The sequence below is a fragment of the Herbiconiux dendrobii genome, assembly GCF_052048175.1.
In the GTDB taxonomy this organism is placed as follows: Bacteria; Actinomycetota; Actinomycetes; order Actinomycetales; family Microbacteriaceae; genus Herbiconiux.
Window position 1 is genome coordinate 169,183 of sequence record NZ_JBLZQV010000006.1, and the last position, 46,065, is coordinate 215,247.

Sequence of the window (46,065 nt, forward strand, 5' to 3'; positions counted from 1 at the left end):
GAGGGTGAGGACGGACAGCGACAGCAGCAGCGCCCAGAGGATGCGGCGCACGCTCCACGGCACGCGGGAGGCGGCATCCGTCCCCGTGCTCGCCAGGTGCCGCATGGCGGGCGCCACCATCACGGTGGCCGGCACGATCAGCGCGGCGACACCGAGGAACACCCAGCGCCAGCCGACGGTCTGCCCGAGCACCCCGGCGATCAGCGGGCCGACCAGGGCAGGAACGACCCAGGCCGCGGAGAACAGGCCGAACACCTTCGGGCGCAGCGTCGCGGGGTAGACCCGGGCGACGATCACGTAGAGGGCCACGGTGGTGCCGCCCGATCCGAGGCCCTGGATCAGCCGCCCGATCACGATCTGCTCCATCGAGAACGCGCTGCCGGCCACGACGAGGCCCGCCAGGAAGAACGCGACCGAGACCGCCAGGGGAGTGCGAGGGCCGCGGCTGTCGCACCAGTTGCCGGCGATCACCATTCCGAGAACGGATGCCGCCAGCGGGGCCGAGAAGGCGACCGCGTAGAGCGCCTCGCCCCCCAGCTCGGCACTGATCACGGGCATCACCGTGGTCACTGCGAGGTTCTCGAACGCCGCCACGAAGACCAGCACGATCGAGCCGATCGTGATCAGCCGGAAGCGCGGGCTCAGCGGTGTCTCGGCAGCGGCCGTGCGCAGGTTCTCGGGTGCACTCACACCCTCGACCGTAGAACCTCGACCCCGGTTCAGGTCAATTCCGGCCCGATCGGGGTCAGGCGAAGAGGGTCTCTCCGACGAAGCCGCCTTTGGCGGACGCGGCGGGCGGGACCGCGAAGATGCCCGAGCCGACGTGGCGGAGGTACTCGTTCATGGCGTCGTTCTTGGCCAGGTTCATCTGGATCGGGATGAATTGCGTGCGCGGGTCGCGCTGGAAGCAGATGAAGAACAGGCCCGCGTTCAACCGCCCGAGGTCGTCGTTGCCGTCGACGAAGTTGTAGCCGCGGCGCAGCAGCTGGGCGCCCGCGTTCTGCTCGGGGTGGGCGAGTCGCACGTGCGAGTCCGCGGCGATGAGGGGAGCGCCGCCCTGGCCGGTCGCTGCGAAGTCGGGCTCGCTGAACTCGGTGCCGCCGGAGAAGGGTGCCCCCTCACCCTTGGTGCGGCCGACGATCTTCTCCTGTTCGCGCAGCGACGTGCGGTCCCAGGTCTCGATCGTCATCCTGATCTTGCGCGCCACCAGGTACGAGCCGCCGGCCATCCAGGCGGCACCGTCGTCGGCCGAAGCCCACACCTGCTCGTTCACGACATCCGTCTGCTCGGATTTGATGTTGGCCGTGCCGTCCTTGAAGCCGAACAGGTTGCGGGGCGTGGCCTGCGCCGTGGTGGTGGAGCTGGTGCGGCCGAAACCGAGCTGCGACCAGCGGATGCTCGCGCGGCCGAAGGCGATCCGGGACAGATTGCGGATGGCGTGCACCGCGACCTGCGGGTCGTCGCTGCAGGCCTGGATGCAGAGGTCGCCTCCCGTGAGCCCCTCGGTGAGGGCGTCGGCGGGGAAGTGCGGCAGGTCGACGAGCGCCTCGGGGCGCCGGGCGGCGATGCCGAACCGGTCGGTGCCGGTGCTGTCGGTGAACAGCGTGGGACCGAAGCCGATGGTGATGGTGAGTCCGGATGCCGGCAGGCCGAGCGCTTCTCCGGTGTCGTCGGGGGGAGCGTCGTAGGGGCCGTTGACCGCGCCGTAGACGCCGACCGGGTCACCGGCCGTCATCAGGGCGGAGGCGTCGCTCCAGTCCTGCAGCAGACCGATCAGTTCGTCGCGGGTGAGACCGGTGGCGACGTCGTAGCTGGCGAAGTGCAGCCGGTCCTGGGCGGGCGAGGTGATGCCGGACTGGTTGGTGCCGTAGAAGGGGTAGACCGCGGCGTTCTCCTGGGCCGAGGCGGAGGAGGGGAGCACGAAGCGGTCGAGCGCCGCGCCGAGACCCGCCCCCACGACGCCCGCCCCGGCGAGCCCGAACAGCCCCCGGCGGGAGATGCCGGAGCGCGCCGGAGCGGGATCGGTGGAGCGGGCGTCCGTCGGAGCGGGGGCCGAGTCGGCGGAGCCGTCGCGGTTCCCCGAGGCGGGGGCCTCGGGGACATCCGGTTGGGTCATGACTCAACCCTAGATCGCGGCGGCTGGACGTCAGCCGACGAGCGTGGCGGTGAGCTGGCTGAGCGGCTCGCCCAGGGCGCTGACGCCGTCGGCGAGTTCCTTGACCTGCTCGGGGGTCAGCTCGGTGTAGTAGGTGAAGCCGCTGTCGAGCGTGCCGTAGGCGCTGAGGGTGTCCTGCAGGGTGGCGAAGCGCTCGTCCAGCGTGGTCACCAGCTCGGGATCCTTGGCCTCGACGATGTCGCGAACTCCCTCGTAGGCCACCTTGGCGCCCTCGAGGTTGGCCTGGAAGTCCCAGAGGTCGGTGTGCGACCAGATCTCCTCCTCGCCGGTGATCTTGCCGGAGGCGACCTCTTCCATCAGGCCGATCGCACCGTTGGAGATGGCGTCGATCGTGACGGTGTAGCCGGGGTCGTTCACGGCGTCGTAGAGCAGCTGGGTGTCGGCGACGAGCTTGTCGCCGTAGTAGGTGCGCTCATCCGGGGTCAGCGGCACGTACTCGGTGCCGCCGTTGTCGGCCGCGGTCGGCGGGAAGAGGTCTTTCTCGATGCGGTGCCAGCCGGTCCACTCGTCTTCGGGGGCGACATCCGCCTCCCGGAAGTCGATGGCGGGGTCGAGGTCGCCGAACGACTCGGCCACGGGCTCGATCCGCTCGTAGTTGGCGCGGGTGGTGGCGTACAGCTCGCGGGCCTTCTCGTCGTCGCCGGCCACGTAGGCGTCGACGAAGGCCTGCGTGCCGGGAACGAGCTGGCCGACCTGGTCTTTGATGTAGGCCACGTAGTTGACGGCGGCGGCGTCGACCTGCTCCTGCAGGTCTCCGGCCAGCTCGACCTTGTCGCCGGAGACGGTGAAGGCCGACTTGCCGATGCCGTCGCCCACCATGCCGGGCTTGCAGACGGTGAAGTAGTCACCGGGCTGCGCCTGCACCACGAGGTCGCGGCTGATGCCGGGGCCGACGTTCTCGACCTCGCCGACGATCCGCAGGCCGTCTTCGGCCAGCAGGTAGAACTCGGTCACCTGGTCGCCGGAGTTGGTGACCGAGAAGGTGAGCGTGCCGCTGGTGGCGGTGCTCGCGCTGACCGAGCAGTCGTCGGCCGAGCTGTCGACGGTGATCGCGCCGGCGCTGTCGGCGCTGCTGTTCGCGACGCAGCCGGTGAGGGCGAGCAGGGAGATCGCCGCGGTGGCGGTGATCAGGAGGGGCTTGGTCTTCACGGATGCTCCTAGCTGTGGGCAGGGGTGGTGGTCGGGACGGCGGGTGCGGGGGTTCTCGCCGATCGAGACGGGCCTCGCCGCACGGCGAGGAGGAAGAGGGTCATGGTGGGGATGAAGTAGGCCAGCCACACCGTCATCTCCAGCCACGTGGTGGCGGGAGAGAAGTTGACCGTGCCCTTCAGCAGGGTGCCGTACCAGCTGTCGGGCGGCACGATCGCACTCACGTCGAACGCGAGGCTGTTGAGGCCGGGGAGGATTCCGGCCTCCTGCAGGTCGTGCACACCGTAGGAGAGCACGCCGGCGGCGACCAGGATGAGGAAGCCGCCCGACCAGGCGAAGAACTTCGACAGGTTGATGCGCAGCATCCCGCGGTAGATCAGCCAACCGAGCACGACGGCCGTCACGATGCCGAGCGCGGCACCGATCAAGGGGAGCGTGGTCTCGCCGGTGGCCTGCACGGCGGCCCAGATGAACAGCGCGGTCTCGATGCCCTCGCGGCCCACCGAGAGGAAGGCGACCAGCACGAGCCCCCAGCCGGCGCCCACCAGCGCCTTGTCGACGTCGCTCTGCAGCGTGCCTTTCAGGTCTCGGGAGGTCTTCAGCATCCAGAACACCATCCAGGTGACGAAGCCGGTGGCGATGATGGAGAGCGAGCCGCCGATGGCCTCCTGGGCCTCGAAGGTGAGACCGTAGGTGCCGAACGTGAGCACGGCGCCGAGGGTGAGGGCCACCAGCACGGCGAGACCGACGCCGATCCAGAGGCGGGCCAGCACGTCTTTGCGGCCGATGCGGCGCACGTAGGCGATGAGGATGCCGACCACGAGCGCGGCTTCGAGGCCTTCGCGCAGGCCGATCAGGTAGTTCGCGAGCACGGGAACCCTTTTCGGGGGAGAGAAAGAAGGATGCAGTGCGCCCGGAGGTGTGGACTGCCTTACTTGGGTAAGCCTAGCCTTACCAGTCTTGTAGCGTAATCGGTCGCGGGACTTTTTGTCCATCCCGGTGCCGCCGCGCTGTCGTGGGGCCGTCCTATGCTGTGGCCATGAGCGATGACGCGGTTCTGAAGGCCCAGGCGGAGGCGGCCGCGGCCGTCGAGGCGGCGCGGCAGGCGCAAGCCGCTGCGGAGGCCGCCGTACAGCGGGCGCAGGAGGCGGCAGCTGCGGCGCGGGCCCAAGCGGATGCCGCGGCGGCGGCACCGGCGCCGGCACCGGATGCCGCGGCCGAAGCATCCGGAACCGCACCGGCGTCGGGCCCCCTCACGGCCGAGCAGGTCGACGTCATCCGCGCCGGCTACGCCTTCGAGGAGGCGTCGCTGGACATCGGCGCTCTCGTGAACGGCGAGGCGCTCGCCGACGTGCAGGTGCGCATCCCGCTGGCCATGACGAACCGGCACGGCCTGGTCGCCGGCGCGACCGGCACCGGCAAGACCCGCACGCTGCAGACCCTGGCCGAGCAGCTCGCCGCCGCCGGCGTGCCCGTGTTCGCCGCCGACATGAAGGGCGACCTCTCGGGCGTCGCCACGCCCGGCGAGTCGAGCCCGAAGCTGCTCGCGCGCACGGAGGGCATCGGGCAGTCGTGGGAGCCGCGGGCTTCGACGGTCGAGTACTTCAGCCTCGGCGGCATCGGCAAGGGGGTGCCGATCCGGGCCACGCTCTCGGGGTTCGGGCCGCTGCTGCTGAGCAAGGTGCTCGGCCTCAACGACACCCAGGAGTCGAGTCTCGGGCTCGTCTTCCACTACGCCGAGCAGGCCGGCCTGCCCCTGCTGGACCTCAGCGACCTGCGCGCCGTGCTCACCTACCTCACCAGCGACGAGGGCAAGGTCGAGCTGAAGAACATGGGCGGGCTGTCGAACCAGACGGTCGGGGTCATCCTGCGCGAGCTGATCGCCTTCTCGGCCCAGGGCGCGGAGGCGTTCTTCGGCGAGCCCGAGATCGACACCTCGCTGTTCCTGCGCCGGGCCGCCGACGGCAGCGGCGTGATCAGCCTGCTCGAGCTGCCGCGCGTCGCCGACAAGCCGGCGCTGTTCTCCACCTTCCTGATGTGGCTGCTGGCCGATCTCTACAACGACCTGCCCGAGGTGGGCGACCTCGACAAACCCAAGCTGGTGTTCTTCTTCGACGAGGCGCACCTGCTGTTCACCGGTGCCTCGAAGGACTTCCTGCAGTCGATCACGCAGACCGTGCGGCTCATCCGCTCGAAGGGCGTCGGCATCTTCTTCGTGACGCAGACGCCGAAGGACGTTCCGGGGGATGTGCTGGCCCAGCTCGGCTCGCGGGTGCAGCACGCGCTGCGCGCCTTCACCCCGGACGACGCCAAGGCGCTGCGGGCGACGGTCTCGACCTATCCGAAGTCGGCCTACGACCTCGAGCAGGTGCTGCAGGGGCTCGGCACGGGCGAGGCGGTCGTGACGGTGATGAACGAGAAGGGCGCGCCGTCGCCCGTGGCCTGGACGCGGGTGCGGGCGCCGCAGGGCTCGATGGCGCCGACTCCGGATGCCGCCATCGATGCCGCAGTGGCCGCCTCGCCGCTCACTCCGCAGTACGGCACGCCGATCGACCGCGAGTCGGCTCGGGAGATGCTGACGGTGAAGATGAACGCGGCGGCTGCCGCCGCGGCGGCAGCGGAGGCGCAGGAGGAGTACACGCGGCAGGCGGAGGAGTTCCGCAAGCAGGCCGAGAAGGAGGCCAGGGCGCAGGCGCAGCGCGAGGCGCGCGAGTCGCGCAGCACCTCGAGCTCGTCGTCCCGGCCGCGCAGCCGCACCACGAAGCCCGACCCGAACGTCCTGAACGACGTGCTGGGCTCCAAGACCACGCAGACCATCCTCAAGGGCGTGCTCGACGGCATCTTCGGCACGCGCCGCCGCCGCTGACGCGGGCCGCTGACGCGGGCCGGTCCGGCGGGCGCACCCGCCGTGCGGGCCGCCGACTCCCAGGCTGCACGCCGTAGGGTGGGAGGGTGACTGACGAACCGCGGTACGGAGAGCGCACGCCCGATGGGCGCAGTGCCCTTCCCGCGCAGCAGCCGGGCTTCCTGCCGGCCGGCTTCGACGAGCCCGGGCGCGCGGGCGCCGCCGCATCCGCCCCCGTCGGCACCTCGCTCACCACGCGGATCATCGCCTACGTGCTGGCCTTCGCCCTCGGCGGCCTGTTCGGCATCCTGGGCACGATCGTGCACCAGATCAGCGTGAGCGTGTTCGGGCTGTTCGACCTTCCGCTCGGCCTCGTGGTGGCACTGCCCGCCGTGGCGCTGCTGCTCGTGGGGCTGCGGCTGATCGCTCCCACCAGGCTCGCCGCGCTGCTGGCCGCCGTCGCGCTGGTGGGCGTGGTGGCGTTGCTCGCACTGCCGAGCCCCGGAGGTTCGGTGCTCATCCCCGACAGCACGGCCGGGATGGTGTGGCTGGTCGGCTCGACGCTGGTCGCGGTGGTGGTGCTCTGCTGGCCCCGCCTCGGCAGCCAGGGTGCCGCTCGCCGATCCGCTCGGGGCGCCACCGAACCGCAAGCACCCTCGGCGACGAAGTAGACTTGACCCTCTGGGTTATCGAAGGGACCTGAACCACTGTGACCTATGTCATCGCTCTCCCCTGCGTGGACGTCAAAGACCGCGCGTGCATCGACGAGTGCCCTGTCGACTGCATCTACGAAGGCGAGCGCTCGCTCTACATCCACCCCGACGAGTGCGTCGACTGCGGAGCCTGCGAGCCCGTGTGCCCCGTCGAGGCCATCTACTACGAAGACGACCTGCCCGAAGAGTGGGCCGACTACTACAAGGCGAACGTCGAGTTCTTCGACGAGATCGGGTCGCCCGGCGGAGCTGCGAAGGTCGGCGTGATCAAGAGCGACCACGCTCTGATCGCCGCACTGCCGCCGCAGGGCGAGCACTGATCGGCCGCCCCGGTGGCCCTCGGCGCGCTTCCTGACTACCCCTGGGACCAGATGGTCCCGTACGCCTCCCGGGCGAGGCAGCACGCCGACGGCATCGTCGACCTCTCGATCGGATCGCCGGTCGATCCGACGCCGCCGCTGATCCGCGAGGCGCTCGCCGCCGCGACGGATGCGCACTCGTACCCCACCGCAGCCGGCACGCCCGCTCTGCGCGAGGCGATCGCGGACTGGTTCGCACGCCGGCGCGGCGTGCCCGGACTGACCCCCGAGAACGTGCTGCCGACCATCGGCTCCAAGGAGTTCGTGGCCTGGCTGCCGTTCATGCTCGGGCTCGGCGAGGGCGACGTGGTCGTGCATCCGCGGGCCGCGTACCCCACGTACGCGATGGGCGCGCAGATCGCGGGGGCCGCCTCCTTCTCCTCCGACGACCCCGCCGAGTGGCCGGCGAACACGCGGCTGGTGTGGCTGAACAGCCCGGGGAATCCGGATGGCCGGGTGCTCGACGTGCCCGCCCTGTCGGCGGCCGTCGCGCGGGCGCGCTCGCTCGGCGCCGTGATCGCGGGCGACGAGTGCTACGCCGAACTCGGCTGGGACGGGCGCTGGGCCACCGAACCGGTGCCCAGCATCCTCGACCCCCGGGTCACCGGAGGAGACGTCACCGGTGTGCTCGCCGCGTACTCGCTGAGCAAGCAGTCGAACCTCGCCGGGTACCGTGCGGCGTTCGCGGCCGGCGATGCCGCGCTGATCGCGCGACTGCTGACCGTGCGCAAGCACGCCGGCATGATGCCGCCCGCGCCCGTGCAGGCCGCGATGGCCGTCGCCCTCGCCGACGACGCGCACGTCGCGGAGCAGAAGGAGCTGTACCGCGCGCGGCGCGCCATCCTGAAGCCGGCGCTCGAAGCGGCGGGCCTGCGGATCGACGCGAGCGAGGCCGGGCTGTACCTCTGGGCGACGGAAGGGCGCGATGCCTGGGCGTCGATCTCGGCGCTCGCGGAGCTCGGCATCTTGGCGGGACCGGGCCCGTTCTACGGCGATCACTTCCCTGATCACGTGCGGTTCTCGCTCACCGCGAGCGACGAGCGGATCGGCGCGGCGGCCTCCCGGCTGCGCGCGCACGGGCCGCTCACCCTGGCCTGATCGCTTCGTAGGAGCATTCCTCCAAGCCCGATCGGCAACTGTAGGTGAATGCAACAGTGGGGTCGCGGGGACATTAGAGTGTATGAGGGTCAACGCGGTCACCGCCTCAACCGGCACCGGTCGCGTCCCGCTGACCACACTGCCGGCAGGATTTCCAAGGAGGCGCCGTGACGGACGTCGATCACATCGCTCGGTCCCGTGACATCGATGGCCAGAAGGCCACCCTGACCTACCCGGGAGGAACGGCGGAGTTCCCGCTGCTGCCGAGTGTCGACGGAGCGTCGTCGATCGACCTGGCCACCCTCACCAAGCAGACCGGCTTCACCACGCTGGACTACGGCTTCGTGAACACGGCCGCCACCAAATCGGCCATCACCTACATCGACGGCGACCAGGGCATCCTGCGCTATCGCGGATACCCGATCGAGCAGGTCGCGACCTCGCTGACCTACCTCGAGACCGCCTGGCTGCTGATCTACGGCGAGCTGCCCTCGGCCTCCGAGCTGTCGGAGTTCGACGACAAGATCCGCCACCACACCCTGCTGCACGAAGACCTCAAGCGCTTCTTCGACGCTCTGCCGCATAACGCGCACCCGATGTCGGTGCTGTCGTCGGGCGTCTCGGCGCTGTCGACGTACTACCAGGACTCGATGAACCCGCACAATCCGGAGGACGTCGAGATCTCGACCATCCGTCTGCTGGCGAAGCTGCCGGTGATGGCGGCCTATGCGCACAAGAAGAGCCTCGGGCAGGCGTTCCTCTACCCCGACAACTCGCTGTCGTTCGTCGACAACTTCCTGCGGCTGAACTTCGGCAACCTGGCCGAGCCCTACGAGATCAACCCGGTGCTGTCGAAGGCGCTCGAGCGCCTGCTCATCCTGCACGAAGACCACGAGCAGAACGCGTCGACCTCGACCGTGCGGCTGGTGGGCTCCACCGAGGCGAACATGTTCGCGTCGATCTCGGCCGGCATCAACGCGCTCTTCGGGCCGCTCCACGGCGGCGCGAACGAGGCCGTGCTCACCATGCTCGCCCAGATCCGCGACTCGGGTGAGGGCGTGGCGAAGTTCGTCGAGCGGGTGAAGAACAAGGAGGCGGGCATCCGTCTCATGGGCTTCGGCCACCGCGTCTACAAGAACTACGACCCGCGCGCGAAGCTCGTGAAGGAGAGCGCCGACGAGGTGCTGGCCGCGCTGGGTGTGCAGGATCCGCTGCTCGACATCGCCAAGGAGCTCGAGCAGGTCGCCCTCTCGGACGACTACTTCATCTCGCGTCGCCTGTACCCGAACGTCGACTTCTACACCGGCGTCATCTACAAGGCGATGGGCTTCCCCACGCGCATGTTCACGGTGCTCTTCGCCATCGGGCGCCTCCCCGGCTGGATCGCCCACTGGCGCGAGATGGCCACCGACCCCCAGACCAAGATCGGCCGCCCCCAGCAGCTCTACATCGGCGCTCCCGCCCGAGACCTCCCCCCGCGCTAGCCCCTCCTCCTCGCGACCCGTCGATTTCGGCCCGAAGGATGCGCGGGCCTGACCTGGAGCGGCCGTTCATCGGCAGCTTGCGGTGGCGCTGCAGCTCGACGACCTGGTCTCGGCGGGCGATCACGCAGGCGCGCGCTCGAGGCGATCGCGCTGGTCCGGGACGATGCCGCTTCCCCGCGGGAGACGGCACTTCGGCTCGCGCTGATTCGTCACGGACTGCCTGAATCGGAGCTCAACCGGCCCATCCTCGATCCGGCGGGCCGGCGGATCGGCTACGGCGACCTCGTCTACGCGCACTTCCAGGTGGTGGTGGAGTGCGAGGGGGAACAGCACCGCACGGATGCGCACCGAGGCCGCGCTCCGCTCTCGTGGCTGGCGCGCGGGGAGGGGGAGGGGACGGGAGAGGGGGCTAGGCGTGGAGGGTGGGGTTGAGGGTTACTCCGGAGCCGGAGCGGGCCACGGCCTCGACGGCGCCCGTGAGGGAGTTGCGGCGGAAGAGGAGGTTGGGGACGCCGGAGAGGGCGACGGCCTTGACGATTCGATTCTCGTCGTCGGCGCCCGAGCCGTCGATCAGTACGACCTTGGTGCCGGCGGTGACGTAGAGGCCCGCCTCCACGACGGTGTCGTCGCCGATGGAGATGCCGATGCCGGCGTTGGCGCCGAGCAGAGCGCGGCGGCCGATCGAGACGCGCTGCGTGCCGCCCCCGGAGAGCGTGCCCATGATCGAGGCGCCGCCGCCGATGTCGGAGCCGTCGCCCACCACGACGCCCTGCGAGATGCGGCCCTCCACCATCGAGGAGCCGAGGGTGCCGGCGTTGAAGTTCACGAAACCCTCGTGCATCACGGTGGTGCCGGGCGCGAGGTGCGCACCGAGACGCACGCGCGAGGCATCCGCGATGCGCACCTTGGCGGGGGTGACGTAGTCGAGCATCCGCGGGAACTTGTCGATGCCGTAGCTCTGGATGCCGGCGCGCTGCAGGGACGGGCGCAGGCGCGCGAAGTCGTCGGGGTGCACGGGGCCGGCGTTCGTCCAGGCCACGATCGGCAGATGCCCGAAGATGCCGTCGAGGTTGATCGTGTTCGGCGCGACGAGCAGGTGCGAGAGCAGGTGCAGCCGGAGGTAGGCATCCGGGGTCGAGGCGGGTGCGGCGGCGAGCTCGATCTCGACGGTCGCGACCTCCACGGTCACCGCACGACGGGCATCCGGCAGCGCGTGCGCCGTGAGCTCTTCGGGGTGAGCGGATGCGGCGCCGGCGGGCACGGGGCCGAGTGCGGGGGCGGGGAACCAGGCGTCGAGCTCGGTGCCGTCGGCGGCGGTGGTGACCAGCCCGTGACCCCAGGCATGGGTGGGGGCGGAGGCGAGCGGCGGGGTGTCGAGAACGTCTTCAGGCATGACTCCAAGCGTATTGCCCACAGGGCGGGGCGTCTCGCGCGGGAATCACAGACGGATCACCCAGCGGCGGGGCGGTGGCGAACCCTAAACTTGGGGGATGTCTGCATTCGACCCCGCGCATCCCGTTCTCGACCTCGGAGCCAGCTCGATCGAGCTGACCCGGCAGATCTGCGACGTGGAGTCGGTCTCGGGCAACGAGACGCTGCTGGCGGATGCGATCGTGGCGAGCCTCGCGGATGCCGCCCACCTCGAGATCATCCGCGACGGAGACACCATCGTGGCCCGCACGAATCTCGGCCGGGCCGAGCGCGTGGTGATCGCCGGGCACATCGACACGGTGCCGTTGAACGAGAACCTGCCCACCCGCTTCGAGACCCACGAGGGCGAGGAGTACCTCTGGGGCCGCGGCACGGTGGACATGAAGGCGGGGGTCGCCGTGCAGCTGAAGCTCGCGGCCGAGCTCGTCGATCCGGCCGTCGACATCACCTGGATGTGGTACGACCACGAAGAGGTCTCGAACGACCTCAACGGCCTCACCCGGCTCGCCGCCAACCGCCCCGACCTGTTCGCGGGCGACTTCGCCATTCTGGGCGAGCCCTCCAACAGCGACGTCGAGGGCGGTTGCAACGGCAACCTGCGCGCCGAGATCCGCGCCTACGGCCTGCGGGCGCACTCCGCACGCGGCTGGGTGGGCGAGAACGCCATCCACAAGGCGGCGCCGATCCTCGACATCCTGGCGGGCTACGAAGCGCGCCAGGTGGAGGTCGACGGGCTGGTGTACCGCGAGGGCCTGAACGCCGTGGGCATCACCGGCGGCGTGGCCGGCAACGTCATCCCCGACGAGGTGATGGTGCACGTGAACTACCGCTTCGCGCCCAGCCGCTCGGGCGAGGAGGCCGTGGCGCACATCCACGAGGTGTTCGGCGGCGAGGGCATCGACATCCGGATCGTCGACCTCGCCGAGGGCGCCCGCCCCGGTCTGGACGCCCCGCTGGCGCAGCGCTTCCTGAAGGCGGTCGGTGGCGAGGCCAAGCCCAAGTACGGCTGGACGGATGTGGCCCGCTTCTCGGCGATGGGCGTGCCCGCCGTCAACTACGGGCCCGGCGATCCGCTGAAGGCCCACGCCGACGACGAGCGCGTGCGCCTGAGCCAGATCACCGCGTGCGAAGACGGTCTGCGCGCCTGGCTCACCAGCGGCAGCTGAGCGACCTCCAGTGAGCGTACGGATCGAGCAGGGGGCGGGGGCGGATGCTCGACCCGCCCGGCCAGGGCGATCCCGCCTGCTGCTGCGGTACCGGATGACCCCCTGGTGGCTGCGGGTGATCGTGGTGTTCGCGCTCTCGCGCTTCGTCACGACCCTGATCATCCTGCTGTTCGCGCGCGCCCAGGGTGCGAACCCGTGGACCGGCGCCGCCCCGCCCTACCTCAGCTACGCCGCCATCTGGGACGGCAACTGGTACAAGATCATCTCGTTCTACGGGTACCCCTCGGTGTTGCCCGTCACCGTCGACGGCCACGTGGGGGAGAGCGCCTGGGCCTTCATGCCCGCGTATCCCTTTCTGATCGGCGCGCTGCGCTGGCTCACCGGCGGCCGCTGGGAGCTGATCGCGGTCGTGATCTCGATCGCCTGCGCGCTCGGCACCGCCCTGGTGTTCTACCGGCTCATGCGGCACGTGCTGAAAGACGAGGGTTCGGCCCTGTTCAGCGTGGTGCTGTTCTGCGTGGCACCGCTGTCGCCGCTGCTGCAGTTCGCCTACGCCGAGTCGATGTCGATGCTGCTGCTGGTCAGCGCGCTCTACCTGGTGGTGACCCGGCGGTATCCGTGGGTCTTCCCGATCGTGGCGGTGATGGCGCTCACCAGGCCCTCGGGGCTCGCCTTCGCGCTCTTCCTCGTGCTGCACCTGGTGCACCGGTACCTCGTGCGGCGTGCCGATCCGTTCCCCGTGCGTCAGCGGGCGGTGGTGGCGTCGCTCGCCGTCTTCAGCGGTGTGATGGGCCTCGCGTGGCCCGTGATCGCCTGGATCGCCACCGGGTCGATGACGGCCTACACCGACACCGAACTGGCCTGGCGCGCCTCGTACATCGGGTACGGCGAGCTGATCCCGTTCACCGCGTGGTTCCAGGGCGGGGAATGGTGGCTCGGATCGCCGTGGGGCTACATCGCGGTCGCGGTGCTGATCGTCGGATTCGCGGCGTTCCTGTTCAGCCGCATCGCCAAGCGGTTGGGCGTCGACCTGCGGCTCTGGCTCGCCTCCTACGCGCTCTACCTGCTGGCGGTGTTCTTTCCGCAGTCGAGCACCTTCCGGCTGCTGATGCCGCTGTTCCCCGCCCTCGGCGCGCTCGCCGTGCCGCGATCCCGCATCTACCGGGTCGCGCTGGTGGTCGTGGCCGTCGCCGGGCAGGTGGGCTGGATGACGATCGCCTGGGGTGTGGACGGCCGCGACTGGACACCCCCGTGACGCTCACGCGCCACCGACGCGCCACCCACGATCGACGGATGTGTATCACCTGATCTTTTGCATCGGGGATAATGGAGAGGACACGACGAAAGGGGAGCCGAATGGCCGCCATGAAACCCAGGACCGGAGACGGACCGATGGAGGCAGTGAAGGAAGGACGCCTCATCATCGTGCGCGTACCGCTGGAGGGCGGGGGGCGCCTCGTCGTCTCCGTCAACGACGCGGAGGCGAAAGAGCTTCACGACGCACTCGCGGGAGTCGTCAGCCCCGCGTAACAGATCCAGTGACGACGACCTCGGTGCGAAAGCCCCGGGGTCGTCGTCGTTTCCGCTCACGCCGTGTCGGCGCCGCCTCTGCGCCGACTCCGCGGCGTCAGCTGACGAGCTTGGTGACCTGCAGCAGCCCGTCGCCCGCCGGCGAGAGCGCGACGAGCACCACCTCGGAGGCGGAGAGCTCGGTCACCAGGGTGCGGAAGTCGCCCACGGTCTCGCCGCGCTGGGCGGGATCGGCGACCTTGTCCTTCCAGAGCGCGTGCGGCACGAGCACCGTGCCGCCGCGGCGCACGAGCCGCAGGGCGTGCTCGACGTACTCGATCACCGAGGCGGGATCGCCGTCGACGAGCACGATGTCGTAGGAGTTCTCGTTCAGCCGGGGCAGCACGTCGGCGGCACGGCCGGTGATCAGACGGATGCGGTTGGCCGGCACCTTCGCCTCCAGCAGGGCCGCGCGCGCGACCTGCTGGTGCTCGAGCTCGGTGTCGATCGAGGTGATCGTGGCCTCGGGGGCGCCCTTCAGCATCCACAGGGCCGAGACGCCGAGGCCGGTGCCGATCTCGACGATCGACCGCGCATCCGCCGCCGCCGCGATCACGGCGAGCTGGCTGCCGATGGCGGGGGAGACCGACTCCACCCCGAGCTCGGTGGCGTGCGAACGCGCCGCGACGATCTGCGGTGATTCGGCGACGATGTCGTCGGCGTACTTCCAGCTGGACTCTTTGCTTGACACGGTGATGGGCCTCCGCTTCCAGCTTAGGGAACGCGGCCGGTCGAGCCCGGGTGCCACGCGCAAGCTCGGAGTTCGCCTTGGGTTCGTCCCGCCTCCGGATGCGCCACCTCGTGACGGTATGCTTTCAGGATGTTCGGGTTGACCTTCGAGAAGCTCCTGCTGATCGGGATCATCGCCGTCTTCGTGCTGGGTCCGGAGCGGCTCCCCACGTATGCCGCCAAGCTGGCCCAGCTGGTGCGCACCGTCCGCGATATGGCCAACGGCGCCAAGACGCGGATGAAGGACGAGATGGGCGAGGACTTCGAAGACGTCGACTGGAAGAAGCTCGACCCGCGCCAGTACGACCCCCGCCGCATCATCCGCGAGGCCCTGCTCGACGACGACACGCCTGCGAGGCCGCCCGTGGTGCGGCCGGTGACGCGGTCGACGAACCGGCCGGATCCGGCTTATCTGCAGCACAAGGCGAAGTCGGCCGGCGGCCCCGAAGCGGTCGCGGCGGCGGCCGGCGCCGCGGTCGGTGCCGGGGCGGCAGCCGGGGGCGCAGCCGGTGCAGCGGCGGGTGCAGCGACAGCGGCCGGCGGCGAGGCGGATGCGACGGCCGCCGAGAACGGCCCGGCGTCGGTCGGCGGGTCACCGGCCTCCGAGGCCCCGGTGGTCGTGACTCCGCCGAGTGCGGTCTACGACTCCGAGGCGACCTGAGCGGTCAGCCCGCCGCGAAGCCGCAGGTGCTCGCGATGAAGCTGTAGAGCGCGAGCCGCAAGGCATCGCTGGAGTGCAGATAGATCGTGCCTGCGGGGCCCGACCCTCCGAGTTCCACCGAGACCGGCAGGTACGTTCCGCGCTTGTCCTCGGCCACGGCGTGCGGGTCGCACCGTGCCGGCACCGCATCGAGCACGAACTGCCGCGGCGCGTCGCCGCCCTGCACGCTCGCGTCGAGCGGCCACACGGATCCGTCGGCCGGCTCGAGCAGGATGGTCGAGCCCGCCTCGGTCAGCCGCAGCGAACCCCGTCCGCGGCTCGGGTCGACCGTCAGCCGGAGGTGCGCCACCGCCTCGGCTCCGCTGCCGGTCACCTCGACGTCGTCGTGCACGGTCAGCGTCGCCACGGCCGCGACGGCGTCGTCGAGGCAGTCCTCGCCGGCGATCCGCTCCAGCACACCGAACGGGTCGCTCGGGCGGCCGGTGATCTCGCGCGAGGCTCCGGCGGCATCCGTGACGGTGACGGTCAGCGTCGGAGTGGTCGACGGGGCCGGGCAGATCGCCGGGCCGAGCTGCACCGGCAGCTGCCGCACGAGGCCGGGCGGCACCTCGGTGGGCTTGTTCCAGTCCGCGACCGATTCGAACTGCGGGGAGGCGAAGCGGGCGGCCGTGACGGTGAGCGGATCGGCTCCCTCGTTCGTGACGGCGAGCTGCAGAACGCGATTGCCGTAGTCGGGCCGGTTCTGCAGGATCGAGAGACCGACGCCGTCGATGACGACCGGCGCCGGGCTCGCGGAGGGCGCTCTGGGTGCGGGGGAGGCCGAGGCGGCGGCGGAGGGGGCGTCGGGGCCCGCCTGGGCCGAGCATCCGCCGGCCCCCAGCAGGACCAGCGCGAGCGGCAGCGCCACGGCGGCGATCGACGGCGATCCGCCGCTCCGGCCCCGCCGCACCGCGCTCATACCGGGGAGAGCCCGAGCTTCCGGCCGGCCAGGTCGCGGCCGCGCCGCGCCATCCGCTCGGCGACCTGCGCGATCGCGACGCTCGCCGGATCGGCCGGATCCGCGATCACCACCGGTGCCCCCGTGTCGCCGCCCGAGCGCAGGGCGAGGCTGATCGGCACCGAGGCCAGGAGGGGCACGTCGGAGCCCTGACGGGCACCCAGGCGGCCGGCCACATCGAGGCCTCCGCCCGATCCGAAGATCTCGTGCACGCTGCCGTCGGGAGCCACGAAACCGGCCATGTTCTCGATCACGCCGTACACGTGCTGCCCGGTCTGCATCGCCACGAGCCCCGAGCGCTCGGCCACGTCGGCCGCGGCAGCCTGCGGCGTGGTGAGCACGACGACCTCGGCGTTGGGCAGCAGCTGGCCGATCGAGATCGCCACGTCGCCCGTGCCGGGAGGGAGATCCAGCAGCAGCACATCGAGGTCGCCGAAGAACACGTCGGTGAGGAACTGGTTGATGGTGCGGTGCAGCATCGGCCCGCGCCAGGCCACCGCACCGCCCGTGGCCGAGGCCTGCTCGGGGTCGATGAACATGCCGATCGAGATCACCTTCACGCCGTGCGCGACAGGCGGGAGGATCATCTCGCCGAGGCGCGTGGGGCGCACCGCGGTGCCGTTCTCGTCGGTGAGGCCCAGGATGCCGGGGATCGAGAAACCGTGCACGTCGGCGTCGATCAGGCCCACCGCGAGCCCGCGGGCCGCCAAGGCGACGGCGAGGTTCGCGGTGAGCGTCGACTTGCCGACGCCGCCCTTGCCGCTCGTGATCGCGTAGACGCGGGTGAGGGTGCCGGGGCCGAACGGCATCGCCCGCTGCCCGGGGCCGCGGAGCCGGGTGGTGAGGGCCGTGCGCTCCTCGCGGGTCATCACCGAGACGTCGACCGCGACGGCGGTCACGCCCGCCACCCGGCCGGCCGCCTCGCGCACGTCGCGTTCGATGGTGGCCGCGGCGGGGCATCCGACGATCGTCAGCTTGAGATCGACCTGCGCGTGGCCATCCGCCGACACCACCACGTCGCCGACCATGTCGAGCTCGGTGATGGGGCGGCGGATCTCGGGGTCGATGACGGTTCCGAGGGCGCCGCGCACGGCCTCGGCCAGAACGCCGCCACCGGGGGAGTCCGTCATCGCTCGGTCGGCCGGTCGCCCTTGGAGGAGACCACCGGGACGGACGAGGTGGAGGTGCCGACGCGGTCGCGGTCGCGGTCGAGATCGTCGAGCAGGGCGCGCAGCTCGGCGCGGATGAACTCCTTGCTCGCCATGTCCTGCAGCGCGAGCCGCAGGGCCACGACCTCCCGGGCCAGGTACTCGGTGTCGGCCAGGTTGCGCTCGGCCCGCTGCCGGTCTTGCTCGAACTGCACGCGGTCGCGGTCGTCCTGGCGGTTCTGGGCGAGCAGGATGAGCGGGGCGGCGTACGAGGCCTGGAGCGAGAGGATGAGCGTGAGCGCCGTGAAGCCGATCGCGGCCGAGTCGAACCGCAGCGACTCGGGGCCGTAGGTGTTGAACAGGATCCACACCACGCAGAACAGCGTGAGCCCGATCAGGAAGAACGGCGTGCCCATCGCGCGGGCGATCGCCTCGGTGGCGCGGCCGAAGCGGTCGCGGCTGGCGACCGGGCGGCGCGGCAGAACGCTCGTGCGGCGCCCCTTCGGGGCATCCAGGGTGGTGCGCTGTGGTCGGTTGTCAGTGCGTGCCATCGATCGTCCTCCTTCCGCGGGCTGTCAGTCGCGCCGCCGCAGCGGGCGTGCGCGTGGGCGTGCGATGCGGCGCCGTGGGGGGCGCGTCGTCATCGCTGTCGCTACTTCGCCAGTCGTCCGGCAGGAGATAGTCGAGGACATCGTCAATGGTCACCACCCCGACCAGTCGGTGGTTGTCGTCGACGACCGGCACGGAGACCAGGTTGTAGCTGGCCAGGATGCGGGAGACCTCGGCGGCGCTCGCGTCGGCCGTCACCGGCTCGAGGCCCTGGTCGAGCAGGGTGCCGAGCCTCTCGTGCGGCGGGTAGCGCAGCATCCGCTGGAAGTGCACCATGCCGAGGAAGCGGCCGGTGGGCGGCTCGTACGGCGGCAGGGTGACGCAGATGGCGGCGCCGAGGGCCGGGGCGAGTTCGTGGCGACGGATGAGCGCGAGGCCCTCGGCCACCGTGGCATCCGCACTCACGATGATGGGCTCGGTGGTCATCAGGCCACCGGCGGTGTCGGGGGCGTAGGCGAGCAGCATCCGCACGTCGTCGGCCTCTTCGGGCTGCATCAGCTCGAGCAGGTGCTCGCCGCGCTCCTCGGAGAGCTGCGCGATGAGGTCGGCCGCGTCATCCGGCTGCATCTGGTCGAGCACGTCGGCGGCGCGGTCGTCGTCGAGCTGGGAGAGGATCTCGACCTGCTCGCTCTCCGGCATCTCCTCGAGCACGTCGGCGAGTCGGTCGTCGGGCAGCTCCTCGGCCACCTCGAGCATGCGCGCCTGGGGGAGGTCGAGCAGGGTGTTGGCGAGGTCGGCGGGCTTGAGGTCGCTGTAGGTGGCGATCAGCTGCTCGGCGGACTGCGCCTGGCCCACCGAGGTCTTCTCGCGCACATCGGACCAGTTGGCGAACACCGTCGCGCCCTTGGCGAAGGGGGAGGAGCTCGTCTTGGGGCGGCGCACGAACAGCTGGGCCACGGCCCACTCGCCCGGGCCGAACTCCTCGATCGAGACGTCTTCGATGGTGGCCTGGCCGGTGCCGTCGGCGAACACGACCTCGCGGCCGAGCAGCTCGGCGATGACACGCACCTCACCGCCGCGCTGCTCGAAGCGGCGCACGTTGATCAGCCCGGTGGTGATGATCTGGCCGCTGGAGATGCTGGTGACCCGCCCGATCGACACGAACACCCGGCGGCGGCCCGGGATCTCCACGATCAGGCCGACCACGCGCGGCGGGTCGCTCTTGCGGTAGACCACGAGCACGTCGCGCACCTTGCCGAGGCGGTCGCCGGCGGGGTCGAAGACGGTGCACCCCGCAAGACGGGCGACGAAGACTCGGGTGGCACTCACGACTACTAACTTAGACCTTCGGCCTGGGCGGGTCCGTCGAGGCTCGCGTGGGACAATGGGGCCCGTGAGTGAACGAGCGAACGGTGCCCGCCGCGGATCCGCCCGCCTGCCCAGCATCCCGCGCGGTGAGACCGTCGCGACCTTCGACGGCTACCAGGAGGCGCAGGATGCCGTGGCCCGGCTGGCCAGGGCCGAATTCCCCGTGAAAGAGCTGTCGATCCTCGGCAGCGACCTGCGCTCGGTGGAGCAGGTGACCGGCGTGATGAGCTACGGACGGGCGGCCCTCGCGGGCGCCCTGTCTGGCTTGTGGGTGGGGCTGTTCTTCGGCCTGCTGTTCGTGCTGCTGTCGCCGAGCACCACGACGCCGCTGTTCATCGGGTCGGCCGCGCTGATCGGCGCCGGGTTCGGGCTGTTCTTCAACATCGCGGTGTTCAGCGTGACGCGCCGCCGCCGCGGGTACACCTCGGTGATGCAGGTGGTGGCCACCAGCTACACCATCGTCGTGTCGCCCGAGCTGGCGAACCGGGCGCGCAACCTGCTCGACGGCACGGAGCATCCGGCGGCCGGCCCCGGCGCCGGCGCCTGACGCCGCCTCAGCCGTTCAGGCGGGCGTACCAGGCCTCCACGTCGTCGGCCGTGCGCGGGATGCCGATGGAGAGGTTCTCGGCGCCATCGGCCGTGACGAGGATGTCGTCCTCGATCCGCACCCCGATGCCGCGCATCTCCTCGGGCACCGTCAGGTCGTCGGGCTGGAAGTAGAGCCCGGGCTCGATGGTGAACACCATGCCCTCCTCGAGCACGCCGTCGAGGTACAGCTCGCGCCGCGCCTTGGCGCAGTCGTGCACGTCGATGCCGAGGTGGTGGCTGGTGCCGTGCACCATGTAGCGGCGGTGCTGCTGGTTGTCGGCCTCGAGCGCCTGCTCGGCCGTCACCGGCAGCAGGCCCCACTCGGCCGTGCGCTCGGCGATCACCGTCATGGCCGTCTGGTGGATCTCGCGGAACCGGATGCCCGGCTTCACGATCGCGAAGGCGGCATCCGCGGCCTCCCGCACCGCTTCGTAGACCTTGCGCTGCACCGGGGTGAAGTGCCCGTCGATCGGCAGGGTGCGGGTGATGTCGGCCGTGTAGTAGCTGTCGAGCTCCACCCCGGCGTCGAGCAGGATGAGCTCGCCCGGGCGCACCGGCCCGTCGTTGCGGGTCCAGTGCAGGATGCAGGCGTGCGGCCCGCTCGCCGCGATCGTGTCGTAGCCCACCGTGTTGCCGTCTAGCCGGGCGCGGGTGTTGAAGACGCCCTCGACCAGTCGCTCGCCGCGCTCGTGCTGCGAGCTGCGCGCGAAGTCGGCGATCACGTCGTCGAAACCGCGGGCGGTGGCGGCCACGGCCTCGCGCATCTGGGCGATCTCGTAGGCGTCTTTCACCAGGCGCATCTCGGAGGCGACGCGGTGCAGCTCGGCGTCGGCGTCGGCACCGGCGCCGCCGGGCAGCGTGTCGTCGGCCTCCCGAAGCACCAGCGTGTGCTCGTCGAAGGCGACGCCTTCGAACTCGGCGATCGCGCGGGTGGCGACACCGAGGTCGCCGGCCACCTGGGCCAGCGACGGGCGGGCGCCGATCCAGAACTCGCCGATCTCGGGGTTGGCGTAGAACTCGTCGGAGTCGCGCCCGGCCCGCTCGCGGAAGTAGAGGGTGGCGTCGTGGCCCTCCTTCTGCGCGTCGCCGGCCTCGCGCGGCTCGAGCACCAGGAAGGCTCCGGGCTCGGAGTCGGAGCCCCAGGCGCTGAAGTACGCGAACGCGGAGTGGGCGCGGTAGGGGTAGTCGGTGTCGTTCGAGCGCTGCTTGGCGGCGCCCGAGGGCAGCACGATCCGCTTGCCGGGGAAGGCGGCCGAGAGGCGGGCACGGCGGTCGGCCGCGAAGGAGGCCTGCTCGCGGGCGGGCGGCACGGTGTCGGTGCGCTCGGCCCAGTCGCTGCCGATGTAGTCGCGGAACGCATCCGATCCCGGGGTCGTCGACCGGTTGCTCGTGGCGCGCGGTTCGGGGGCTTCGGTGACGGCGTGGTCGGTTGTCTCTGCCATACCTCCATTCTCCACCCTGCCCCTGACAGCGAGTCCCTGGCCCCTGGCGGCGAGGCCGTGCCCCTGAGAGCGAGATCGAGCGGCGGACGGCCGGCGCCGCGGCGACGACTACGATTGGGGGATGTCCTCCGATCGGCGCTTCCGCGGCCCGATCGACCTGCACACGCACAGCCGGGTGTCCGACGGCACCGAGTCACCCGCCGAGCTCGTGACCGCGGCGGCCGTGGCGGGTCTTGGGACGGTTGCCCTCACCGACCACGACTCGACCGCGGGCTGGGGCGAAGCGTCCGTCGCCGCCGTCGAGAACGACGTCACGCTCATCCCCGGCATGGAGCTCAGCACCCGCGTGGGCTGGGCCAGCGTGCACCTGCTCGCCTACCTGTTCGACCCTGCAGACCCGGCGCTGCTCGCCGAGACCGAGCGCATCCGGGTGGCGCGACTGCGCCGGGCCGAGGAGATGGTGGAGCGGATCGGCCACGACTACGCCCTCGACTGGGACGACGTGCTCGGTCAGACGAACCCGGGCGCCACGGTGGGCCGGCCGCACATCGCCGATGCGCTGGTGGCCCGCGGGCACGCGCTCGACCGCAGTGAGGCGTTCGCCGGCATCCTGCACTGGCGGGCCGGCTACTACCAGCCGCACTACGCGCCCGACCCGCTGCTCGGCATCCAGCTCGTGGTCGCCGCCGGGGGAGTGCCGGTGATCGCGCATCCGGCCACCCGCAGCCGAACCGACGTGGAGCTCGAGAGCCGGATGGCGGCGTACGCCGATGCCGGGCTCTTCGGCCTGGAGATCGACCACCGTGAGAACACCGACGAGGGCAAGGAACGACTCCGCCGGGCCGCGAAGCGCTACGGGCTGCGGCTCACCGGGTCGAGCGACTACCACGGCGAGGGCAAGCCGAACCGGCTCGGCGAGAACACGACGGCGCCCGAGGTGCTCGACGCGCTGATCGCGCGTGGGACGGGTTCGTCGCCCGTCTACCCTGCCGCGCGATAGCTCGCGAGCAGCACTCCGGTCGGGGTGGCTTCGGCGCTGATCACGGCCGAGCGCGGCCAGGCTCGCGGTCGGTTCAGATCTGCAGAAATACCGAGGACCGAGGCCGTATACGGCCCCGGTCCTCGGTATTCCTGGAGTTTCGAACCGTTACTCGGTGGGGCGGGGTGCGCGGCGGCGGTTGCGGCTGCGGCGACGCGGAGCGCTGTTGCCGTCGTGGTGCTCGGAGCCGGCTCCGGTGGAGATCGACTCGGTGGCGGCGGCGGGGGCTGTTCCGGATGCGGACGCGTCGGCCGTGCCGGACGCGGCGTCGGCGGTGGCCGGGGTGGTCGAGAAGATCTCGTTGAAGCTGCGAGGAGCCGCGTCGCCTCCCGAGGTGCCGCCCGACCGCGAGCGGCTGCGTTCGCGGGGCGGACGGCTGCCGCCCTCGGCGCCTTCGCGGGGGGCGCTCGACCGGCCGGAGCCGCCCTCGCGGGGGCCGCTGGACCGGCCGGAGCCGCCCTCGCGGCTGCCCCCGTCGCGGCTGCCGCCGGAGCGCGAGCCACCACGGCCGCCGGCGCCGGACGACGACGGGCGAACCTCTTCGGAACGCGTGCTCGCCTTGAGGCGCCCGCGGGTGCCCTCGGGGATGTCGAGGTCGGTGAACAGGTGCGGCGACGAGGAGTAGGTCTCGGTGGGCTCGGGCTGGCCGAACTCGAGCGCGCGGTTGATCAGCGCCCACTTGTGCAGGTCGTCCCAGTCCACGAAGGTGACGGCGATACCGGTCTTGCCTGCGCGGCCCGTGCGGCCGGCGCGGTGCAGGTAGGTCTTGTCGTCATCCGGGATGGTGTGGTTGATCACGTGCGTGACGTCGTCGACGTCGATGCCGCGGGCGGCGACATCCGTGGCGATCAGGATGTCCTTCTTGCCTGCCTTGAAGGCGGCCATGGCCCGCTCACGCTGCTCCTGGTTGAGGTCGCCGTGCACGGCGGCGGCGTTGAAGCCGCGGTCGTTGAGCTCTTCGACGAGCTTCGCGGCGGCGCGCTTGGTGCGGGTGAAGACGACGGTCTTGCCGCGGCCCTCGGCCTGCAGGATGCGGGCGATGACCTCGTCCTTGTCCATGTTGTGCGCACGGTAGACGAGGTGCTTGATGTTGGCCTGCGTCAGACCCTCGTCGGGGTCGGTGGCGCGGATGTGGATGGGCCGGTTCATGAAGCGGCGCGCGAGGGCCACGATCGGGCCGGGCATCGTGGCCGAGAAGAGCATGGTGTGGCGCTCGGGCGGGGTCTGCGCGAACAGCTTCTCGATGTCGGCGAGGAAGCCGAGGTCGAGCATCTTGTCGGCCTCGTCGAGCACCATCTCCTGCACCTTGCCGAGGTTCAGCAGGCGCTGGCCGGCGAGGTCGAGGAGGCGGCCCGGGGTGCCGACGACGATCTGCGCGCCGGCCTTGATCTGCTCGATCTGCCCTTCGTAGGCCTTGCCGCCGTAGATCGACACGATCTTGGTGGGGCGGTTGCCCGCGGCGATCTCGAGGTCTTCGGTGACCTGCACGCAGAGCTCGCGGGTGGGCACCACGACGAGCGCCTTGACGCCCGGCTCGGGGTCGAGCCCGAGACGCTGGATCAGCGGGAGCCCGAATCCGAAGGTCTTGCCGGTACCGGTCTTGGCCTGGCCGATGATGTCCTGCCCGTCGAGGGCGAGCGGGATGGTCTGCTCCTGGATCGGGAACGGCTCGAGGATGCCCTTGGCGGCAAGGGCGTCGACCATGTCCTGGTCGATGTTGAGGTCTGAGAAAGTCACTTGGGTTACCTGTCGTGAGTGCGAGGCCGCCGTGGTGAGAACGGTGCTGCGATGGCAGCGAAGCAATGACCGGCGATGGCGCCGGGCGGCGGCGATTGCCCCGAGTTTCGTCAGGGCCCGGGTCGAGTTTAGTCGACGAGGGCTCAGCACACGTCGCAGGCGCGTCGGGGCGGGCCGGGCGGCCCTTATAGGATTGGCGTCGTGTTCGGATTCCTCCGCCGCCCGAAGGTGCGCATCGACATCCCGCGGCTGCGGCCCCGGGAGAACGTCGCGAGCTATCCGAAGGTGAACCTCGCCGAGCTGACGCCCGAGGTGCTCCCGTATCTGGGGCAGGTGGCGTACGTGCAGCTGGCACTTTTCGAAGAAGTGTCGGATGCCATCGCGGCGGCTCCCACGGTGCACACCAAGCAGGCACTCGCCCCAGCCGCCCGCCAGGCGCTGGACAAGCACGAGCGACTGGTCGCCGAGATCCGCCGCCGGGTCGACACCCCGGCCGAGGTGATCGCCCCCTTCACGCCGGGCATCGACCGCTACCGCCGCCTCGTCAAGGGCTCCGACTGGTACGAGCAGCTCGCGAGCGTCTACCTCACGGGTGGCATCCTGGACGACTTCTTCACACTTCTCGCCGCCGGACTGCCGGGCGATGTGGGGCCGCGGTGCGCCGCCATCCTCGATGCCGAGACGGGGCGGATCGCCATCGCCGACATCCTGAGCGAAGCCATCACGGCCGACCCGATCCTCGGATCGCGCCTCGCACTCTGGGGCCGCCGCGTGGTGGGCGACACCCTGCTGGTGGCGCGATCCGCGATCCACCTCACCGGCAACCCGGAGTCGGACGAACAGCGGATCGAGCCGGTGTTCACCGAGATGATCGCGTCGCACACCCGCCGGATGGACCGCCTGGGCCTCACCGCCTGAGCGGCGGACGAGCTACGCGACCGGGACCTTGCCCGCGAGCAGCTCGGCGAGGCGTTGGTCGTCGTGCGCCTTGCGGCTGCGGCCGATCAGGATGTCGGCGGCCACCACGGCGATCGCGGTGACGACGAGGGTCACCACCCAGATCCAGCCGCCGTCCCACGGCCAGCCCGCCCAGGTGAGAGCCAGCCAGAGCACGGCCGAGACGGCGACGCCGATCCCGGGGATCAGCACGACGCCGTGACGATCGCGGTCGGGCAGCAGATACCGGGCGAGCAGGCCGAGGATCGCACCGCCGAGGGCGATGAAGAGCAGTTCCATGCTCGGGAGGTTAGCCGACGAAGCCGACGCGGCGCGACTCTTCGCTGCCGATCTCGACGTAGGAGAGCGAGGCGACGGGCACGACGTAGAGCTTGCCCTTGTCGTCGTTCAGCGAGACGTGGGTGCCGCCGTCGGAGAGCGCCGCCGCGACGATCGCCTCGATCTCGGCGGGGGACTGGCTCGACTCGAAGTTGAGCTCACGGGGCGAGTTGGCGATACCGATTCGAATGTCCATCATGGTGCCTTTCACGTCACGTGATCCAGGAGTGACCACCAGCCCAGATTACGGCACCGCCCGGGGCCGTCGAGGCGATATGGCGGGCCGGGGCACCAGCTGACAGCGAACACCCCGGGTCGGCATCCGGGTGTCGGCGGCGGCCGATAGCGTGGGGGCCGTGAACGAGACCGGCTCATCTGCGTCGGGCACCTCGGGCGTGATCGACGTCGAGGGGAGCCCCTCGATGGCGCACGCCCTCGATGCGCAGCAGCGGAGTGTCCTCGAACGCCCGGAGGGTGCCACGTTCGCCGTGATCGGCGCTCCGGGCACGGGAAAGACCAGCACCTTGATCGAGCTCGTGGCCGACCGGGTGCTGCGCTGCGGGTTCGCGCCCGAGAGCATCCTGGTGCTCGCGGCATCGCGGCAGGCGGCCACCCGGCTGCGCGACGCCGTGGCGCTGCGGCTGGGGCTGGTGTCGAACGGGCCGCTGGCGCGCACGGCGAGCTCGGCGGCGTTCGAGATCGTGCGGGCGGCCGGTGCGGCCACCGCGGCGCGCAGTGCGGGTGAACGGGCACGGCCGGTGGTGCTGCTCACCGGGGCCGAGCAGGACCGCATCCTGGCTGAGCTGCTGGAGGGCGGCGTCCAGGATGCCGAAGACGGGCTGGCAGCCGTGGAATGGCCGGATTCGCTGACACCGGAGGTGCGACGGCTGCGGGCTTTCCGCACCGAATTGCGCGAGCTGATGATGCGGGCCACCGAGAACGGCGTGTCCGCGAGCCGGCTGGCGCAGCTCGGCGAGCGGTTCGAGCTGCCGGAATGGGTGGCGGCCGCCGCCTTCCTGCGCGACTACGTGTCGGCGCTGGAGGGCTTCGAATCGGCGCACCTCGACTCGGCCGAGCTGCTGGCCGAGGCGCGCCGGCTGGTGCGGGAGGGCGGGGTGCTCGGGCACATCCGGCTGATCGCCGTCGACGAGCTGCAGGAGTTCCCGGTGGGGGCGCTGAACCTCGTGCGCGAGCTCGCCCGGGCAGGGGCGGCCGTGGTGGCGTTCGGCGATCCGGATGCGGCGACGGCGGGGTTCCGTGGCTCCGACGTGCGGGCACTGGGGCAGCTGTCGCGTGCGCTCGGTGTTCCGGCCGAGCCGCCCGTGGTGCTGCGTACCTCCTACCGGCAGCGCGGCGCCGTGCGCGAGCTCACCCGGCGTGTCACCGAGCGCATCGGCGCGGCGGCGGCAGGTTCGCAGCGCGCGACGACCGACGCCGTGGTGCCGGGTTTGCAGCGCGCGATGACGGATGCGGTGGTGCCGGGTTTGCAGCGCGCGATGACGGATGCGGTGGTGCCGGGTTCGCAGCGCGCGATGACTGACGCGGTGATGCCGCATGCGGCGCCGACGGATGCCGGGACGAGGGTGGCCGGGGGCGCGAGCGCCGGTGCGCGCGACGCGGCCGGGCGCAGCGAGGTGCTGCGGATCCAGGCCGATTCGCGGGCAGGGGAGATCGCGAGCATCGCGCGGCTGCTGCGCGAGCGGTTCCTGCTGCACGGGGTGGGCTGGGCGAAGATGGCCGTGATCGTGCGGTCGGGATCGCTGGTGCCCGCCGTGGCCCGCGGGCTCGCGCTGGCCGAGGTGCCCACGCGCACCCTCTCGGCCGTGCAGGCGCTGCGCGACGACTACGCGGCCCGGCACCTCGCCGAAGGGCTGGCGCTCGCGATGGGGCGGCTCGAGCCCACGCCGGCGGCGGTGGACTCGATCATCCTGGGCCCGCTCTGCGGAGTCGACCCGGTGGGGCTGCGCCGGCTGAGGCTCGCCCTGCGGCACGACGAGCTGGCGATCGAGGGCTCGCGGCACGCCGACGAGCTGCTGCGCGAGGCGCTCTTCATGCCGGGAGCGCTGCTGGCGATCGACTCCGCGCCCGCACGGCGGGTGGCGGCGCTCGGCACCACCCTCAAGCTGCTCGCCGAGAGCCACCGCGAGGGCGCCACCGTGGAGGAGCTGCTCTGGCAGCTCTGGCAGCGCACCGGGCTCGCCAAGCGCTGGGGCGACCTGGCGGCCGGATCCGGGATCGTGGCCGACGAGGCCAACCGCAACCTCGACGGCGCGGTGGCGTTGTTCACCGCCGCCAAGCGCTCGGTCGAGCGCGAACCCGAGCGGGCCGCCGAGCTCTTCATCGACGAGTTCCTCACTGCCGAGGTGCCCGAAGACACGCTGTCGCCGCGGTCGCGCAGCGAGTCGGTTCTCGTGACCACCCCCTCCGGCGCCGTGGGCGCGGCGGTCGAGATCGTGGTCGTGGCGGGCCTGCAGGAGTCGGTCTGGCCGAACCTCCGGCTGCGCGGCTCGCTGCTGCACGCGCCGCGGCTGAGCGCCGTGGCATCCGGAGCGGCCGCCGATCTCGACCAGGCCGACGACACCCGTGCCGACGTGCTGGCCGACGAGCTGCGGATGTTCGCACTCGCGGTGTCGAGGTCCAGCCGCACCACGGTGCTCAGCTGCGTGGCGAACGACGACGAGCAGCCCTCGGCGTTCTTCGGCTTCGCACCGGATGCGGGGGAGTACTCGGCCCCGCGGCATCCGCTCTCCCTGCGCGGACTCACCGGATCGCTGCGCCGCCGGGTGGCGGTCGACGGCGATCGCCGGGCGGCCTCGGTGCTGGCCCGCCTCGCGAGCGAGCAGGTGCCGGGGGCGGATCCCGCCCAGTGGTACGGGCTGAAGCCGTCCTCCACCGAGGAGCCGGTGCTCGATCCCGCCGATCCGGATGCCGTGGTGCGGGTGTCGCCGTCGCGCATCGAGGCCTTCGAGCAGTCGCCGCTGATGTGGTTCATCGACCAGGTCGCGGGTGGATCGAAGAGCCTCGCCGCGGGCATCGGCACGATCGTGCACTCGGTGATGGAGAAGGTGTCGGCCGATCCCGACGCCGAGCTGAGCATCGAGGAGCTGATGCGCGAGTCGGAGCAGCGCTGGCGCGAACTGCGCTTCGAGGCGCAGTGGATCGAGCAGCGCGAGAAGCGGGCGCTCGGCACGAAGCTCGGCGGCCTCTCCGACTACCTGCGCGACTTCTCGGCCGCGGGCGACGAACTGCTCGGCGCCGAGGCCGGGTTCGAACTGCGGATCGGGCGGGCCCAGCTGGCCGGCTCGATCGACCGCATCGAACGCCGGCACGACGGGCGGGTGCTCGTGATCGACTTGAAGACCGGGAAGTATCCGCTGTCGAAGGCCGATCTGCCGGGCAACGCGCAGCTGGCCGCGTACCAGCTCGCGGTCCGGTCGGGCGCGGTGGAAGGGCGCGCGGTGCCCGTGGACGATGACGACCCGGCTCGCGTGCAGGGCGGCGCGGCACTGCTCTACGTGGCCAAGGGCGAGGCGGGCGTGCGGTTCACGCTGCGCTCGCAGGAGCCGCTGGACGACATCGCCCTGCAGGAGATCACCGAACGGATCGAGAAGGTGGCGGAGGGGATGGCGGCCGCACGGTTCCCGGGAGTCGCCGACCCCGAGGAACGCGACCTGCAGAACCGCTACGACTACCGCATCCAGCTGATCAAGGCGGTGTCCGAATGAGCGACGCCCTGTTCGACCTGGCCGATCTGGAGGATCCGGAGGCGTTCGCGCGCCGTGCCGAGTCGGTGGCGGCCGCCTCGGCGGCTCCCGCGGGCCCGGGCGGAGCCGCTCTCGCCGGCGCCGGCGCCGCCACCCGTCCCCGGATCGGCGCCGCCGAGATCGCCGAGCGCCTCGGGCTGCCGAGCCCGACGGTTCAGCAGCGCGCCGTGATCGAGGCGCCGCTCGCGCCCCGGATCGTGGTGGCGGGCGCCGGCAGCGGCAAGACCGAGACGATGGCGAACCGCGTGGTCTGGCTGATCGCGAACGGGCTCGTCGCCGTGCCGGAGGTGCTCGGCCTCACCTTCACGCGCAAGGCGGCCGGGGAACTGGCGGAGCGCATCCGCAAGCGGCTCGAGCAGCTGGCCGAGGCGGGACTGGCCGTGATCGACGTGGATGCGTTCGAGACCCCCACGATCGCCACCTACAACGCCTTCGCGAACAGCATCTTCCGCGAGAACGCCGTCACGATCGGCCGCGAGGGCGAGGCCGCCGTGCTGAGCGAGGCCTCGGCCTGGCAGCTCGCGCGGACGGTGGTGGTGGGCTCCCGCGACGAGCGACTGCTGCAGCTGGACAAGTCGGTCGACGTGGCCACCTCGGCCGTGCTCGCACTCAGCCGCGCGCTGGCCGAGAACGTGGTCGCCTCCTCCACGGTGCACTCCTACGCCGAGCGGTTCGCCTCGCTGGCCGACCTGCCGACCGGTTCCGCGCGCATCAAGGGCATCCAGCGCGACCTCGAGAAAGCGGTCGGCGCGGTGGCGACCCTGCCTCTGCTGCTGGATCTGGCCGACGCCTACTCGGCCGAGAAGGTGCGCCGCGGGTACGTGGAGTACTCCGACCAGATCGCGCTCGCGCTCGCGATCGTGCAGAGTTCACCGCGGGTGGTGGGCGACTACCGCGACCGGTACCGGGTGGTGCTGCTCGACGAGTACCAAGACACCAGCGTGGTGCAGACGCGGCTGCTCTCGGCGCTGTTCGCCGGCACGCCGGTGATGGCGGTGGGGGATCCGCACCAGTCGATCTACGGCTGGCGGGGCGCCAGCGCGGCCAACCTGGCCCGGTTCGCGGCTGACTTCGCGCCGAGGCACGATGCGGCAGAGCACGATGCGGCGGAGCTCGACGCGGCGGAGCTCGATGCGGCGGAGCTCGACCTCGACCTCGCTGACGGGGCGCCCGCGGTGGTCGCCGAGACCGTTCCCGACGGCGATCCGGATGCCCGCGTGCCGTACGCGCTGTCGACCAGCTGGCGCAATCCTCAGTCGGTGCTGGAGGCCGCCAACGCGCTCGTGCGGCCTCTGTCGGCGGCGTCGGACGTGCCGGTGCAAGAACTCGGCCCCCGGCCGCAGGTTCCGGCGGGGCGGCTCGAGGTGACGTTCGGTGAGACCGTGCACGACGAGGCGCGGGCGGTCGCGGGCTGGTTGCAGGCCCGACTGGCCGAACGGGATGCCGAGGGCGAGCATCCGTCGGCCGCCCTGCTGTGCCGCTCGGTGAAGAAGATCGAGCCGTTCACCGCCGCCCTGGACGAGCGGGGCATCCCGTACCACGTGCTCGGCATCGGGGGGCTGCTCGGGCAGCCGGCCGTCGCCGACCTCGTCTCGATGCTGCGGGTGCTCTACCACCCCACGGCCGGGCCCGACCTGGTGCGCATCCTGGCCGGCGCCCGGTGGCGCATCGGCACGAAAGACCTGATGGCCCTGCGCTCGGTCGCCTCGTGGATCTCGCAGCGCGACCACCGGTTCCAGAAGCTCGATCCGGCGGTGGCCGCCCAGGTGCGCGGCTCGGTGGTGGCCGACGAAGACCGCTCCATCATCGATGCGCTCGACTTCGTGGCCACGGCGCCGGCCGACCACAGCACCCTCGGCGGCTTCACCGAGGTGGGGCTCGCGCGGCTGCGCCACGCGGCCCGCCAGTTCTCCGATCTGCGCCGGCGGGCGGGCCTCGGGCTCGTCGACTACGTCGACCTCGTGCAGCAGGAGCTGCTGCTGGACATCGAGGTGCTGGCGAGCCCGCACGCCGCCTCCGGCCGCGCGAGCCTGGAGGCCTTCTCCGAGCAGCTGGTCTCGTTCCTGGCGCTGGATCCGGCGGCGGGCCTCGGCGAGTTCCTTTCCTGGCTCGAAGAGGCGGAGAAGCGCGACCGCCTCGAGCCGCGCACCGAGGCGCCGGAGCCCGGTACCGTGCAGATCCTCACCATCCACGGCGCGAAGGGCCTGGAGTGGGACGTGGTGGCGATCCCGCGGATGGTCGACGGCGAGCTGCCGGGCGATCCGCGCTCCAACCTGGGCTGGCTGGCGTTCGGCGAGCTGCCGTTCGAGTTCCGGGGTGACGCGGCCGAGCTGCCGCAGCTGGCCTGGCGCGGCATCGAGAAGCAGAACGAGTTCAAGGGCGTGCTCGACGACTTCAAGCGGGCGAACGCCGAGCACTACGCCGCCGAGCAGCGCCGCCTCATCTACGTGGCCGTCACCCGGGCACGATCCCAGCTGCTGCTGTCGGGCTCGTACTGGACGACGGGCGTCAAGAAGCTGCGCGCGCCCGGTCTGTACCTGCGTGAGCTGGCCGAGGAGGGCATCATCCCCGAGGGGGTGCTGCCCGAGGCCTCGGTGCACGACGAGAACCCGCTCGCCGAGTCGGAGAACTGGACGGGCTGGCCGCGCGATCCGCTCGGTGCCCGGCGCCCTCGGGTGGAGGCCGCGGCCGCACTCGTCGTCGCCGCCGATCCGGGAGCGGCCACTCCCTGGGACCACGAGGTCGAGCTGCTGCTGGCCGAGCGGGCCGCGAAGAACGGCGAGCGGATGCTCGACCTTCCGGTGCGCATCCCGGCATCCCGCTTCAAGGACTACGTGGCCGACCCCCAGGCCGTGGTGCGAGGCCTCCAGCGGCCGATGCCGGAGCGGCCGTTCCGGCAGACGAGGCTCGGCACCCGGTTCCACACCTGGGTCGAGGAGCGGTTCCGGCAGGGCGGCCGCACCGAGCTCCTCGGCGAGCCGCTCGGAGCGGGGTTCGGCGACTCGATCGACGTCTTCGACGACGAGTTCGAGGCGCTCGAGCCCGACGAGTCGACGCTGCTCGGAACGGTGCCGGGGGACACGGCGCCGGAGGACACGGTGCTGGGTGACACGGTGCCGGATGCTGTGGCCGAGAACGACGACCTGGCCGAGATCGCGGGGCTGATCGCCACGTTCGAGGCCTCGGAGTTCGGCGACCGCCAGCCCGCCGAGGTCGAGCTGGAGATCCACCTGGTGCTGGCCGGGCGGATCGTGATCTGCAAGATCGACGCGATCTTCGTCGACGGCGATCGGGTGGAGGTCGTCGACTGGAAGACGGGCAAGGCCCCGGCCGACGCCGCCGACCTCGAACTGAAGCAGCTGCAGTTGGCGCTCTACCGCCTGGCCTACGCCCGCTGGAAGGGCATCGACGTCGACCGCGTCGGCGCCTCGTTCTACTTCGTGGCCGAAGACCGCGTCATCCGCCCGGAACGCCTGCACACCGAGGCCGAACTCGAGGCGCTCATCCGCAGCTCGATGCTCTAGAACTCGGCGACTCCCGAGGAGATGGGCGGGGGCCTCAGTCTTCGGAGATGCGGTTCGCGTGCTCCGAGGCGCCGGCGCGCACACCCGGGAGGGGCGTGCGGTCGAGCATGGCCTCGACGTCTTCGACCGCCATCACCTGGCCGGTGTCGGTGGAGAGCGGGTTGAGCAGGTCGTGCTCGACCGTGCTGCGGAGGCTGCCGAGCATGGCCTCGGCGTCGGCCACGATCGAGGAGTCCCGGCTGTCGACGCCGTGCAGCAGCCAGCGGGCGATCTCGAGCTCGGCGTAGAGCCGGGCGCGCTTGCGCAACTGACGGTCGGCGGGCTTGGTGAGCGCATGCTCGTAGCCCTCGTACACCCGGTCGGCGCTGGACGCGCTGGAGGCGGAGTTCAGCCAGAACAGGTCGAGGGCCGGATCGCCCACGCGCAGGTTCTGCCAGCCGATGATGCCGGTGACCTGCGAGTTCACCAGCAGGAACGACTCCGGGGCCAGCGCACCGTTCACGACGGTGGGCTGGAACTGCCAGAGCGCACTGTCCTCCAGCGCCAGCGACCACCGCGTGAGCAGTTCGGTGGGCACCTTGCCCGAGGCGGCCGCGCGGTCGGCGAGCTTGCGGGAGGTGGCGGCGATCTGGGTGGCCGAGTTCGCGCTGAGCCCCGCATCCGACACCACCGAGGTGGGCAGCGAATGCACGGCGGCGATGGCCCGCCCGATCGAGTCGGAGGCGCTCTGCTCGCCGCCGACGTCGTGCAGCGACCCCGGCGTGCCCTGGATGTAGTCGTAGACCACCGCGCGGGTCTCGCCGATCGGCGCCTGGCCGACGAAGGAGGGGATGTGGAAGGGCAGACGTGAGCGCACACCCGAGGTGAGCGCGTTCAGCGCCACCAGGTCGCGGGACTGCTCGGACTCGGCATCCGAATTCACCGGAACCCGCACCACGTACTCCTCGCCGGAGCGCAGCGTGACGACCGCGGAATCGAAGCGGGCGACACCCGGACCGGTGAGCGCGCGGGTCGTCACGATGTCCGCCCCGGCGACGGCGGAGGTCGCGAGCGCGGCTAGAGTGAGTGGGGATCTGGCCATACCCCTAGGGTAGGGCGGCTCCGTCCGGCCACGGCTTTCGCCACGCACGATTGGGCAACCATGTCACGCGCTTTCTCGTCCACTCTGCCGCTCTCCCGTCACCGGGTGGATCGCGATCACGACTCCCGCCGTGACGAGGCCCTGCTCGAGGAGTATTTCGCCCGTGCCGACGCCCGCGTGCTGCTGCTGCACCGCGGTCAGGCGCTCGCGACCGGGGGAGGCCTGCCCGAGGGGTACGACGGCTTCGGCCCGCGCCCCGAGGTGGCGATCGAGCAGCAGGCGGTGCTCGCGCTGCGGGCGTCCGCCGCGCTGCCGGAGGGCATCCGCTCGGCCGTCCGTCAGGGCGACCTCGTGCGCATCTATCTCGGGGTGGCTCTGGATGATTCAGCCGCGCTCGCCGCCGGAGCTCCCGTCTTCGCGATCGCGGTGGGTGACGCCGAGGCCGATCAGCTGGCGACGGATGGCGCGACCTGGGTGAACCTGCGCCTGGTCGCCGCCGACCTCGACGACACCATGGCCGGCATCTTCACCGAGGCCCTGGCCATCGCCAACTGGCACGCCACACACACGCACTGCCCGCGCTGCGGCGCGGCCACCGTGGTGGAGAGCGGCGGCTGGGTGCGCCGCTGCCCGGTGCAGGACATCGAGCTCTTCCCGCGCACCGACGCCGCCGTGATCGTGGGGATCGTCGACCACGACGACCGGTTGCTGCTCGGCTCCAACGCCCTCTGGGAGAACAACCGCTACTCGCTGCTGGCCGGTTTCGTGGAGCCCGGCGAGTCGCTCGAAGCCGCGGCCGTGCGCGAGATCGCGGAGGAGTCCGGCGTGGTGATCGACGAGCCCGTCTACCTCGGCTCGCAGCCGTGGCCGTTCCCGGCGTCGCTGATGGTGGGCTTCATGGCGACCGTGTCGGCCGAGCATCCGGCGGTGCTGCGGCCCGACGGCGACGAGATCCTCGACTTGCGCTGGTTCACCCGCGAGCAGATCGCCGATCCCGCCAGCGACGTGCTGCTGCCCGGATCGTCGTCCATCGCCCGCGCCATCATCGAGCGCTGGTTCGGCGGACCGCTGCCGGAGCGCGCGCAGGCGTGAGCGACGGCACCTCCGACGACCTGCTCGACGCCCTCGATCCGCAGCAGCGGGTCGCGGCCCGCTCGCTGCTCGGCCCGGTCTGCATTCTCGCCGGCGCCGGCACCGGCAAGACCCGGGCGATCACGCACCGCATCGCCTACGGTGTGGCGACCGGGGTGTACTCGCCGAACCGGGTGATGGCGCTCACCTTCACCGCGCGGGCGGCGGCCGAGCTGCGCACGCGCCTGCGGCCGCTCGGCGCCGGCGGGGTGGCGGCTCGAACCTTCCACTCGGCGGCGCTGGCCCAGCTGAACTACTTCTGGCCGCAGGTGATCGGGGGAGAGGCGCCCCGCATCGTCGACAACAAGGCGAAGGCCATCGCGCACGCCGCCGAGTTGCTGAAGCTGCGGCTGGACACGGCGACGCTCCGCGACGTGGCCGGCGAGATCGAGTGGCGCAAGGTCTCGAACCTGAGCATCGCCGACTACGCGGTGGCGGCACGCTCGTCGCGGGTGCTGCCGCCCTCGCTCTCGGTCGACCAGATGATCGAGCTGCAGGAACGGTACGAGGCCCTGAAGGACGAGCGCCGGCAGCTCGACTTCGAGGACGTGCTGCTGGTGACCGCCGGGATGATCGAGACCGAGGCCTCGGTGGCGTTCCAGGTGCGCGAGCAGTACCGCTTCTTCGTGGTGGACGAGTACCAGGACGTCTCGCCGCTGCAGCAGCACCTGCTCGACCAGTGGCTGGGCGACCGGCGCGACCTCTGCGTGGTGGGCGACGCGAGCCAGACGATCTACTCCTTCGCCGGGGCGAGCGCGAGCTACCTGCTGGAGTTCGGCAGCCGGCATCCGAACGGCACCGTGGTGACCCTGGAGCAGAACTACCGCTCCCGGCCGCCGATCGTCGCGGCGGCCAACCGCCTCATGCGCGGCCGAGCCGGTGCTCTGACGCTGCACGCGGTCGATCCGGCCGCTCAGGACGACACGACCACCGCTGCGGTCGACCAGACCGCTCCGGATGCCACGACCCCCGTTCCGGCGCAGGAGACCCCCGTTCCCGCGGTGGAGCCCACCGTCACCGCCTACCCGAACGACTTCGCCGAGGCGGAGGGGGTCGCCGCGGCGATCGCCCGCCTGATCGCCGAGGGCACGCCCCCGCAGGACATCGCGGTGCTCTACCGTCTCAACGCCCAGTCGGCTCCTCTGGAACGCGCGCTCGCCGATGCCGGGGTGGTCTACCAGCTGCGGGGTGCCACCCGCTTCTTCGACCAGCCCGACATCAAGCGCGCGGTGATGGAGCTGCGCGCGGCCTCGGTGTCGATCAGCGACGAACCGCTGTTCAAGTCGGTCAGCGACGTTCTTCGCTCCCGTGGCTGGGCGCAGGAGGCGCCGGAGGGCACCGGCGCCGTGCGCGATCGCTGGGAAGCGCTGAACGCCCTGATGGGCCTGGCCGAGGGGATGCCGCCGGGCACGACCTTCCGCCAGTTCACCGACGAGCTGATGGAACGCCAGTCGTCGCAGCACGAACCCACCGTGCGCGCGGTGACCCTCGCCACCCTGCACTCCTCGAAGGGTCTGGAGTGGCCGGCCGTGTTCATCCTGGGGGTGGCCGAGGGCCTGCTGCCGATCAGTCACGCCGAAGGACTGGCGGGCGTCGACGAAGAGCGGCGGCTCCTGTACGTGGGCATCACCCGCGCCCGCGATCGCCTGGCCCTCTCCTGGGCGGCGGTCGGATCACGCCGGAACACCGAGCGTCAGCCGTCTCGTTTTCTGGAAGAGACCGGCATCCGCAGTCCGGGTGCACGCTGAAGCGCAGCTGATCCAGCGGCGGGGGCGCGACAGACGACCGCCCCGGCGACCCGTTCCCGTACTCCGGCCGACGGATGCGCACGGCCTCGTGTGCCCAGCGCAGCCCGGCTCCGCCGCTGAGGAACTCGCCCAGGACGCGTGCCGCCGCCGTGGCCGCCGTGCTGACGCCCAGCGCATCGGCGCTCGGGGCACGGCGCTGGAACAGTTGCGAGGCCAGCGCCGGCCAGGCCGGATCGGCGTCGACCCGATGCATCTCGAGGCACTGCGCGCACGGACCGCCGCCGGGGTGCACCACCGGCCCGACCCGCACCGAGCGGTCGCCGAACTCCACGAGCAGATGCGGCAGATCGGCGCGCAGCCACTCGGCGGCCCGGCGCGGTGGCACCGCGTAGTGCGCGATCACCACGGCGGCGACCGCCGGCTCGGAGGCAGCACCGGCCGAGGCGGCGACCGTGGACATGGACGTGGAGACAGGCGGCGAGGGGAAGAGGGGGCCACCGGCCTCGGACGGCGGGAGCACACGGGCGCCCAGCCGCTGCAGCAGCTCGCCCATCACCGCCGCCGGGGCCCCGCCCCCGTCGACCGCGACGACCGTTCCCGCCAGCGGCGACGCCCGGTCGCCTGTCTCGTCTCGGGCCGGGTCGGGCTGCCGCGCGAGAACTCCCGCCACTTCGCCGAGCAGGCGGTCGACCGCCGCAGAACCGGCACCGGCGCTGGCCGCGACGGCGTCGAGCACCCCGCGCGACGAGCCGCGGGCGAGCACACCGAGCATCAGCTCACGCGCCGCATCCACCCCCTCGAGAACCGCCACGGGCGGCTCCACCCCGAACTGCACGGAGCGCGGCGTGCGCCAGATCAGCGGGCGGTCGGGATCGAGACGGAGAACCATGCGGGCATCCTGCCCGACGGTTCACCGCCCCGAGGCGTTATCCACAGCTCACGGCACGGGGGGCTGGTCGTCCCCGTCTTTGGTCTGCTCTTCACGGAGAAGATCTTCCAGCGCCTGATCCATCTCGTCGGGCTCCGGGTCTCCGGCGAGCAGGCGCGCCACGAAGGCCGCCGGGTCGTCGAGGTCGGCGGAGGTGGGCACCAGGTCGGGGTGCGACCACAGGGCGTCTCTCTGCTCCTGGCCCACCGCATCCGTCACCGCCTGCCACAGGGCGGCGGCGTCGCGCAGGCGCCGGGGCCGCAGCTCCAGGCCGATCAGCGCGCCGAACGCCGACTCCGCCGGGCCGCCGGTCGCCCGGCGACGGCGCACCGTCTCGGCGATGGCGTTCCAGCGCGGCAGCCGCGACGAGGCCTGCGCGGTCACCACGTCGACCCAGCCCTCGATCAGCGCGAGCGTGGTCTCCAGCCGGGCGAGCGCGTGGAGCTGCTGCTCGGTCTTCGGCGGGATCAGCGCACCGCTGGCCATCGCGTTCCGAAGCTCTTCGGGGTTGGACGGGTCGAAGCTCGAGGCCAGCTCCTCGAGCCGGCTGGTGTCGATCGAGATGCCGCGGGCGAACTCGGTGATCGAGGAGATGACGTGCAGCCGCAGCCAGCGGGCGTGCCGGAACAGCCGGGCGTGCGCGAGCTCGCGGATGGCGAGATAGAGCTGCACCTCGTCGAGCGGGATGTCGAGCCCCTCGCCGAAGTCGGCGATGTTCTGCGGCACGAGGGCCGCCTGGCCCTCTTCGAGCAGCGGGATGCCGACGTCGCCGCCGGACACCACCTCCTGCGAGAGCTGGCCCACGATCTGGCCCAGCTGCATGGCGAACAGGGTGCCGCCGAGGTTGCGCATCAGCTGCGAGGCCCCGGCGATCATGCCGGCCATCTCTTCGGGCGCCTGGTCGCGCAGTACTTCGGTGAGGGCATCCGAGATGCTCACTGCCACCGGCTCGGCGAGCTGCGTCCACACCGGCACGGTGGCCGTCGCCCACTCGGTGCGGGTGATCAGGCGCGGGGCGACCGCCGAATCCGACAGGGCCGTCACCTCGTCGAGCCAGAGCGTGGCCACGTGCAGCGCCTGCTCGAGCGAGGCGCGGCTCTGATCGGTGATGGAGAGGTTCGCCTTGCCGGCGATCTCCTGCGCCTGCGTGCGGGCCGCATCCCAGTTCACGCCCTCGGTGCTGGACTGCATGGCGTTCTGCAGCTGCGCCATCAGCTGCTGCACGGCGGCCGGGTCGGACGGCAGGCCGGCCGCGCTCGCCAGCTTCGAGGGGTCGATGTCGGAGTTGCCGGCGAGGAACTGGCGCAGCATGTCACGGAACTCGTCCTCGGGTTCGTCGCGGGGCTCGTCGCTCACGGTGCGTCCTTCTCTCTCAGCGACACCCGCCGGAAGCTCTCCAGAATCTCCATGCGGGCTGTCAGATTGTGCTTCTACGCTAACTGCTGCCCCGCCGCCCAGGCTGGGTTTTCCCATAAGCTTGAGCGCCGTGCCGTGCGCCCGTGGCGAACAGCCTCGGCACCACCACCACCTGTGCCGGCGCGACCCGAGCCGGCACGACCCGCACCGGCATGACCCGCACCGGCGTGCAGCGAGAGGATTCCGTGAGCCTGTTCGAACCCGAGGATGCTCGCGACCCGGTGCCGAAGCGCGTTCGCGCCGGCTGGACGGTGCTGCTGATCGCCCTGGTGCTGGCGCTCGTGATGAGCTTCCTCCCCGCTCCCTACGTGATCGAGCAGCCCGGCCCCGTCTACAACACGCTGGGCACCCAGGAGCAGGACGGCGAGGACGTACCGCTGATCGCGATCTCCGGCGCCCAGACCTACCCCACGGCGGGCACGTTGGACATGCTCACCGTCTCGGTGCGCGGCACGCGCGAACAGCGGCCGTCGTGGGCCGAGATCATCGGGGCCTGGCTCGACTCCAGCAAGGCCGTGCTGCCGATCGACGCCGTGTATCCGCCCACCGTCACCACCGAGCAGCGCAACCAGCAGAACGCCACCCTCATGGTCGACAGCCAGCAGGAGGCCATCGCGGCCGCCCTCACCGAGCAGGGCATCGCCTTCGACACCGAGGTCTCGGTGGCGGGCATCGATCCGGACGGCCCGGCCGCCGACCTCCTCGTGGCGGGCGACCTCATCCTCTCGGTGAACGGCACGGAGTCGGCCACGGTCGAGCAGCTCCGGGCGGCGCTCGCGGCCAACGGCACCGACACCCCGGCGCAGGTGCTGGTGGAGCACGCCGACGGCACCCAGGAGACGATCGCCATCACGCCCGTGGTCTCGGCGCAGACGGATGCCCCCGCCCTCGGCATCAGCGCCGGTTACAGCTACACCTTCCCCTTCGACGTCGAGATCCAGCTCAACGACGTGGGCGGGCCGAGCGCCGGCATGATGTTCGCCCTCGGCATCATCGACATGCTCACCCCGGGCGAACTGAACGGCGGGCAGAACGTGGCCGGCACCGGCACGATCGACCCGGAGGGCACCGTCGGCGCGATCGGCGGCATCCGGCAGAAGATGGTCGGGGCCGTGGACGCGGGTGCCACGTACTTCCTCGCACCGGCCAGCAACTGCGACGAGGTCGTGGGGCACGTGCCCGACGGCATCCAGGTGTTCGCGGTCTCGACCCTCTCGGATTCGATGACCGCGCTGCAGACGATCGCCGACGGCGGCGACACCTCGGCGCTGCCGAGCTGCGACACGGTGATGTCCGGCGCCACGACGGCGCCGTGACCTCGCCGTGACGCGACTCCCTGACGGCTCTCAGACGGGCCTGCCTAGGATTGGCGTTGTCTAGGATTGATGGAGACCGGCGCCCTGCGCTGCACTCACTCACCACAGCGCTGCACCCATAAACACAGAGGCATACGTGACTTCCCAAACAGCAGAGAAGCCCGCACGACGTTCGAGAGTCACTCTCGCCATCGCGATAGCGATCGTGGTGGTGCTGGCGATCCTGTTCTTCGTGTTCTCGACCCTGTACACCGAGATCCTCTGGTACGACCAGCTCGGCTTCCTCAACGTGCTCACCACGCAGTGGCTGGCCGGCGGCGTGATGTTCTTCGTCGGGTTCTTCGCCATGGCGATCCCGGTCTGGGCCTCGATCGAGGTGGCCTTCCGCTGGCGCCCCGTCTACGCCAAGCTCAACTCGCAGCTCGACCGCTACCAGCAGGTCATCGAGCCGCTGCGCCGCCTCGCCACCTTCGGCGTCCCCGCGGTGCTCGGCCTCTTCGCCGGCGTTGCCACGGCCTCGCGCTGGCAGCTCACCCTGCAGTACCTCAACCGCACCGCGTTCGGCCAGACCGATCCGCAGTTCGGTATGGACATCTCGTTCTACATCTACGACCTGCCGTTCTGGCGCGGGGTCGTGGGCTTCGCCTCCGCCGTCGTGATCGTGTCGGGCCTGGCGGCCATCGCCACCAGCTACCTCTACGGCGCCATCCGGTTCAGCCAGCGCGAGGTGCGCATCTCGAAGACCGCGCGCATCCAGATGGCCGTCACGGCGGCCGTCTACCTGCTGCTGCAGGCCGTGAGTATCTGGCTCGACCAGTTCGCCACCCTCGCCGACAGTTCGGGCATCATCACGGGTGCGTCGTACGCCGACGTGAACGCCACCATCCCGGGCCTGCAGATCCTGGCCGGCATCGCGGCCATCGTCGCCATCCTGTTCCTCGTCGCCGCCGTGATCGGTCGCTGGCGCCTGCCCATCATCGGCACCGCCCTGCTCGTCGTCAGCGCGCTGATCCTCGGGTCGCTGGCTCCGTGGGTGGTGCAGCGCTTCCAGGTCGACCCGAGCGAGCGCACCCTCGAGCAGGACTACATCCAGCGCAACATCGACATGACGCGCGATGCCTACGATGTGGCCGACGTGGAGGAGACGCCCTACGACGCCACCACCACGGCCGAGCAGGGCGCGCTGCGCAACGACGCGGCCACCACGGCCAACATCCGCATCCTCGACCCCGCTCTGGTGACCAAGTCGTTCCAGCAGTTGCAGCAGTTCCGGCAGTACTACCAGTTCCCCGACCACCTCGACGTCGATCGCTACGACATCGACGGCCAGGTTCAGGATGCCGTGGTCACCGTGCGCGACATCAACATCGACCAGCTCGGCTCGTCCGCCACCTGGTACAACCAGACGGTCGTCTACACCCACGGCTACGGCGTGGTGGCGGCCTACGGGAACCAGCGCTCGGCCGACGGCCAGCCGGTGTTCATCGAGTCGGGCATCCCCTCGGTGGGTCAGCTGGGCGACTTCGAGCCGCGCATCTACTTCGGTGAGAACTCACCGGCCTACTCGATCGTCGGCGGCCCCGAGGGCAGCTCGAAGATCGAGCTCGACTACCCCTCGGGCGAAGACGGCGCCTCGCAGACCTACACGACCTTCGAGGGCGACGGCGGGCCCAAGCTCGACAACATCTTCAAGCGGCTCGTCTACGCGCTGAAGTTCCAGTCCGAGCAGATCTTCCTGTCCGACGCGGTGAACGACGACTCGCAGATCCTCTACGACCGCGATCCGGCCGAGCGCGTCTCCAAGGTCGCGCCCTACCTCACGATCGACTCGGATCCGTATCCCTCGGTGGTCGACGGCCACGTCGTGTGGATCGTGGACGGCTACACCACCTCGGCGAACTACCCGTACTCGAAGGTGCAGTCGCTGAGCTCGTCGATCGCCGACACCTACACGCCCACCCCGGCGTATCCGGTCGACGACATCAACTACATCCGCAACTCGGTGAAGGCCACGGTCGACGCCTACGACGGCAAGGTCACGCTGTACGCCTGGGACGACCAGGATCCGCTGTTGCAGACCTGGGAGAAGATCTACCCGGCCACGGTCAAGCCGATCAGCGAGATGAGCGGCGAGCTGATGAGCCACGTGCGCTATCCGGCCGACCTGTTCAAGGTGCAGCGCTCGATCCTGGGCCAGTACCACGTGACGGATGCCGGTTCCTTCTACTCGCAGGAAGACGCCTGGACCACGCCGAACGACCCGACCTCCTCGTCGACCAGTCCCACGCTGCAGCCGCCGTACTACCTGACGCTGCAGATGCCGACGCAGGACGACCCCTCCTACTCGCTCTACTCGACGTTCATCCCGCTCTCGCAGCAGGGTGAGTCGTCGCGGAGCGTGCTCACGGGCTACCTCGCGGTGGACGCGAACGCCGGTTCGGGTGCGGGGGAGAAGTCTGCCGACTACGGCAAGCTCCGCCTGCTGACCTTGCCCAAGGACGACACGGTGCCCGGCCCCGGTCAGGTGCAGAACAGCTTCTCGTCTGATCCGGCCGTCTCCTCGGCGCTGAACCTGCTGCGGCAAGGTGAGAGCCAGGTGATCAGCGGAAACCTGCTGACGCTGCCGGTGGGTGGCGGTCTGCTCTACGTGCAGCCGGTCTACGTGCAGTCGCGCGGTGAGACCAGCTTCCCGTTGCTGCAGAAGGTGCTGGTGTCGTTCGGCAACAAGATCGCGTTCGAGAGCACGCTCGACGGCGCGCTCGACTCGCTGTTCGGCGGAGACTCGGGGGCGGTGGCCGGCGACGGCGACCTGCCCACCGACGGCACCGGGGGCACGAGCACGACCGACGGCGGCGGCACCACCGACGGCTCCGGGACGACCGACGGATCGGGCACGACCGACGGATCGGGCACCACGAATGGCTCCGGCACCACGGATGGCTCGGGCACGCCGGTCACGGGCGATCCGGTGCTGATGGCTGCTCTGGCCGACGCCGAGAAGGCGCTGGCCGACAAGGACGCCGCTCTCAAGGCCGGCGACTGGACGGCCTACGGCGAGGCCGACCAGCGCCTGAAGGATGCGGTCGATCGAGCCATCGCGGCATCGAATTAGTATCACCGCATAAAGGGCAGAAAAGTGCCCTTAGCGTTGCATTATCGGTCTAAGGTGCAGGATAATGCACGTATGGATCTCATCACGACGGCCTCCCTCGAGGCCGAAGCGGAGGCGGTCACCACCGAGGAGCTCGAACAGCGCCTGGGTGACCGCCTCCGCTCGCTGCGACTGTCGAAGAATCTCGACCAGGCCACCGTGGCGTCCCGCGCCGGGGTGAGCCTGCGCACGGTGAAGAATCTCGAGCACGGGCGCGGGTCGAGCGTCGCCACCTTGGCGGCAGTGGTGCGTGCCCTCGGCCGGCTCGACTGGTTCGAGCAGCTCGAGCCGCCGGTGGCCGTGAGTCCGTTGCGGATGCTGGCGCAGGAGCGCCGTGAAGCGGTGCCGCGCCGGGCGTCCCGGCCCCGTGGCGCGGGTCGCTGATGGCCTACACGCCGGTCGCGGTCATCGAGGTGCGGGCCTGGGATCGCACCGTCGGCGCACTCGCTGCGGATCCGGCATCCGGATCGTACGCCTTCGAATACGACCCGGAGTGGATCGCCTCCGGCATCGAGCTCTCGCCGCTCAGCACGCCGCTGGGGGAGCGGGTGCGGGTGTATCCCGGCCTGCCCGAGGCCACCTACCATCGTCTGCCGCCGTTCGTGGCGGATGCCCTGCCCGACGACTTCGGCAATGCGCTCGTGACGGCGTACCTGGCGTCGCAGGGTGTCGAGCGTTCGGCCATCACGGCGCTGGACCGTCTGGGGTACCTCGGCAGTCGCGGTATGGGCGCGCTGGAGTTCCGGCCGACCCGAGGGCCTCAACGTCGGCGGCCGACGGCGCTCGAGCTGTCGGAGCTGGTGACGGGGGCCCGAAGTGCGCTCTCCGGGCGGATCGAGGGCGACCGGGAGTCGGCCGCGGCACTGGCCAACCTGATCCAGGTCGGCACCTCGGCCGGTGGGGCGCGGGCGAAGGCCATCATCGCCTGGAACCCGGCAAGCGACGAGATCCGTTCGGGTCAGCTGCCCTCCGAGGCGGGTTTCGAGCAGTGGATGATCAAGCTCGACGGGGTGGGGCGGGATGCCGAGCTCGGCAGCAGCGCCGGCTACGGGCGGATCGAGTACGCCTACTACCTGATGGCGACGGCCGCGGGCATCGAGATGTCCCCGTCCCGGCTGCTGGAGGAGAACGGCCGGGCGCACTTCATGACCAAGCGCTTCGATCGAGCGCCCGATGGCCGCAAGATCCATCTGCAGACGCTGTGCGCGCTGGCCGAGCTCGACTACAAGCAGCGCGGAACGCATGACTACGCCCAGTACTTCCAGGTGATCGCGGCGCTCGGGCTCGGCGATGCGGCGCTCACCGAGGCCTTTCGCCGGATGGTGTTCAACGTGCTCGCGCGCAACTGCGATGACCACACGAAGAACTTCTCGTTCCTGCTCGATCCGGCGGGCGGCGGATGGCGGCTGGCGCCGGGATACGACATCACGTACGCCTACAACCCGCAGGGGCAGTGGACGTATCAGCACCTGATGTCGGTGAACGGCGAGTTCGCGGGCATCACTCGGGAGGACTTGCTCGCGGTGGCGGATCGTTTCCAGGTTCTCGGGCGGTTCGAGGCCATCGCGGCGGTGGAGAAAGCCATTGCCGGGTGGCCCGGGTTCGCTGCCCAGGCGGGGCTCTCTGGGGAGGATGCGGAGCGCATCCGGTCGGAGTTCCCCGATCTGTGAGTTTGGGCTGCTTTCTCGTGTGCTAGAGTAGATTCTTGTGCCGCGGGGTGGAGCAGTTCGGTAGCTCGCTGGGCTCATAACCCAGAGGTCGCAGGTTCAAATCCTGTCCCCGCAACGAAAACGAGAAGGCCCGGTCATCGACCGGGCCTTCTTTTTGCGTTCTCGGGGGAGTTTTGGGGCTGTCGCTGGGGGCTGGCGCTGTGGGGCTGCCGCTGGGGGCTGCCGCGCGCTTCGCGCTTGCCTTCGATGGGCGTGGCTGGGTTGTCGGGGTCGGTTGCCTTGTCGTCATCATCCATCATTGGTGACGGATGCGCGCGGCCGGGCCCTATCCATCGAGGGCAAGCGCGGAGCGCGCGGCAGCCCCGTCGGCTTCCGGGACCGATGTCGGTGGTCGATGATTGAATTAATCTCATGATAGAGATGGATGCGGCGGATGCCGGGCCCCGGCGTCAGATCGACGCGCGCGCCGCATTCGACGCCGATCTTGACTACGTCGAGGACATCACCCGGCGCCAAGCTGCGCTCGAGGCCGACAAGATGGTGGCGGTCGCCCGGCTGTCCCGCCGGGTCCGCGGGCGCACCCTTGGCCTTGACGCANTGGTCGATGATTGAATTAATCTCATGATAGAGATGGATGCGGCGGATGCCGGGCCCCGGCGTCAGATCGACGCGCGCGCCGCATTCGACGCCGATCTTGACTACGTCGAGGACATCACCCGGCGCCAAGCTGCGCTCGAGGCCGACAAGATGGTGGCGGTCGCCCGGCTGTCCCGCCGGGTCCGCGGGCGCACCCTTGGCCTTGACGCAGACGAG

36 protein-coding genes, 1 tRNA gene and 1 pseudogene (1 of these 38 only partly in view) are annotated in these 46,065 nt (G+C 70.9%); 22 read left to right on the forward strand and 16 right to left on the reverse strand.

What is annotated here, in order from left to right; translation table 11 throughout:
- The 4 genes in view from ACN4JJ_RS17720 to efeU are tightly spaced (at most 55 nt apart) and all read right to left on the reverse strand, a layout consistent with a single transcriptional unit that may run on beyond the window.
- Positions 1 to 690: the 5' end (the start) of an MFS transporter gene (locus ACN4JJ_RS17720; RefSeq protein ID WP_440711219.1), read on the reverse strand. It extends 690 nt beyond the left edge of the window; only the first 690 of its 1,380 coding nucleotides appear in the window; it begins with the start codon at positions 688 to 690; its stop codon lies beyond the left edge, outside the window.
- 55 nt (positions 691 to 745) lie between these two features.
- Positions 746 to 2,116 carry an iron uptake transporter deferrochelatase/peroxidase subunit gene (gene efeB / locus ACN4JJ_RS17725; RefSeq protein WP_440711220.1) on the reverse strand — a complete coding sequence of 457 codons (1,371 nt, stop codon included), beginning with the start codon at positions 2,114 to 2,116 and terminating at the stop codon, positions 746 to 748.
- A gap of 30 nt (positions 2,117 to 2,146) precedes the next feature.
- Positions 2,147 to 3,325 carry an iron uptake system protein EfeO gene (gene efeO / locus ACN4JJ_RS17730; RefSeq protein ID WP_440711221.1) on the reverse strand — a complete coding sequence of 393 codons (1,179 nt, stop codon included), beginning with the start codon at positions 3,323 to 3,325 and terminating at the stop codon, positions 2,147 to 2,149.
- 8 nt (positions 3,326 to 3,333) lie between these two features.
- Positions 3,334 to 4,197 (reverse strand): iron uptake transporter permease EfeU, encoded by an 864-nt coding sequence (gene efeU, locus ACN4JJ_RS17735; RefSeq protein WP_440711222.1) that lies wholly within the window; start codon positions 4,195 to 4,197, stop codon positions 3,334 to 3,336.
- Positions 4,198 to 4,364: 167 nt separating this feature from the next.
- On the opposite strand from efeU, the gene ACN4JJ_RS17740 reads away from it, so the two are divergent.
- The 5 genes from ACN4JJ_RS17740 to ACN4JJ_RS17760 all read left to right on the forward strand — a co-directional run bounded on the left by ACN4JJ_RS17740 (position 4,365) and on the right by ACN4JJ_RS17760 (position 9,824).
- Complete coding sequence (locus ACN4JJ_RS17740; RefSeq protein WP_440711223.1) at positions 4,365 to 6,191, forward strand: helicase HerA-like domain-containing protein; 1,827 nt, start codon at positions 4,365 to 4,367, stop codon at positions 6,189 to 6,191.
- 86 nt (positions 6,192 to 6,277) lie between these two features.
- Positions 6,278 to 6,841 carry a hypothetical protein gene (locus tag ACN4JJ_RS17745; RefSeq protein ID WP_440711224.1) on the forward strand — a complete coding sequence of 188 codons (564 nt, stop codon included), beginning with the start codon at positions 6,278 to 6,280 and terminating at the stop codon, positions 6,839 to 6,841.
- Between the two features lie 38 nt (positions 6,842 to 6,879).
- Positions 6,880 to 7,203: a ferredoxin gene (gene fdxA, locus ACN4JJ_RS17750; protein WP_440711225.1), complete on the forward strand. Its 324-nt coding sequence runs from the start codon at positions 6,880 to 6,882 to the stop codon at positions 7,201 to 7,203.
- Positions 7,204 to 7,215: 12 nt separating this feature from the next.
- Positions 7,216 to 8,340, forward strand: coding sequence for a succinyldiaminopimelate transaminase (gene dapC, locus ACN4JJ_RS17755; RefSeq protein ID WP_440711226.1), 1,125 nt, complete (start codon positions 7,216 to 7,218; stop codon positions 8,338 to 8,340).
- A 167-nt stretch (positions 8,341 to 8,507) separates the two neighbouring features.
- Complete coding sequence (locus ACN4JJ_RS17760; protein ID WP_291049343.1) at positions 8,508 to 9,824, forward strand: citrate synthase; 1,317 nt, start codon at positions 8,508 to 8,510, stop codon at positions 9,822 to 9,824.
- A gap of 409 nt (positions 9,825 to 10,233) precedes the next feature.
- On the opposite strand, the gene dapD is transcribed toward ACN4JJ_RS17760, so the two are convergent.
- Positions 10,234 to 11,217, reverse strand: a complete 984-nt coding sequence (gene dapD / locus ACN4JJ_RS17765) for a 2,3,4,5-tetrahydropyridine-2,6-dicarboxylate N-succinyltransferase (protein ID WP_440711227.1) — start codon at positions 11,215 to 11,217, stop codon at positions 10,234 to 10,236.
- 97 nt (positions 11,218 to 11,314) lie between these two features.
- On the opposite strand from dapD, the gene dapE reads away from it, so the two are divergent.
- The 3 genes from dapE to ACN4JJ_RS17780 all read left to right on the forward strand — a co-directional run bounded on the left by dapE (position 11,315) and on the right by ACN4JJ_RS17780 (position 13,951).
- Positions 11,315 to 12,421, forward strand: a complete 1,107-nt coding sequence (gene dapE / locus ACN4JJ_RS17770; protein WP_440711228.1) for a succinyl-diaminopimelate desuccinylase — start codon at positions 11,315 to 11,317, stop codon at positions 12,419 to 12,421.
- Positions 12,422 to 12,431: 10 nt separating this feature from the next.
- Positions 12,432 to 13,676 (forward strand): glycosyltransferase family protein, encoded by a 1,245-nt coding sequence (locus ACN4JJ_RS17775; protein WP_440711229.1) that lies wholly within the window; start codon positions 12,432 to 12,434, stop codon positions 13,674 to 13,676.
- 101 nt (positions 13,677 to 13,777) lie between these two features.
- A complete protein-coding gene (locus ACN4JJ_RS17780; RefSeq protein WP_084361480.1) occupies positions 13,778 to 13,951 on the forward strand; it encodes a DUF3117 domain-containing protein in 174 nt (57 codons plus the stop codon).
- 97 nt (positions 13,952 to 14,048) lie between these two features.
- Here ACN4JJ_RS17780 and ACN4JJ_RS17785 read toward each other — a convergent pair whose 3' ends face one another.
- Complete coding sequence (locus ACN4JJ_RS17785; protein ID WP_440711230.1) at positions 14,049 to 14,681, reverse strand: O-methyltransferase; 633 nt, start codon at positions 14,679 to 14,681, stop codon at positions 14,049 to 14,051.
- Between the two features lie 129 nt (positions 14,682 to 14,810).
- On the opposite strand from ACN4JJ_RS17785, the pseudogene ACN4JJ_RS17790 reads away from it, so the two are divergent.
- Positions 14,811 to 15,104 (forward strand): annotated as a pseudogene (locus tag ACN4JJ_RS17790) (twin-arginine translocase TatA/TatE family subunit); the annotation flags it as partial.
- Positions 15,105 to 15,384: 280 nt separating this feature from the next.
- On the opposite strand, the gene ACN4JJ_RS17795 reads toward ACN4JJ_RS17790, so the two are convergent.
- The 4 genes from ACN4JJ_RS17795 to ACN4JJ_RS17810 are packed head-to-tail and all read right to left on the reverse strand — an operon-like array spanning position 15,385 to position 19,403.
- Positions 15,385 to 16,338 (reverse strand): hypothetical protein, encoded by a 954-nt coding sequence (locus ACN4JJ_RS17795; protein WP_440711231.1) that lies wholly within the window; start codon positions 16,336 to 16,338, stop codon positions 15,385 to 15,387.
- Complete coding sequence (locus tag ACN4JJ_RS17800) at positions 16,335 to 17,507, reverse strand: Mrp/NBP35 family ATP-binding protein (protein ID WP_440711232.1); 1,173 nt, start codon at positions 17,505 to 17,507, stop codon at positions 16,335 to 16,337. Before ACN4JJ_RS17800 ends, ACN4JJ_RS17795 begins: the two co-directional genes overlap by 4 nt.
- The gene (locus ACN4JJ_RS17805; RefSeq protein WP_440711233.1) at positions 17,504 to 18,076 is read right to left on the reverse strand and encodes a DUF1003 domain-containing protein; all 573 of its coding nucleotides are present in this window, start codon (positions 18,074 to 18,076) and stop codon (positions 17,504 to 17,506) included. The genes ACN4JJ_RS17800 and ACN4JJ_RS17805 overlap by 4 nt, the downstream gene beginning before the upstream one ends.
- Complete coding sequence (locus ACN4JJ_RS17810) at positions 18,063 to 19,403, reverse strand: magnesium transporter MgtE N-terminal domain-containing protein (protein ID WP_440711234.1); 1,341 nt, start codon at positions 19,401 to 19,403, stop codon at positions 18,063 to 18,065. The genes ACN4JJ_RS17805 and ACN4JJ_RS17810 overlap by 14 nt, the downstream gene beginning before the upstream one ends.
- Before the next feature lie 64 nt (positions 19,404 to 19,467).
- Here ACN4JJ_RS17810 and ACN4JJ_RS17815 point away from each other — a divergent pair, with 64 nt between their 5' ends.
- Positions 19,468 to 19,989, forward strand: a complete 522-nt coding sequence (locus ACN4JJ_RS17815; protein ID WP_440711235.1) for a YflT domain-containing protein — start codon at positions 19,468 to 19,470, stop codon at positions 19,987 to 19,989.
- A gap of 7 nt (positions 19,990 to 19,996) precedes the next feature.
- On the opposite strand, the gene ACN4JJ_RS17820 is transcribed toward ACN4JJ_RS17815, so the two are convergent.
- A complete protein-coding gene (locus tag ACN4JJ_RS17820; protein WP_440711236.1) occupies positions 19,997 to 21,472 on the reverse strand; it encodes an aminopeptidase P family protein in 1,476 nt (491 codons plus the stop codon).
- Positions 21,473 to 21,593: 121 nt separating this feature from the next.
- Here ACN4JJ_RS17820 and ACN4JJ_RS17825 point away from each other — a divergent pair, with 121 nt between their 5' ends.
- Positions 21,594 to 22,472 (forward strand): PHP domain-containing protein, encoded by an 879-nt coding sequence (locus tag ACN4JJ_RS17825; RefSeq protein ID WP_440711237.1) that lies wholly within the window; start codon positions 21,594 to 21,596, stop codon positions 22,470 to 22,472.
- Between the two features lie 147 nt (positions 22,473 to 22,619).
- On the opposite strand, the gene ACN4JJ_RS17830 is transcribed toward ACN4JJ_RS17825, so the two are convergent.
- Positions 22,620 to 24,248, reverse strand: a complete 1,629-nt coding sequence (locus ACN4JJ_RS17830) for a DEAD/DEAH box helicase (RefSeq protein WP_440711238.1) — start codon at positions 24,246 to 24,248, stop codon at positions 22,620 to 22,622.
- A gap of 201 nt (positions 24,249 to 24,449) precedes the next feature.
- Between ACN4JJ_RS17830 and ACN4JJ_RS17835 the strand changes: the two genes are divergently transcribed.
- Positions 24,450 to 25,166 carry a ferritin-like fold-containing protein gene (locus tag ACN4JJ_RS17835; protein WP_440711239.1) on the forward strand — a complete coding sequence of 239 codons (717 nt, stop codon included), beginning with the start codon at positions 24,450 to 24,452 and terminating at the stop codon, positions 25,164 to 25,166.
- 12 nt (positions 25,167 to 25,178) lie between these two features.
- On the opposite strand, the gene ACN4JJ_RS17840 is transcribed toward ACN4JJ_RS17835, so the two are convergent.
- Together ACN4JJ_RS17840 and ACN4JJ_RS17845 are read right to left on the reverse strand one after the other, a co-directional pair.
- Positions 25,179 to 25,484 carry a hypothetical protein gene (locus ACN4JJ_RS17840; protein WP_440711240.1) on the reverse strand — a complete coding sequence of 102 codons (306 nt, stop codon included), beginning with the start codon at positions 25,482 to 25,484 and terminating at the stop codon, positions 25,179 to 25,181.
- A 10-nt stretch (positions 25,485 to 25,494) separates the two neighbouring features.
- The gene (locus tag ACN4JJ_RS17845; RefSeq protein ID WP_440711241.1) at positions 25,495 to 25,719 is read right to left on the reverse strand and encodes a DUF3107 domain-containing protein; all 225 of its coding nucleotides are present in this window, start codon (positions 25,717 to 25,719) and stop codon (positions 25,495 to 25,497) included.
- Between the two features lie 160 nt (positions 25,720 to 25,879).
- Between ACN4JJ_RS17845 and ACN4JJ_RS17850 the strand changes: the two genes are divergently transcribed.
- Positions 25,880 to 29,248 carry a PD-(D/E)XK nuclease family protein gene (locus ACN4JJ_RS17850; protein WP_440711242.1) on the forward strand — a complete coding sequence of 1,123 codons (3,369 nt, stop codon included), beginning with the start codon at positions 25,880 to 25,882 and terminating at the stop codon, positions 29,246 to 29,248.
- Positions 29,245 to 32,811 carry an ATP-dependent helicase gene (locus ACN4JJ_RS17855; protein WP_440711243.1) on the forward strand — a complete coding sequence of 1,189 codons (3,567 nt, stop codon included), beginning with the start codon at positions 29,245 to 29,247 and terminating at the stop codon, positions 32,809 to 32,811. The genes ACN4JJ_RS17850 and ACN4JJ_RS17855 overlap by 4 nt, the downstream gene beginning before the upstream one ends.
- A gap of 34 nt (positions 32,812 to 32,845) precedes the next feature.
- On the opposite strand, the gene ACN4JJ_RS17860 is transcribed toward ACN4JJ_RS17855, so the two are convergent.
- Positions 32,846 to 33,892, reverse strand: a complete 1,047-nt coding sequence (locus tag ACN4JJ_RS17860; protein WP_440711244.1) for a phosphotransferase — start codon at positions 33,890 to 33,892, stop codon at positions 32,846 to 32,848.
- A 60-nt stretch (positions 33,893 to 33,952) separates the two neighbouring features.
- Between ACN4JJ_RS17860 and nudC the strand changes: the two genes are divergently transcribed.
- Together nudC and ACN4JJ_RS17870 are read left to right on the forward strand one after the other, a co-directional pair.
- Positions 33,953 to 34,984: an NAD(+) diphosphatase gene (gene nudC, locus ACN4JJ_RS17865; protein WP_440711245.1), complete on the forward strand. Its 1,032-nt coding sequence runs from the start codon at positions 33,953 to 33,955 to the stop codon at positions 34,982 to 34,984.
- Positions 34,981 to 36,771, forward strand: a complete 1,791-nt coding sequence (locus ACN4JJ_RS17870) for an ATP-dependent helicase (protein ID WP_440711246.1) — start codon at positions 34,981 to 34,983, stop codon at positions 36,769 to 36,771. Before nudC ends, ACN4JJ_RS17870 begins: the two co-directional genes overlap by 4 nt.
- Positions 36,772 to 37,708: 937 nt before the next feature.
- On the opposite strand, the gene ACN4JJ_RS17875 is transcribed toward ACN4JJ_RS17870, so the two are convergent.
- Complete coding sequence (locus ACN4JJ_RS17875; protein ID WP_291049388.1) at positions 37,709 to 39,055, reverse strand: zinc-dependent metalloprotease; 1,347 nt, start codon at positions 39,053 to 39,055, stop codon at positions 37,709 to 37,711.
- A 245-nt stretch (positions 39,056 to 39,300) separates the two neighbouring features.
- Between ACN4JJ_RS17875 and ACN4JJ_RS17880 the strand changes: the two genes are divergently transcribed.
- The 6 genes from ACN4JJ_RS17880 to ACN4JJ_RS17905 all read left to right on the forward strand — a co-directional run.
- Positions 39,301 to 40,431 (forward strand): YlbL family protein, encoded by a 1,131-nt coding sequence (locus ACN4JJ_RS17880; RefSeq protein ID WP_440711259.1) that lies wholly within the window; start codon positions 39,301 to 39,303, stop codon positions 40,429 to 40,431.
- A gap of 136 nt (positions 40,432 to 40,567) precedes the next feature.
- Complete coding sequence (locus ACN4JJ_RS17885; protein WP_440711247.1) at positions 40,568 to 43,543, forward strand: UPF0182 family membrane protein; 2,976 nt, start codon at positions 40,568 to 40,570, stop codon at positions 43,541 to 43,543.
- Positions 43,544 to 43,615: 72 nt separating this feature from the next.
- Positions 43,616 to 43,966: a helix-turn-helix domain-containing protein gene (locus ACN4JJ_RS17890; protein WP_440711248.1), complete on the forward strand. Its 351-nt coding sequence runs from the start codon at positions 43,616 to 43,618 to the stop codon at positions 43,964 to 43,966.
- Positions 43,966 to 45,252 carry a type II toxin-antitoxin system HipA family toxin gene (locus ACN4JJ_RS17895; RefSeq protein ID WP_440711249.1) on the forward strand — a complete coding sequence of 429 codons (1,287 nt, stop codon included), beginning with the start codon at positions 43,966 to 43,968 and terminating at the stop codon, positions 45,250 to 45,252. The genes ACN4JJ_RS17890 and ACN4JJ_RS17895 overlap by 1 nt, the downstream gene beginning before the upstream one ends.
- A 41-nt stretch (positions 45,253 to 45,293) precedes the next feature.
- A tRNA-Met gene (locus tag ACN4JJ_RS17900) sits at positions 45,294 to 45,367 on the forward strand.
- A gap of 506 nt (positions 45,368 to 45,873) precedes the next feature.
- Positions 45,874 to 46,065, forward strand: a 192-nt coding sequence (locus tag ACN4JJ_RS17905; RefSeq protein ID WP_440711250.1) for a hypothetical protein, incomplete at its 3' end; no start/stop codon positions are given.

Excerpts from the sequence above, each read along its gene's own strand:
- ACN4JJ_RS17740 (WP_440711223.1), top strand. The coding sequence starts at position 4,365 with ATGAGCGATGACGCGGTTCTGAAGGCCCAGGCGGAGGCGGCCGCGGCC.
- ACN4JJ_RS17895 (WP_440711249.1), top strand. The coding sequence starts at position 43,966 with ATGGCCTACACGCCGGTCGCGGTCATCGAGGTGCGGGCCTGGGATCGC.
- ACN4JJ_RS17825 (WP_440711237.1), top strand. The coding sequence starts at position 21,594 with ATGTCCTCCGATCGGCGCTTCCGCGGCCCGATCGACCTGCACACGCAC.
- ACN4JJ_RS17840 (WP_440711240.1), bottom strand. The coding sequence starts at position 25,484 with ATGGAACTGCTCTTCATCGCCCTCGGCGGTGCGATCCTCGGCCTGCTC.
- ACN4JJ_RS17800 (WP_440711232.1), bottom strand. The coding sequence starts at position 17,507 with ATGACGGACTCCCCCGGTGGCGGCGTTCTGGCCGAGGCCGTGCGCGGC.
- ACN4JJ_RS17795 (WP_440711231.1), bottom strand. The coding sequence starts at position 16,338 with ATGAGCGCGGTGCGGCGGGGCCGGAGCGGCGGATCGCCGTCGATCGCC.
- dapD (WP_440711227.1), bottom strand. The coding sequence starts at position 11,217 with ATGCCTGAAGACGTTCTCGACACCCCGCCGCTCGCCTCCGCCCCCACC.
- ACN4JJ_RS17890 (WP_440711248.1), top strand. The coding sequence starts at position 43,616 with ATGGATCTCATCACGACGGCCTCCCTCGAGGCCGAAGCGGAGGCGGTC.
- ACN4JJ_RS17860 (WP_440711244.1), bottom strand. The coding sequence starts at position 33,892 with ATGGCCAGATCCCCACTCACTCTAGCCGCGCTCGCGACCTCCGCCGTC.
- ACN4JJ_RS17855 (WP_440711243.1), top strand. The coding sequence starts at position 29,245 with ATGAGCGACGCCCTGTTCGACCTGGCCGATCTGGAGGATCCGGAGGCG.
- nudC (WP_440711245.1), top strand. The coding sequence starts at position 33,953 with ATGTCACGCGCTTTCTCGTCCACTCTGCCGCTCTCCCGTCACCGGGTG.
- ACN4JJ_RS17845 (WP_440711241.1), bottom strand. The coding sequence starts at position 25,719 with ATGGACATTCGAATCGGTATCGCCAACTCGCCCCGTGAGCTCAACTTC.
- ACN4JJ_RS17780 (WP_084361480.1), top strand. The coding sequence starts at position 13,778 with ATGGCCGCCATGAAACCCAGGACCGGAGACGGACCGATGGAGGCAGTG.
- ACN4JJ_RS17820 (WP_440711236.1), bottom strand. The coding sequence starts at position 21,472 with ATGGCAGAGACAACCGACCACGCCGTCACCGAAGCCCCCGAACCGCGC.
- efeB (WP_440711220.1), bottom strand. The coding sequence starts at position 2,116 with ATGACCCAACCGGATGTCCCCGAGGCCCCCGCCTCGGGGAACCGCGAC.
- ACN4JJ_RS17805 (WP_440711233.1), bottom strand. The coding sequence starts at position 18,076 with ATGGCACGCACTGACAACCGACCACAGCGCACCACCCTGGATGCCCCG.
- dapE (WP_440711228.1), top strand. The coding sequence starts at position 11,315 with ATGTCTGCATTCGACCCCGCGCATCCCGTTCTCGACCTCGGAGCCAGC.